The sequence below is a fragment of the Acinetobacter sp. T_3_1 genome (assembly GCF_025377055.1).
GTDB lineage: Bacteria > Pseudomonadota > Gammaproteobacteria > Pseudomonadales > Moraxellaceae > Acinetobacter > Acinetobacter kookii.
The window spans coordinates 496,628-554,298 of record NZ_JACHVD010000001.1 but is presented as its reverse complement, the minus strand read 5'-3'; the positions used below and the strand labels follow the sequence as shown (position 1 = coordinate 554,298).

At 39.9% G+C, this 57,671-nt stretch carries 49 protein-coding genes and 3 pseudogenes (1 of these 52 cut by a window edge); 26 read left to right on the top strand and 26 right to left on the bottom strand.

Going from position 1 to position 57,671, the window contains the following annotated elements:
* Window positions 1-114 precede the first annotated feature (114 nt).
* Window positions 115-651, top strand: coding sequence for an LPS assembly lipoprotein LptE (lptE, locus tag H4I94_RS02460; RefSeq protein ID WP_092819033.1), 537 nt, complete (start codon window positions 115-117; stop codon window positions 649-651).
* Window positions 652-668: 17 nt separating this feature from the next.
* Window positions 669-1,667, top strand: coding sequence for a DNA polymerase III subunit delta (gene holA, locus H4I94_RS02455; protein WP_261181287.1), 999 nt, complete (start codon window positions 669-671; stop codon window positions 1,665-1,667).
* Here holA and H4I94_RS02450 read toward each other — a convergent pair.
* Window positions 1,664-2,113 (bottom strand): bacteriohemerythrin, encoded by a 450-nt coding sequence (locus H4I94_RS02450; RefSeq protein ID WP_092819035.1) that lies wholly within the window; start codon window positions 2,111-2,113, stop codon window positions 1,664-1,666. The genes holA and H4I94_RS02450 overlap by 4 nt on opposite strands.
* 579 nt (window positions 2,114-2,692) lie before the next feature.
* On the opposite strand from H4I94_RS02450, the gene H4I94_RS02445 reads away from it, so the two are divergent.
* From H4I94_RS02445 to H4I94_RS02435, 3 genes are read left to right on the top strand one after another with little or no spacing between them, the layout of a single operon-like run.
* A complete protein-coding gene (locus H4I94_RS02445; RefSeq protein ID WP_261181283.1) occupies window positions 2,693-4,036 on the top strand; it encodes a MacA family efflux pump subunit in 1,344 nt (447 codons plus the stop codon).
* A gap of 2 nt (window positions 4,037-4,038) precedes the next feature.
* Window positions 4,039-6,021, top strand: coding sequence for a MacB family efflux pump subunit (locus tag H4I94_RS02440; protein ID WP_261181281.1), 1,983 nt, complete (start codon window positions 4,039-4,041; stop codon window positions 6,019-6,021).
* A gap of 11 nt (window positions 6,022-6,032) precedes the next feature.
* On the top strand, window positions 6,033-7,436 hold the full coding sequence (locus H4I94_RS02435; RefSeq protein WP_261181280.1) for an efflux transporter outer membrane subunit: 1,404 nt from the start codon (window positions 6,033-6,035) through the stop codon (window positions 7,434-7,436).
* Between the two features lie 102 nt (window positions 7,437-7,538).
* Here H4I94_RS02435 and H4I94_RS02430 read toward each other — a convergent pair whose 3' ends face one another.
* Window positions 7,539-8,060 carry a CHAP domain-containing protein gene (locus H4I94_RS02430; RefSeq protein ID WP_261181278.1) on the bottom strand — a complete coding sequence of 174 codons (522 nt, stop codon included), beginning with the start codon at window positions 8,058-8,060 and terminating at the stop codon, window positions 7,539-7,541.
* Between the two features lie 637 nt (window positions 8,061-8,697).
* On the opposite strand from H4I94_RS02430, the pseudogene thyA (H4I94_RS02425) reads away from it, so the two are divergent.
* From thyA (H4I94_RS02425) to H4I94_RS02405, 5 genes and pseudogenes are all read left to right on the top strand, one after another.
* Window positions 8,698-9,303 (top strand): annotated as a pseudogene (thyA, locus tag H4I94_RS02425) (thymidylate synthase); the annotation flags it as partial.
* Window positions 9,304-9,832: 529 nt separating this feature from the next.
* Window positions 9,833-11,068, top strand: a complete 1,236-nt coding sequence (locus H4I94_RS02420) for a tyrosine-type recombinase/integrase (RefSeq protein ID WP_261181277.1) — start codon at window positions 9,833-9,835, stop codon at window positions 11,066-11,068.
* On the top strand, window positions 11,065-13,932 hold the full coding sequence (locus tag H4I94_RS02415; protein WP_261181276.1) for a site-specific integrase: 2,868 nt from the start codon (window positions 11,065-11,067) through the stop codon (window positions 13,930-13,932). The genes H4I94_RS02420 and H4I94_RS02415 overlap by 4 nt, the downstream gene beginning before the upstream one ends.
* On the top strand, window positions 13,932-16,040 hold the full coding sequence (locus H4I94_RS02410) for a site-specific integrase (RefSeq protein WP_261181275.1): 2,109 nt from the start codon (window positions 13,932-13,934) through the stop codon (window positions 16,038-16,040). Before H4I94_RS02415 ends, H4I94_RS02410 begins: the two co-directional genes overlap by 1 nt.
* Window positions 16,037-16,549 carry a hypothetical protein gene (locus H4I94_RS02405; RefSeq protein WP_261181274.1) on the top strand — a complete coding sequence of 171 codons (513 nt, stop codon included), beginning with the start codon at window positions 16,037-16,039 and terminating at the stop codon, window positions 16,547-16,549. Before H4I94_RS02410 ends, H4I94_RS02405 begins: the two co-directional genes overlap by 4 nt.
* Before the next feature lie 216 nt (window positions 16,550-16,765).
* On the opposite strand, the gene H4I94_RS02400 is transcribed toward H4I94_RS02405, so the two are convergent.
* The 7 genes from H4I94_RS02400 to H4I94_RS02370 all read right to left on the bottom strand — a co-directional run bounded on the left by H4I94_RS02400 (window position 16,766) and on the right by H4I94_RS02370 (window position 30,210).
* Window positions 16,766-17,617, bottom strand: coding sequence for a thymidylate synthase (locus tag H4I94_RS02400; protein WP_261181273.1), 852 nt, complete (start codon window positions 17,615-17,617; stop codon window positions 16,766-16,768).
* A 434-nt stretch (window positions 17,618-18,051) separates the two neighbouring features.
* Entirely contained in the window at window positions 18,052-21,066 is a 3,015-nt protein-coding gene (locus H4I94_RS02395) for a TrlF family AAA-like ATPase (protein WP_261181272.1), read from the bottom strand.
* Window positions 21,067-21,104: 38 nt separating this feature from the next.
* The gene (locus tag H4I94_RS02390) at window positions 21,105-24,548 is read right to left on the bottom strand and encodes a DEAD/DEAH box helicase family protein (RefSeq protein WP_261181271.1); all 3,444 of its coding nucleotides are present in this window, start codon (window positions 24,546-24,548) and stop codon (window positions 21,105-21,107) included.
* 246 nt (window positions 24,549-24,794) lie between these two features.
* Entirely contained in the window at window positions 24,795-26,027 is a 1,233-nt protein-coding gene (locus H4I94_RS02385) for a PD-(D/E)XK nuclease family protein (RefSeq protein WP_261181270.1), read from the bottom strand.
* Window positions 26,028-26,037: 10 nt separating this feature from the next.
* Window positions 26,038-27,411, bottom strand: a complete 1,374-nt coding sequence (locus tag H4I94_RS02380; RefSeq protein WP_261181269.1) for a WYL domain-containing protein — start codon at window positions 27,409-27,411, stop codon at window positions 26,038-26,040.
* A gap of 181 nt (window positions 27,412-27,592) precedes the next feature.
* Window positions 27,593-28,732 carry a restriction endonuclease subunit S gene (locus H4I94_RS02375; protein WP_261181268.1) on the bottom strand — a complete coding sequence of 380 codons (1,140 nt, stop codon included), beginning with the start codon at window positions 28,730-28,732 and terminating at the stop codon, window positions 27,593-27,595.
* On the bottom strand, window positions 28,729-30,210 hold the full coding sequence (locus H4I94_RS02370; protein ID WP_261181267.1) for a class I SAM-dependent DNA methyltransferase: 1,482 nt from the start codon (window positions 30,208-30,210) through the stop codon (window positions 28,729-28,731). The genes H4I94_RS02375 and H4I94_RS02370 overlap by 4 nt, the downstream gene beginning before the upstream one ends.
* 168 nt (window positions 30,211-30,378) lie before the next feature.
* On the opposite strand from H4I94_RS02370, the gene H4I94_RS02365 reads away from it, so the two are divergent.
* The gene (locus tag H4I94_RS02365) at window positions 30,379-30,984 is read left to right on the top strand and encodes an HAD family hydrolase (RefSeq protein ID WP_261181266.1); all 606 of its coding nucleotides are present in this window, start codon (window positions 30,379-30,381) and stop codon (window positions 30,982-30,984) included.
* On the opposite strand, the gene H4I94_RS02360 is transcribed toward H4I94_RS02365, so the two are convergent.
* Complete coding sequence (locus H4I94_RS02360; RefSeq protein WP_261181265.1) at window positions 30,981-31,187, bottom strand: helix-turn-helix domain-containing protein; 207 nt, start codon at window positions 31,185-31,187, stop codon at window positions 30,981-30,983. The genes H4I94_RS02365 and H4I94_RS02360 overlap by 4 nt on opposite strands.
* A gap of 96 nt (window positions 31,188-31,283) precedes the next feature.
* Between H4I94_RS02360 and H4I94_RS02355 the strand changes: the two genes are divergently transcribed.
* Complete coding sequence (locus H4I94_RS02355; RefSeq protein ID WP_261181264.1) at window positions 31,284-31,784, top strand: hypothetical protein; 501 nt, start codon at window positions 31,284-31,286, stop codon at window positions 31,782-31,784.
* 323 nt (window positions 31,785-32,107) lie between these two features.
* Window positions 32,108-32,352: pseudogene (locus tag H4I94_RS16240) on the top strand (type II toxin-antitoxin system Phd/YefM family antitoxin).
* 94 nt (window positions 32,353-32,446) lie between these two features.
* Here the strand turns inward: H4I94_RS16240 and H4I94_RS02350 are convergent.
* A complete protein-coding gene (locus H4I94_RS02350) occupies window positions 32,447-33,325 on the bottom strand; it encodes a WYL domain-containing protein (protein ID WP_261181263.1) in 879 nt (292 codons plus the stop codon).
* A gap of 369 nt (window positions 33,326-33,694) precedes the next feature.
* Here H4I94_RS02350 and H4I94_RS02345 point away from each other — a divergent pair, with 369 nt between their 5' ends.
* The 9 genes and pseudogenes from H4I94_RS02345 (at window position 33,695) to msrA (ending at window position 39,614) form a co-directional block, all read left to right on the top strand.
* Window positions 33,695-33,961: a multiubiquitin domain-containing protein gene (locus H4I94_RS02345; RefSeq protein WP_261181262.1), complete on the top strand. Its 267-nt coding sequence runs from the start codon at window positions 33,695-33,697 to the stop codon at window positions 33,959-33,961.
* Window positions 33,936-35,135, top strand: coding sequence for a ThiF family adenylyltransferase (locus H4I94_RS02340; RefSeq protein ID WP_261181261.1), 1,200 nt, complete (start codon window positions 33,936-33,938; stop codon window positions 35,133-35,135). The genes H4I94_RS02345 and H4I94_RS02340 overlap by 26 nt, the downstream gene beginning before the upstream one ends.
* A gap of 3 nt (window positions 35,136-35,138) precedes the next feature.
* The gene (locus H4I94_RS02335) at window positions 35,139-35,570 is read left to right on the top strand and encodes a DUF6527 family protein (RefSeq protein ID WP_261181260.1); all 432 of its coding nucleotides are present in this window, start codon (window positions 35,139-35,141) and stop codon (window positions 35,568-35,570) included.
* 356 nt (window positions 35,571-35,926) lie between these two features.
* Window positions 35,927-36,112 (top strand): annotated as a pseudogene (locus H4I94_RS02330) (hypothetical protein); the annotation flags it as partial.
* A gap of 79 nt (window positions 36,113-36,191) precedes the next feature.
* A complete protein-coding gene (gene thyA, locus H4I94_RS02325; RefSeq protein ID WP_314732906.1) occupies window positions 36,192-36,563 on the top strand; it encodes a thymidylate synthase in 372 nt (123 codons plus the stop codon).
* Window positions 36,564-36,808: 245 nt separating this feature from the next.
* On the top strand, window positions 36,809-37,321 hold the full coding sequence (locus tag H4I94_RS02320; protein ID WP_261181259.1) for a dihydrofolate reductase: 513 nt from the start codon (window positions 36,809-36,811) through the stop codon (window positions 37,319-37,321).
* A 28-nt stretch (window positions 37,322-37,349) separates the two neighbouring features.
* The gene (locus tag H4I94_RS02315; RefSeq protein WP_261181258.1) at window positions 37,350-38,417 is read left to right on the top strand and encodes a DUF4105 domain-containing protein; all 1,068 of its coding nucleotides are present in this window, start codon (window positions 37,350-37,352) and stop codon (window positions 38,415-38,417) included.
* A 96-nt stretch (window positions 38,418-38,513) separates the two neighbouring features.
* Window positions 38,514-38,975 carry an META domain-containing protein gene (locus tag H4I94_RS02310; protein ID WP_261181257.1) on the top strand — a complete coding sequence of 154 codons (462 nt, stop codon included), beginning with the start codon at window positions 38,514-38,516 and terminating at the stop codon, window positions 38,973-38,975.
* A gap of 114 nt (window positions 38,976-39,089) precedes the next feature.
* Complete coding sequence (gene msrA / locus H4I94_RS02305; protein ID WP_261181256.1) at window positions 39,090-39,614, top strand: peptide-methionine (S)-S-oxide reductase MsrA; 525 nt, start codon at window positions 39,090-39,092, stop codon at window positions 39,612-39,614.
* A gap of 66 nt (window positions 39,615-39,680) precedes the next feature.
* On the opposite strand, the gene H4I94_RS02300 is transcribed toward msrA, so the two are convergent.
* The 5 genes from H4I94_RS02300 to H4I94_RS02280 form a co-directional block, all read right to left on the bottom strand.
* Complete coding sequence (locus H4I94_RS02300) at window positions 39,681-40,085, bottom strand: ExbD/TolR family protein (protein WP_092819045.1); 405 nt, start codon at window positions 40,083-40,085, stop codon at window positions 39,681-39,683.
* A complete protein-coding gene (locus H4I94_RS02295) occupies window positions 40,085-40,705 on the bottom strand; it encodes a MotA/TolQ/ExbB proton channel family protein (RefSeq protein WP_261181255.1) in 621 nt (206 codons plus the stop codon). Before H4I94_RS02295 ends, H4I94_RS02300 begins: the two co-directional genes overlap by 1 nt.
* 20 nt (window positions 40,706-40,725) lie before the next feature.
* Complete coding sequence (locus H4I94_RS02290; RefSeq protein ID WP_092819047.1) at window positions 40,726-41,520, bottom strand: energy transducer TonB; 795 nt, start codon at window positions 41,518-41,520, stop codon at window positions 40,726-40,728.
* A gap of 210 nt (window positions 41,521-41,730) precedes the next feature.
* Window positions 41,731-42,597, bottom strand: coding sequence for a formyltetrahydrofolate deformylase (gene purU / locus H4I94_RS02285; RefSeq protein ID WP_131272849.1), 867 nt, complete (start codon window positions 42,595-42,597; stop codon window positions 41,731-41,733).
* Window positions 42,598-42,675: 78 nt separating this feature from the next.
* Complete coding sequence (locus H4I94_RS02280; RefSeq protein ID WP_261181254.1) at window positions 42,676-43,377, bottom strand: TetR/AcrR family transcriptional regulator; 702 nt, start codon at window positions 43,375-43,377, stop codon at window positions 42,676-42,678.
* Between the two features lie 116 nt (window positions 43,378-43,493).
* Between H4I94_RS02280 and H4I94_RS02275 the strand changes: the two genes are divergently transcribed.
* The 4 genes from H4I94_RS02275 to H4I94_RS02260 all read left to right on the top strand — a co-directional run bounded on the left by H4I94_RS02275 (window position 43,494) and on the right by H4I94_RS02260 (window position 47,380).
* Entirely contained in the window at window positions 43,494-44,942 is a 1,449-nt protein-coding gene (locus H4I94_RS02275) for a coniferyl aldehyde dehydrogenase (RefSeq protein ID WP_261181253.1), read from the top strand.
* Window positions 44,943-45,104: 162 nt separating this feature from the next.
* Complete coding sequence (gene rpmB, locus H4I94_RS02270; RefSeq protein ID WP_000048256.1) at window positions 45,105-45,341, top strand: 50S ribosomal protein L28; 237 nt, start codon at window positions 45,105-45,107, stop codon at window positions 45,339-45,341.
* A 12-nt stretch (window positions 45,342-45,353) separates the two neighbouring features.
* Window positions 45,354-45,509 (top strand): 50S ribosomal protein L33, encoded by a 156-nt coding sequence (gene rpmG, locus H4I94_RS02265; RefSeq protein ID WP_001205031.1) that lies wholly within the window; start codon window positions 45,354-45,356, stop codon window positions 45,507-45,509.
* A 152-nt stretch (window positions 45,510-45,661) separates the two neighbouring features.
* On the top strand, window positions 45,662-47,380 hold the full coding sequence (locus tag H4I94_RS02260) for a cation:proton antiporter (protein ID WP_092819050.1): 1,719 nt from the start codon (window positions 45,662-45,664) through the stop codon (window positions 47,378-47,380).
* Window positions 47,381-47,435: 55 nt separating this feature from the next.
* On the opposite strand, the gene H4I94_RS02255 is transcribed toward H4I94_RS02260, so the two are convergent.
* The 10 genes from H4I94_RS02255 to H4I94_RS02210 all read right to left on the bottom strand — a co-directional run.
* Entirely contained in the window at window positions 47,436-47,714 is a 279-nt protein-coding gene (locus tag H4I94_RS02255) for a hypothetical protein (protein ID WP_092819051.1), read from the bottom strand.
* A 107-nt stretch (window positions 47,715-47,821) separates the two neighbouring features.
* Window positions 47,822-48,325, bottom strand: coding sequence for a DUF6586 family protein (locus tag H4I94_RS02250; RefSeq protein WP_092819052.1), 504 nt, complete (start codon window positions 48,323-48,325; stop codon window positions 47,822-47,824).
* A gap of 253 nt (window positions 48,326-48,578) precedes the next feature.
* On the bottom strand, window positions 48,579-48,833 hold the full coding sequence (locus H4I94_RS02245) for an RNA recognition motif domain-containing protein (RefSeq protein ID WP_092819240.1): 255 nt from the start codon (window positions 48,831-48,833) through the stop codon (window positions 48,579-48,581).
* A gap of 77 nt (window positions 48,834-48,910) precedes the next feature.
* Window positions 48,911-50,902: an ATP-dependent helicase gene (locus H4I94_RS02240; protein WP_261181252.1), complete on the bottom strand. Its 1,992-nt coding sequence runs from the start codon at window positions 50,900-50,902 to the stop codon at window positions 48,911-48,913.
* A gap of 278 nt (window positions 50,903-51,180) precedes the next feature.
* Window positions 51,181-52,317, bottom strand: coding sequence for a glycerate kinase (locus H4I94_RS02235; protein ID WP_261181251.1), 1,137 nt, complete (start codon window positions 52,315-52,317; stop codon window positions 51,181-51,183).
* A gap of 79 nt (window positions 52,318-52,396) precedes the next feature.
* On the bottom strand, window positions 52,397-52,969 hold the full coding sequence (locus tag H4I94_RS02230) for an HdeD family acid-resistance protein (RefSeq protein WP_092819055.1): 573 nt from the start codon (window positions 52,967-52,969) through the stop codon (window positions 52,397-52,399).
* Window positions 52,970-53,103: 134 nt separating this feature from the next.
* Window positions 53,104-53,862, bottom strand: coding sequence for a hypothetical protein (locus H4I94_RS02225; RefSeq protein ID WP_261181250.1), 759 nt, complete (start codon window positions 53,860-53,862; stop codon window positions 53,104-53,106).
* 313 nt (window positions 53,863-54,175) lie between these two features.
* Window positions 54,176-56,815: a type I DNA topoisomerase gene (gene topA / locus H4I94_RS02220; RefSeq protein WP_261181249.1), complete on the bottom strand. Its 2,640-nt coding sequence runs from the start codon at window positions 56,813-56,815 to the stop codon at window positions 54,176-54,178.
* Between the two features lie 35 nt (window positions 56,816-56,850).
* Window positions 56,851-57,300, bottom strand: a complete 450-nt coding sequence (locus tag H4I94_RS02215) for an ammonium transporter (RefSeq protein WP_092819059.1) — start codon at window positions 57,298-57,300, stop codon at window positions 56,851-56,853.
* Window positions 57,301-57,370: 70 nt separating this feature from the next.
* Window positions 57,371-57,671, bottom strand: partial view of a hypothetical protein gene (locus tag H4I94_RS02210; RefSeq protein WP_261181248.1) — the 3' portion only. Its footprint extends 710 nt past the window's final position; only the last 301 of its 1,011 coding nucleotides appear in the window; its start codon lies off the right edge, out of view; its stop codon occupies window positions 57,371-57,373.

Genomic DNA, 57,671 nt, shown 5'->3' with positions numbered 1-57,671 from the left:
ATTTCACAATTCCCAAACAAAGCCCGTTGCCAGTCAACGGGCTTTGCACATACAATCACTACATATTTTTAGATCTTCCTTTTTTGCTTTGAAGAACAATACAGAGGACAACACATGCATTTGGGCAAACGTTTAGCAGCAATTGTTTTAACTTGTGGTCTAAGTGCAGGCTTAGTGGGCTGTGGCTTTCATTTAAAAGGCACCAATCCGGCGACGGCTCCTGTGGCTTACTCTAAAATGAAATTGGCATTGCCGGATAATGCAGGACAATTGCATGAAAAACTTGCAATTTATTTGGGTGCAACAGGCATTCAGCTGAGCAATAGTCCAGATGCTTATGTGTTGCGTGTACTGGATTACACCCCACAGCGTCATGAATTAAATGGCAAACTGGTCGAAACCTTGCTGCGCTTAACCGTGACTTTCCGTATTGACGATGCACAAGGTAATCCTGTAACTGAACCGCGTACCATCACCGCTTCACGCAGCTATCAATATGACGTGGCCACGGTCAACACGGATGACCAGGAACAGAAGTATCTTAATCAGGTGATTGTTGATGATGTGGCACAGCAAATTGTGCGTCAGATTTCATCCAACCGTTTACCCCAAGTCGTGACCAAACCAGCGGCTTCTACAACCCAACCTTAAATATAGAAAATCGCGCGATGAAACTTGACTATCCCCAAGCACTCAAACGTGTTGATGAAGCTCGCGGTGCCTGGATTATGTATGGTCAGGAACCCCTGCTTGAACAAAATTTACTCGATGCTTTCCGGCAGAGTTGGCAAAAGCAGGAAATTGAACGTCAGCGTTATGACATTGGCAATGTCAGTGACTGGAAAAATGTGTTTAATGCTTTAAATAGCCTGTCCTTATTTTCCACGCAACTGGCTGTTGAAGTACATGGCAATATCAAGCCCGACGCCAACGGCATCAAGCAACTGAAAAGCTATATCCAGCACAATGAACAAAACCTGCTGCTGGTGGTGATGCCCAAACAGGACAGCAGCAGCCTGAAATCCAGTTTTTTCCAGGTGTTGGATGCCAATGGGGTCACTGTGCCGCTGACGGCCAATTATCCGCAAGACCGGCAGCGGATTTTAAGCATTGAGGCAGAAAAGCTGGGAATTAAACTGGCGAATGATGCCTGGGCCTGGCTGGAACAGCACCATGAACACAACTTGCTGGCAGCCAAAAACAGTTTAATGCGTGTCAGCGATACTTTTGCCGATGTGGAGATCATCCAGATTGAACATTTGTATTCATGTCTACAAGACCAGTCGCGCTATACTACATATGACTTAAATGATGCCCTGCTTGCAGGAAATCTGGCTCAGGCAATTAAAATTTTCCAGTATTTAATTGCTTCGGGTGAACCGATGAGCCTGATCTTGTGGAGCATCAGCAAAGAAATGCGCTTGCTGATGCAACTGTTTGAACAGCCACAGAATGCCTTACAGCTGGGCATCTGGAAAAATAAAGTCAGCCAATATCAGCAGGCCTTAAGACGGCTCAATCCGAACTGTTTCCTCAGCTGGCCTTCACTTTTGTTACGCATTGACGCTTCAATAAAAGGTTTAGGCAAAGAAAACCCTGAACATCTGGTTCTGCAAGCCATTAGCAGCATGTGCGGTCAAACCTTATTTTTATCGCCAAGCGTTTAACTAAAGAAACGTGCAAACCAGCCTTTGCCTTTTTTCTGTTCTTGTTTACGTAGATAGCTCAACATATTGTCTCGCACTGCATCGACATAGTCCTGATCATCATGCTGAATATGGTTGATCAGCCACTTGGACAGCAGACGATACAAGTCGTTTTCAATGGCTTCACCTTTTTCAAATTTCAGGCGGTAATCATTCAGACGCTTTACAAATAATTCATGGATGCCACGATGTGATGGTAAATATTGATAACTGACCTGCTCCAGCAAATTTTCTTCAAAGCTAAAATGCGACTGGGTGTAGTCAATTAAATCCTCCAAAACCTCTTTAATTTTATCGCGCTGCCCGGTGTTTTTTACCTGCTCCAAAGCATTAATGTAATCCAAGATCTGACGATGCTGATTATCAATCACATCAATCCCAATGTTATAAGTTTCATTCCATTCCATCATTCTACCCCTTACAAATTTTCATATTAAAGTTATGATCTTTTTCGCATAATCATGGGGATTAATGCTTTTATTATTAAACCCATAATTATTTTATGGATTTAATACTACAAACTTTTTTTATTTAAATCTAGAGATAAAACAAAGATTTTTAAAATTATGTCTACCAGTTGGAAACTCAGGGGGCGGAGAAAAAAAGAAAACCACACCTCGATCACAAAAAATTATTTAAATAAAAATCATTAAATAAATCCATTATCATTAGGCTAAAATCGAATACATCTTGATAGCCCGGATCAGTGAAAAAAAGTTCTGTTTTCTCAGCAGCATTTTGAAAAAACTCAATCATCAGGCTGAAGATCATCTTTCAGAAAATTGATGGAATTGAAATTGAATAACATGCCTATCCTCTATTAAGTCATGCTAAAAAGTTTGTTAAAAATGACTTCATCCTCTGTCTAGAAAATTTTTCAAGACACTCTAAAAAGAAAATAATTCTCATTTGTTTTTAAAAAGTTCACGTTTTATCCTTATTTAGCTTTTATAATTGGTCTAATTTTCCTCATTTATCAGCTCACTATGCCAAAAATAAAACCATCCAGAATAGTTGTCGCCATAGTCAGTATTCTTGCTATTGCAGTCACCACCTGGTTCTTTTTAAAACCCAAAGAGCAAGCACCGCAATACATTAGCAGTGAAGTCACGCGTGGTGATATTGAAGACTCTGTTCTTGCAACCGGTGTGCTGGAAGCCACCAAAATGGTCAGCGTCGGTGCACAGGTTTCGGGTCAGGTGAAGAAGATGTATGTGCAATTGGGAGACCAGGTGAAACAGGGTCAGCTGATTGCACAAATTGATTCGATCCGCCAGGAAAATGATCTGAAAACGGCTGAAGCGAGTATTAAAAACCAGCAGGCTCAACTGGCAGTCAAGCAGGCAAACTTGGCGAAAGTCCAAGCTGAATATCAACGCCAGCAAGCCATGTATGCGCAAGATGCGACTTCGCGTGCAGAACTTGAGGCTGCATTGGCCAGCTACAAAACGGCACAGGCGGAAATTTTGGCGATTAATGCCCAGATTGAACAGTCCCGTTTAACCCTGGCAACGGCCAAAGAAGATTTGGGCTATACCCGGATTGTTGCGCCTATGGACGGCACCATTGTGGCCATTGTGACTGAAGAAGGCCAAACCGTAAACGCCAACCAAAGCGCACCGACCATTGTCAAACTGGCCAAGCTCGACAACATGACCATTAAAGCTGAAATTTCAGAAGCTGACGTGATGAAAGTCGAAGAAGGTCAAACCGTGTATTTTACCACCTTGGGCAATAGCGACAAAAAACATTATGCCAAACTACGCCAGGTAGAACCGGCACCGAACTCCATCAATACGGAAAGTAATAACTCATCCACTTCGTCTTCAAGTACGGCGGTGTATTACAACGCCCTGTTTGATGTCCCCAATGAAGATGGCAAACTGCGTATTGATATGACTGCGCAGGTTTATATTGTGCTGGCTGAAGCAAAAAATGTATTGACTGTCCCTGCAGCAGCCTTGCAAAGTTCAAATCGCCCTCAAGGCAAACGTGCTGATCGTAATGCAGACCAGGCAAAACAACAAAATCCGCCTGATCATGATCAGGCGCAAACTGAGCGTCCAAAACGCTTGCAACTGTCTGCCGAAGAAAAAGCACTGATTGAACAAGGCAAAGCCTCTATGTCGATGGTTCGCGTAATTCAGGCAGATGGTACAGCCAAACCGCAACCGGTCCTGGTCGGCTTGAACAATCGTGTCACTGCTCAAGTGATTAAGGGCTTAAAACAGGGTGACAAGGTGGTGATTGCCGATGCTTCGGATACCTCAAACGATTCTGCCAAACGCAGTAACCGTGTAGGTGGTGGTGCCGGTCCAGTGAGAATGTAATCATGAGCCAAGATCAACAGCCTTTGCTCAAGGTCACAGATCTGACCCGTGAATTCCCCGCCGGGGAAAGCACCATTCAGATTTTAAAGGGCATTAATCTGGAGATTTACCCGGGAGAACTGGTCGCCATTGTCGGGCAGTCCGGTTCGGGAAAATCCACCCTGATGAATATTTTGGGATGTCTGGATCAGCCAAGCTCAGGAAGCTATCAGGTCAAAGGGCGTGAAACACGTCAATTGGAAGCGGATGAACTGGCACAACTGCGCCGTGAATATTTCGGCTTTATTTTCCAGCGCTATCACCTGTTGGGCGATTTAAGCGCGGCAGGTAATGTTGAAGTTCCGGCCATTTATGCAGGTGTCGATGCTTCCGCCCGTCAACAGCGCTCGACCCAGCTGCTTTCGGACCTGGGTTTGGCTGAAAAGACCCAGAACCGTCCCAGCCAGCTTTCCGGTGGCCAGCAGCAGCGTGTATCAATTGCCCGTGCCTTGATGAACGGCGGCGACGTGATTCTGGCCGATGAACCGACCGGTGCACTGGATAAAAACAGCGGCATTGAAGTGATGCGTATCTTGCGCGAGCTGAATGCCAAAGGTCATACCATCATCCTGGTTACCCACGATCATAACGTTGCCAAAAATGCCTCGCGTATTATTGAAATTAGTGACGGCAACATTATTTCAGATAAACCGAATGTGCCTGAAGTTGCCGCAGATGGAGTTTTAGAAAAACAGATCTTAGAACAAACCGCACAGAAAAAAACGCCTTCCTGGCGCTCTGCTGCGGACCGGCTAGGCGAAGCATTCCGTATGGCCCTACTGGCCATGAATGCCCACCGCATGCGGACCTTCCTGACCATGCTCGGGATTATTATCGGGATTGCCTCGGTGGTGTCTGTAGTGGCTTTAGGTAACGGTTCACAGAAACAGATCCTGGAAAATATCAGCAGCCTCGGGACCAATACCATTACCGTCTATCAGGGGCGTGGCTTTGGCGACAATTCCAAAACAGCCCAGGTCAAAACACTGGTTCCTGCCGATGCGGATGCCCTGGCTGAACAGCCCTATGTCGATGGCGTCAGTCCATCGGTCACCAGCAACATCACCGCCCGTTTTAAGGATACCGAAGCTTCCGCCACCGTGAATGGGGTCAGTGAAGACTTCTTCTATGTTCGAGGGATGAACTTTGCTTCAGGACAGCCTTTTGACAAAGAAGGCGTGACTGAACGTGCCCAGGACGTGGTGATTGATGACAATACCAAAAAGACATTTTTTAGTGATGGTACCAACCCTGTCGGTCAGGTCATTCTGTTGGGCAGTGTTCCCAGTCGTATCATTGGCGTAGTTGAAGCACAAAAATCAATGATGGGAAATTCAGACAGCCTGAATGTTTACTTGCCCTACTCTACGGTGATGAGCCGCATGTTAGGCCAGGCGAATGTACGCAGCATCATTGTCCGGGTCAAAGACGAATACCCAAGTGCGGCAGCTGAAAATGCCATTTTAAATTTATTGGTACAACGCCACGGCGCACAAGATGTGTTTACCCAGAATGCAGACAGTATCCGTGAAACCATTCAGCAAACCACGCAAACCATGACCCTGTTAGTCTCTGCGATTGCGGTGATTTCCCTGATTGTCGGCGGTATTGGGGTGATGAACATCATGCTGGTCTCTGTGACTGAACGTACTCAGGAAATTGGCGTGCGTATGGCCGTCGGTGCCCGGCAAAGTGACATCTTGCAGCAGTTCCTGATTGAGGCGGTACTGGTCTGTATTTTAGGCGGGATCCTAGGGGTGCTTTTATCTTTAGGCATTGGACAGCTGATTAGCCAGTTTGCCAGCGGCACCTTCCAGATGGCCTATTCCACCACCTCTATTGTGGCGGCCTTCGTCTGTTCAAGCATGATCGGGATTATCTTTGGCTTTATTCCTGCCCGTAATGCAGCACAGCTTAACCCTGTGGATGCACTTTCTCGCGAATAAGGATAAATAGAATGCAAATGAATTTTACCAAGCTTATTGCTAGCCTTATTTTAACTGGCTCACTGGTCGGTTGTGCAGCGGTGGTAAAAACACCGTATGAACAGCCTGCCGTGAATATTCCAGGCAGTTTCCAGAATAGTAAAGCCATGAGCCAGCAGGTGCATGCCGATGTCTATGCCGATCAATGGTGGACTTTGTTTGGTGATGCGCAGCTGAACCAGCTGGTTAATCAGGTTTTAGCCAGCAATACCGATCTGGCGGTTGCCGGCATTAATTTGCAGCAGGCACGTTTACAGGCCGGCTTGGCGAAAAACCAGCAAGGCCCTCGGGTCAGCTCCAGTGTTTCAGCTGGACATACGGTTGACCTCAATTCAGGTGATGATGCTTCGCGTGGCCTGTCTTTAAGTAGCGGCGTGAGTTATGAACTGGACTTGTTCGGAAAGCTGGCTCGACAAACTGAAGCCAGCCGATGGGAAGCCTTAGCAACTGAACAGGACTTGCAAGCCACTGCACAAAGCCTGATTGCCACTACGGCAAATTTATATTGGCAGTTGGGTTACTTGAATGAACGCTATCAAATTGCCAGTCAAAACCTGGCCAGCACACAAAAAGTCTTTGAGCTGGTCCGCAGCCAATATCGTGCCGGTGCGGTTTCCGGTCTGGACTTAACCTCAGCGGAACAATCTGTACAAAGCCAAAGAGCGACATTAAGCCAGATTGAGCAGCAGAAAGTCGAAACCCGAACAGCATTGGCAGCGCTGATGCATCAACCTGTACAGCAACTGAACATTCAGGAGCCTTCTCGTTTACCGCGTATTGCCCTGCCGGCTATTTCTGCAGGTTTACCGGCAGAGCTGTTGTCACGCCGTCCGGATTTACAGGCCAGTGAACTGCGTTTACGCAAGGCCCTCGCCACTAAAGATGCAACCAAGGCCAGTTATTATCCTTCCATTAACCTGACCGGAAACCTGGGTTCTTCCAGCACATCTTTAACCAGTCTATTGCAGAACCCGGTGTTAACTTTAGGTGCCAATCTCAGCCTGCCGTTCCTGCAATATAACGACATGAAAAAAGATCTGGCGATCAGTGACCTGGATTATAAAAAAGCGATTGTGCAGTATCGTCAAACCCTGTATCAGGCCTTTGCCGATGTGGAAAATGCCTTATCTGCCCGTACCGAATTAAACAAACAGGTGACCCTGCAAGAACGCAATGTACAACTTGCAGAGAAAACCGAGCGTCTAACTGAAGTACGTTACCGTAACGGGGCCATTGCCCTGAAAAACCTGCTGGATGCGCAGGAAACGACGCGTAACGCCCGTTTGTCTCTGGTTCAAACCAAACAGAGCCAATACAATGCCTATGTCACCTTGATGCAAGCTTTAGGCGGCAGTCCAGTCAAACAGCTGCCTTAAGTTAAAGGTAAAATAAAAAAGATGCCATTTCGGCATCTTTTTTTTATTTCAGAAAAATTCTTGAGAAAATGTTCTGTTTGGCTATTTTTAACTTTTTAAAGGTTAAAAGCTCGGACGGTAATATTTATAGGTCAGGCCTTTTTCATTATAAACATCATAACTTTTTTGCTTAAAGTCAGAGACCCATTGCTTGCCGTTAAATCCGGCAATGTGGCCATACACATGCTTGCCGGTTCGATCAATAATATAAATATCACCTTCTTTAGGTGCATCGAACTTGGGATTAATTTGTCGATAACCAATTTTCGTCAGGGTATTTCCCCAGTCTGCCGCAGCAACGGGATGACTTTGAAATCTTGCACCCGCCGATTCCAGAGCAAGTCGGATACTTTTGGCACATTTTTGTGAACTGCTGGTTGAAGAAACCGCCTGCAAGAAATCGGTAAATTTACTGATATCAATTCGCTGTCCATTCTTTGCCAGCATATTCTTTTTGGGTATGGCCTGGTCAGTCTGAAATTCCGAAGATTTTTTTGAATTTTTACCCGATTGGGAACGAATTATGATGTTTGCCTGAACAGGAGCGTGAACTTCACTCATGTTTACATTATGATCATAAACCATTCTTTAACAAACACTCCTAAGCTTAAGACTAACAGCTTTTCACTCATTTCGACGGCAAGATGGTAACCTCTAAAATGTGATTTTTCATATAACAAATGTAATTAAATATAAATAAATTATCGATAAGTGAGTTAACTGACTATTTTTTGTTGATTTTTATAACCAGCGGCGACTAAAAATTTATTTTATGCTTACCCGATCAATAAAGGTCATCATTGGTTTTCAGGCCAAACCCTAATGGAATGAAAATGAAATTGAACAGCAAGGGGCAAGATCTGCTCTTGACTGCATTTTGTAAATCTTTCTTAAACCATGCTTATTTCAGCAGGATCACATACCCAATTTTTAATCTTTGATGCTGGCAGACCTATAAAGTTTATTGGGATGTTAAAAAAATGCATTCAATAAAATGCGATCCATTTTCCTCCTCCTGATCATTTCCAACCAAACCCCATCAAGATTAAGCCTTATGATTTACATGGCTTTGGAATAATTAACAAAATATATATAAATCATTTATTTATAAAAATTATCACCAGGATTTAAACTTACTTTCACCTTTAATGGATACAGTTCCCTCCCCGGTAAAAAAAGGCTAATATGTGCCACAAGAAATTCACAATATTATGAGAGAGACATGCGTCAATACTTAGACCTTTTACAACACATCCTTGACAACGGTGGCGATAAAGGCGACCGCACAGGCACAGGTACTCGTTCAGTATTCGGTCATCAAATGCGCTTTGATCTTTCTCAAGGGTTTCCTTTATTGACCACCAAAAAAGTACACTTCCGTTCCATCGTGATTGAACTGTTGTGGTTTTTAAAAGGTGATACCAACGTTAAATATCTGCAAGACAACAAAGTTACGATTTGGGATGAGTGGTCCACTGCAGAACAAACGGCGCGTTTTGGCCGTCCTGAAGGCGAATTGGGTCCGGTTTATGGTCATCAGTGGCGTAATTTTGGCGCAACCAAAAAAGAAAATGGTTTATATGAACAGGATGGTTTTGACCAGATCACCTGGCTGATCAATGAAATTAAAACCAATCCCAATTCACGCCGTTTAATTGTGTCAGGCTGGAACCCTAAAGAAGCAGGAACGGTTGCCCTGCCACCCTGCCACACCCTGTTCCAGTTTTTTGTACAGGATGGCAAACTGTCTTGCCAGCTTTATCAACGTAGTGCCGACGTGTTCCTTTTATTACCCCATAACAATAATTCACAGTATGCTGAGTTTACTGCCTAAATTCTATTACTCAATATTCAACATATAACAAAATAATATATAAATTCTTATACATTAAATTTTTAAAATTATTTCTAGACAACTTAACCTTTCCAACCATTCAGATCACCACATACAAATTAAAATCAGCAAACTCCCTATTATAAATATTTAGAATTAAACATTATCAAAAACATTTAACATTCAATATTTAATAATGTCTATAAAATAATTAAGAAAATAAAAATAAAAAAAATTAATTAAAAAATAATTTTCAAACAAAAAATAAAAGAATACCCATAAAAGAAAAAGCAAAATAAAATCAATAAAATAGCAATATAAAATTTATAAAAATTAAAAAACTATAGCATTTATTATAATATTTTCTTCTTGTTAATAAAATAAACAGCTTGACCAATACAATTTAAAACCTTAAATTTTAAAAAACAGGAACAAAATCACACCAAAAATAGTAGTGTAACTTTATTCCTGAATATTAAAACCATATCCCAAACTCAAATTTCAAATCAACACAGCCGATATAATGAATGTCAAAGTTTGTTCCAACATAAAACTAGATTTATCGAAGTCTTACTTGCTTACTAAATTTCAAAACTTGCCATTAGAGAAAACAGTAGAAGTAAATGGAGTTGGTGTGTTTGACAATAATGGTAAAATTCTTCCCCTCATTTCTGAATATTTATCATATCAATCCAAACATGAGAAAATTGCATATACGTCAGCAGATACATACGGCAAGAATCTGACTTATTTCTTGGAATATATTCGTAATCGCCCAGATTATAAGAATGATGAGACTGATGAAGTATTTATTACAGTCCCAAGATATGTAATTCAAGAATATCTAACTTCCTTAAGTCGCAATGAAAAGAGAGAATCATCTACCGTTAGAAATCGTGATGCGACAATACGTGCTTTTATTGAGTATCTCTGTAGTCCTACTGAAGACCGTGAACTGCTCAGAAAAGATAATCCATATAGCAATCGATACCTTTCCAAAGCTCCAAAACGAAAGGCTATTAGTTCCTGTACTCTTGATGATCTAGCAGTATTAATCCAATCGACAGATTTAGAAAGAGAAAGAGTTTTACTTCAATTTTTATATGATTCGGGTTTACGTCGTTCGGAGCTTCCCAGAGTTACCCTGGAGCATTTTAGAAATGCTGTCAACTTCAATACTGAAAAGTTTATTGCCTGCGATTCTGACCAACCCATTCATGCTGATTATATTCCTTTGGAGGTTAAGGGAAGTAAAGGTCGAGGAAATGAAATCAAACCACGATGGACTTTAGTGAGTTCATCCACCATCAAACGTATACAAAAATACCATGCATCTCCTCTGTATAAAAAACATGCTCGTAAATATGTAAATCCTGCCGAAACCCCCGCATTTTTTAATGCTGAAGGCACTCCCTATACTCCGTCATCAATAAACAAATTACTTGAACGTGTAAGTAAACGTGCGATGAAGCGAGGTCATCTTAATCGCATGATTTCTCCACACAAGCTACGACATGGCAATGCTTATGCAATATTACAGTCAAATGATCTAGGAGCTGACTATTTAGATCGGCTTGTAATTGTGCAAAAAAACTTAGGGCACAATCACCTAAATACAACCCAAATGTATACAAGTATTCCTCAGGACATTTACAACAGTATGTGTGATGAGAATGGCGAGCTATTGACTAGAGCAGAGAAAATGAAACGTTTAAGCGAACAGACGATCTTAAAGATAGCCATCAGAGACATCAAATGAAAAGAGATAAAAATACCACTGATCGATTGGTTAAGATGTGGGTTGACGATTTGTTACTAAATCCAAGTAAACTTTTAGCATTACCTTTAAGTAATCATTTCAATAACCTGTGGAAAGTTAATATTCTATCTGAGTTTTTATCGAAAGAAACAGGCATCACCCTTTGCGAGGCGAACAGCCGAAAACATCTCACTCTACCGCTAATTGAAAAGATGGATGAGATGCATATCGTTGTCAAAGGAGCTTCTAGCAGAGAAAATTTGATTCGGCAGAGAATATTACATTGGTATAGCACTTTAAGTTTTAATGATAAAAAGTGCCTCCCTCGCATGATTACTCTCCCTAATAATATTTGCTTTAAATCAATAGGGGTAGAACAAGCCTCTTGGATAGCCCAAGTAACTCAATATGAATGGATAGCAAATACAATCGATGAGATTCATGAAGACCTTTTTAAATTAGGAATTATCAAATCGGACTTTAAGAAAGTTAGAGAGCGCAAACAATTAGTTAAAGATGCTAAATCTATTATTGTAGCGTGGGTATCAAAAGTAATTAAGGATGAAGATAGTTTATGGGAAATACCCATAAGTAAGGCTAATACACCATCAGGATTTAATGTGGCTGCAGGGTTTATCGAAGAGACCTTAGGAATTTCATACAATACTGCATATCGACATAGGCAGCTTACATATCCTCTGATTGAAGAGATGATCCAAAAAAAGATTTTAATAGATTTAGATGGAAGCAATGAAGTTCAAGGCGTTGCAATTCGGAGAAAGCTGCTAAATTGGTACAGAAAACTAAGTCTTGAAGAAAAAAAATTATTACCTATATTTGCGAATAAAATCTCACTTAAGCGAATGCCCTCAGAACAATGCCCTATTGTTCGAAATGATCTTCGATATGCTGTTGTTAAAAATGCATGGAATTTTATTCATCACGATCTTAAAAAACTCAAAATCATCGATACAAATTACAAAAGTGTTGCTGAACGAATCGAGGAGAAACAAGTTCGTCAGAAAGAATTCAATGAAAATAAAAAAGAACGATTTTGTAGATTAGCAAAAATTCCATTGAATATTGCTGCTGACTTTCTTGATCCCTCAAACATAGAGCCTTTTATCCAAGTTGAGCAACTTTTTGCTTCACAAAGCAACACCGTACCTGCGGAATCTGGTAAGGATAATTATATATATGGATGTGTTCTGTTTATAGAGTTCTTGTCTGAATTATACGGAACTACACCTTTAAGAATCGCGACAGTTTTTGATGAGCACCTATTGTCTAGATTTCGAAAGTCTTTACAGCAAAAAATCATTAATGATGAAATATCAAGTACTCACGCAAATACAATTTTAAGTTCAGCACGTAGATCATTAAATAGACTCACTCAACTACGTGATGTGAAATACTGTTTTTTTGATATAAATGGCTTTGATCCAAAGAGACAAACTGATGTCAAGAAACCATTTACAAAGAATGAGCGGCTCCAAATATTAGAAGCTATTGAGAAAGGTTTAGAGGAATCCAGATCAAGCCTAACACCTTATAAAAAAACTGGTATCGGCAAAAACCCTCTTGATAAGAATGGAGCTCGAATACGAGGTCTGTCAACATTAGAGAATGCGAGATGGCTCTTTGAAAATCCTTTGAAATGCAAACCAGTTCATTACAATACAGCCAAATCACCTGCAGAAAAAGCTTTCTTACAAATCATTCTAGAGTCAGAAAAAGGATTGATGGAAGTCTACAATGAATGGGGGGTTAATCCTATGGTCAGTGTGGATATACTCGTACCTTATCTTTTAAAGCTAGCTCAAGTAACTGGCTTGAATGCTGACTCCATACTATCTCTTGATATAGATGATTATATACCTAGCCATAAAGCAACATCACGACCTTGTCTTCGATATTGGAAAGAACGATCTGATGGATACAAGGAATATCACCTTGATCTTTTTAAGGCTGAACTTACCTGGCTTACATCAACCCAAGCTAAAGCTGTAAATGAAATTTTTGAAGAAATATGCCATTTAACTAGCAGTTTTCGGCAAAACATTGAAGATGATGCATTAAAAAACAGGCTATTCATCTATGTGTCACATAGCACAAGAAAGCATGGAAAAGTTTCTCCAATATTAGGGAATGAAGGGAAAAATGTAAAAACACTGGGGGATAGTTTTGCTAGGTTTGTTGACAAATACAGTTTAAAAAATGATAAAGGTGAGCGATTAACTCTAACAATAAGTCGGTTTAGACCAACTTTTGTCAGTGAAATGATTGATAATGGCGTATCTCTACGCGAGATTCAGCTTATGTTAGGGCACTCATCAATTCAAACGACTATCCACTATCTAGACTCGTTAGACTTTAATTCAATAAGCAGAATAAAATTAAACGATAAGTTAAAAGAAATACATCAATCAACGTTGGATGAAAAAGCTGAAGAACTAACAAACAAGGGGAACTCCAAAAAGGATGATCAATTAGTTATAACTTTTCAAACTCCTTTAGCTGGTTGTAAAAATATTTTTGACCCACCAGAGTTTGTAAAAAAATTGCCTTCATATACTTCAGGTACTCCATGTTCACAATATAACAAATGCTTAAGTTGTGAAAATGTAATTATTGCAGTCAAAAATCTTCCTGAGATTTTCGCAATGCAGCGTGATTATACTCTTCTCACAGAATACACTCGTGTAATGGATACGCCATACGGGCATGTCATTCGGGAAAATCTAGAGCTCATAAAAAATATTACAGATCCACAATTCTCTGATTTTTCAATAGAAGAACTGCAAGATGGTCAACGTTTAGCTGAGTACATCGAAACTACAATACTTGTCGATGGAGTGGTTTAATGAATAGTGAAACTAGGCTAAATATATTAACAAGTTTTGCAGAACATCGCCCCTACATTTTAAATATGCTAAGTCCTGCTAACAAACAAGATACTGAATATTCTCAACAAGAGCATGCTAGTTCTATAGTATATATGAACCTTCTCAAGCAGAAACCTGTGTCAAAAATCTCAATATTTTCAGAAAATATTTGGGATTTTAATAATGATTATCCTAATGCAGCACGGAATGTTAGAGGAGCAAAACTACGCATAAATTTTTTAAAGTACAAAGATATTCCTAAATTTGTATTAACAGAGATAAAAGTTATATTTGAGCTAGCCCTACTCAATAATTTTATTTTTCACCCTCAACAAAAAGGTGGAAAAAGTCGAAAAAAAGGAATAATAAAAGCCAATTCATTAATCACAATTTTTGAGTATGGTCTAGTATTTATTAATGAAATATTTAAACAAGCAATTATTGAACTTGGCTATGAGTTTGTACAGGAAAAAATCAAAACATTATCAGATATAACACCCCAATTTTATCGTAAAGCTGCTGTAAACTATGAACGGATTAAGGGTGATGAGTTAGATAGTTTCTTTAAATATTTGCGTAGTCCTGCTTCTCTTAAATATGTATTTGAGAGACCTATTGCTTATGTAGAGTTAAATAGCTTGGCATGGAAAAGGTTAGCCAATACTGATAAAAAAAAGAAAGAACAAATATTGCCTGATTTGGTATTTGAATCTTTATCAAAACTTACCTCTTTTATTATAGTTGACTTCTTAAATGCTATAGGAGAGGGAAAACATATATCCGATAAAAATGCCTTAGAACGGCTAAATGTAAGCAATTATTCTTCATGGGCAGCCCGTGAAAGAGTCAACCATGAAATTCTCAATGGATATATTGCACTTAGGTTAAGAACCAAAGGTTATTCTTCGAGTGTTGTTACTAATCTAATTGAACCCTATGATTGGATGAGGAATAAGGATTTTAATGTAAGGTCAGGAGTGACTTTACGTAACATATTGAAAAACCGTGGTTACAAGCTAGATAATCTTCGAGAATATTTCAATCTCATCTCATATGCCTGTGTGTACTTAATTGGTCAATATACTGGTATGAGACCATCTGAACTTTCAGAAGTACAAGTTCCGAATTGTTCCTGCTTAGTTGAAGATAATGGAGTTTGGCTGATCGAAAGTACGGTCAAAAAGCATAGAGATGAAATTAGTACAGGTTTATTTGATGACAGATGGGTGGCTATACCAATTGTTAAAGATGCAATATTAGCAGCTTCTTATATCGCAAAAATAAAAGCTTCACCATACCTAGTTTCTAATGTAGACACGGTTAGTCCAGATAGCCCCCCCCTATCGATGAATAGTAATGGTATTTCTTATCAGATAAATATGTTGATTCGTCGACTATTGGGTGAAAATACTGTCAATGAAATCAACTTAAATCCATATATGCTGAGACATACCTTAACGTATCAATTGTTTAAGGCTGAAGTAGGTTTACCCTTAATATCTTTTCAACTCAAGCACTTCGTGGACAGTATCTCCAAATATACATCTTTGGGGGCTACCTCTTCAGTAACACTAGGCTATGGCGATATTGGCGAAATGTTATCAAAAGAAGGAAGGCGAAAAGGTGATAATCAATCATTTCGTCGAGCAGCTGAATTAGAAGCTATCAAGACTGCTCACAATCCAAATGGCATATATTATGGCGGTAAAGCAAATGAACATAAGAATAACTTAATCAAGATATTTCAAGGGTATATGGCCGAAGGTTATACCGAAGAGGAATTATATGAAGCAATGGTAGACCAAGGCCTAGCCATTGTATCTATGGGGCAGGGTTTTTGCTATGGTGGTAGAAATGATGAATATGATTCGAGTTTACCATGCATCGGTTCACTACGCTGTAACCCTGCTCGGTGTAAACAAGCTGTTGTTACTAGCAGGCATGCTCCTAAATGGAGAGAGGTTTATATTTTAAATAAAGCAAACCTTCATAAACCTGAATACTCACACAATTATCCACAAATTTTGGCAGCAATGAACGAAGCCAAAATGGTTTTAGAAAATCTTGGTGAAAAGGTAGAATTATGAGTAACCAAGCTTATGACCAAAAGAATAGCGAAGACTATGAAGCTAATACATTGATTATTAACAATGCATTACTAGCAATTTCAAACAATAAAAAATTGAAAGTAACTGTAGCACAACTTTCAAAAATGACTGGGATTCATAGGAATACAATCTCGAATCGAGTTTGGCCAGCCCAAAAACTAAAACAAATTAAAAGAGAACGAGAGGCCGAAGCGCAAGCACATGAAACACAAACTCGTCTGAAAACTAATGACGTAAAAGATCTATTGGACGAAAATTTAAATCAAGCACGAAATGAGATTATCTATTGGTTTAATGAATACCAAGATATGAAGCGTTTTTTTGGGCACTCGCATAAGCAATATGAAAAAATGAGGGAATCCCGAGATTATTATAAAATGTTATATGAAGCAGACCGCAAGTCTCTTTTAAATGCTGAACAAGAGATAGAAAGATTAAAAGAATTATTGGAATTACGAGGTATTAGTTCAGAGCAAATCCTACATTGAGCATAAAAATAAAACTTTCCTATTTTAATAGAGATTCATCTCTTAATCAAAATAGGAAAGTTTTTAATATGTTATGCACAATAAAAAAATGGGTAACTGTCAGATCAGGTTTGAGCTAGTACAGTTTAAGCTAGTACAATTTATACCTCGATTTGCTTAAATTACTCCGCAATCCCCCCCTTTAACTTTCTAAGCCCCTACTTTTAATATGCATCCTTACACAGAAAAAGGATACGGAATAGGCTGATGATAGTGATAACCTTCAACTTCAAAATCATCTAGCGTGACCCATGTTTCAATATCTTCAAGGCACTTAATATCCGGATTTATGTGAAGCTTAGGTGCCGGATATGGTTCACGTTTTAATTGCACATCACGCATTAACTCTAATTGGTCTTCATAAATATGCGCATTCACAATTTTATGATAAGCCTTTCCTGCCTTATGCCCTGTAATTTTCGACATAAGGGCTAAGAGGGTATACACCTGGATCTGATTAAAATTTTGACCTAATGGAATATCTGACGACCGTTGCGATGAAGTTAAGTAAAGTGTATCACCTAGTAAAGAAAACGTATGGGTATGCATACACGGACGCAAACACCCCATATGGAACTCACCTGGATTATAAAAAGTTAGAATTTCACCTCGGTCATCAATACCATTACGCAAATTGTTATAGATTTTACGAAGCTGATCGAACTCCTCTCCCTCAGAGTTACGCCATCTACGCCCTTGGACACCATATACTCGTCCCATATCGTCTTTACCTTTGCGATAGGGGTTAGCTAACCAAGCTTCATTTTCATTGGCATTGGCATTCCAAGTATTACAGCCAATAGCTCGGAATTGAGCTGCATTATCATAACCACGTAGATAGCCTAATAGCTCTGCAATAGCTGCCTTCCAGTAACTTTTTCGAGTCGTAACTAAGGGGAATTCATTGGCCCCTACGTTGTACTCTAAATCTGCGTTAATAACGGTTAAACAACGCTTTCCAGTTCGTTCATTTTCAACCCATACGCCTTCATCAACTATGCGTTGACACAAATCTAGATATTGCTTCATTTAACCACCTTGATTCTCCTAGGCAAAATTTACTTGATAGTGCCTTATATTGGTACAGCTATCAGAGAAAATTTTGGCTAATTTTTTCTCACCAGCTTACAATTTCAATTGTATGAACAATGATGAATTTTGGCTATGATGAGCTCAATCTGTATTATAGAGTTTAAATACTTCATTGCACAAACCTAGAAATGACAGCTTATTGGCCTAGTTAAGCTGCTTAAAATATCAGCTTTTCCTCTAGTACAAAGCTCCCTATTATGATGTATATTAATATTACCCCTTAATTTTATAAAAAATTTAGAGATCTAATTATTAAAAAAATAATAAATACATATCTTTATTTCGCAACTTATAAAATTAAAAATATGTATTTATTCATGATGACCTATTTTTCAAAATAAATTATTATGAAGTAACAAATAATAAATTTTTTAAGCAATCACACCCAAATACTTACTACTTCGGTTATTAAATGCATTTAAAGTTCCTTCTAAAATATTAACTGCATGTTGATTTAACTCGTAACTTTCAATAGAGCCAGATTTATAATGGATGGAGTAATTATTTTCTCTATCAAAATTAGTATAAATAATTTGCTCGGCATCACATACTATTGCTAGATTAGGGTTATGAGTAACCATAATAATTTGTCTGGTCTTTTTAGCTTCATTAAGAATAGGAACCAAGGAGTTTACAACAGTATCGTTATCAAGGTTTTCTTCAGGCTGATCTAGAATAATAGGTGTTTTATCTTTATCTACTAATAAATAGAATATCAATAGCAATGCACCACGTTGTCCAGGAGATAATTTTTCTACTTCTACATTTTGAAAACGTAATGAATATTTAGATTTAATAAAGTCTAATCCATATATAAAATTGTAAACATCTTTCGGCGTAACATTTTTTTTCACCATCTCAGCGATACCAACTCCCTCATTAGCTTCATTTAATTTATCAATAAGCTCTTCTATAAAATCAATAACTCCTTCCTGTGTTTCTAAATCTTTATCTTGAGATAAATCTTCTAAAGTATTTTTAATCCTATCTGGCGTAAAATCTAATCTACGTTGCAGAATATGAGAGGTTAAATTTTCTAGAAATTCTTCAAAAGAAAAATTTAATTTAGATACAAACTCAAACTTATTTTTTATATTTATAAAACTATTTTGTTCAATTGATTTCTGAACAGGTTCATAAAGAGATTCTCTTAGTAATTTTTTGGACTCTAAAATTTGATATATTAAGCTTGCGATAGTTTTACGCTCATTTTTTTTCTCTGCTAACTGATTAGGCAAATTATTGTACATTGTAATTTGATGTTGTATACCATGAAGTGAATCAGGTATAAGTTCATCACCCTCTAACTGTTTTTTCTTCACATCCCAAGTTTTAAGAGTCTCAAGGTAGGTATTATATTTTTGGAATGGCTCTGATAATTCACTATTTATTTTCTCGATAGTTTCATTATTCTCCTTAATAGAGGATTCCAATGCACTAATTTCATTTAATTTATTAGGAATTTCTTTTTCTAATTCAGTTTTTACCCCTAATATTCTTTCTAAATCGATACTGAACTTAATGATGTTATTTTCAATTTCAAGATTTTCTAAATCTTTACTTATATCCTCATTAAAAGCCTCAATATATTTTGTTAAAACATCAGTTTTTTCTATTACCTTATTTGCAATTAATATTTTGCCTTGGCTTGCTTTGATATTATCTTTCAAAGTATCAATTTGTTTTGAGAATCCAAGTACTTTTGAATTGGCAGATTCCATCTGAATTTTTAAAGCTGATTGCTCTGGAGTTAGGTTTTCACTAGGGCATGAAACTTCATTAGGCTTAATAGATTCATGATCTTGCAGTTCTTGTAGCTTTAATAATCTTTTGTTTTCCAAAAGGTTTCTTACTTTTGGTTGCGATTGAGCTTCGTACTCTTCAATTTCTGAATTTAATTTGTTTAATTTGACTTTCAATGAAAACAATTGATCATTTAATGAGCTTTCTTTTAATTTGATTAATGCTTCAAGATTTGAACAACCATTCTTTTCTTCCTCTGTTAAATAAGAGAATATGACTGAATTCAATTCATGTTGAAATTCATTATCTCCATTATCAGGATTACATAGTTTTTCAAAGTAAGCTTGAGGTATGTAACGTACTCTTTCAGCACTTTCATGATCAATACTAGCATCTAAAGATTTTATATCTTTAGTACCGTTCAACCAAGTTAATGTAGCTTCAAAATCTGATGCAAAGCCACCTTTGCCTTTAAATCGTCCTTCTTTAAGAAAGGAAAAGTAATTACTGCTAGATTTAGAGTTCCCTAACAACGAAATAATATCAGCAAGAGCACTTTTACCACTTCCTTTTTTACCTATAATCGCCACTAGATCATGGCTTAAATTTATTTTAATTCCATCAATCCACTTGTGATTACATACAGCTGTAGGTTTTTTTACAACTTCAATTTGATCAATAAAGTAACTTCCTTTTCCTTTTTTTAATGATTCTTTTTCAGGGATTTCACCCACATAAATACGATTTTGAGGTTCTAAGGTAGCTTGGATTAAACCAGTAAATGTTGGATCGGCTTTAATCCATGTAAAACAATTTCCAATTCTATCTTTATCTGATGTTTTTTCTGAAAAATTATGAGCATCACTACAGTCAAGCAATAAATCATTTACACCATTATCTTGTAATTTTTGTTTAGCTTTATCAAAAGCATCATAAGATTCTGCAGAAGTGAAAATGATATCTGCCTGGTTAATTAGATGTTTTTTAACAGCTATCGAAGCATCAGTCCACTTGAGTTCATCCCATTCTGTTTTTCCAATAGCAATTAAATATTTTCCTTTAAAACAACTTTTATCAAGTGCCTCAAGAATTGAATCCGAATGTAAGTTTAAATTATTAAATCCTTCAATTAGGTCTGACCCATATTGATGTAATTTATCTTGAGAAACTGATGACTTAATTTCTCGTCCCAGATCTTCGACTGATTCTTTTGTAATACTCTGGTGCCACGGTGTTTGTTCTTTTTCTAAAATATATTTAGCTTGTAAACTATTTAAAAATTGAGATTTTATTTTATCCAAAGGTAAGTTTTGTTCATCTGAGAAGATGATATGTAAATTTATGCGATTAAGCTTTTTAAACTCTACACCGGCAAACTCATGTAATCTAAATTCCACTACTGGCAAAATTAAATCAATATTTTTTAATCTTCCTGAATTCTTTTCTTTTAAAACACGTTCATATCCATCAATAAAGAAATAGTCATTAATACCTATAACTTTAAACTCTTCAGGTAAATTTTCTAAATCTGTTAAAAATTTTTCCCAAGTTGCATCATCATTACCACCATATTTATGGTCAAGAGAAGCAGGTGTGTGTACGTGTAAATCCCATTTACGCCATTCTGATCCTTTATTAAACATATTCCCCCCTTAATAAATAATAAATAAGAAATTCAAATCTATGCCACCGCACTTTCATTAAACGCTTCAACAACCCCAAATATGTTGTCAGTATCTGCATCACCGAATACACCATCAATCCCTTCATAATGGATTTGATTGAATGGTGGTTCATAAAGCTGCGAGGCTTCTAATGTTCCCCGAATGGTCAAATGTTCAATCACCATTTCGATAAAACGAATCTGCTTTTCATTGTAAGTTGAGCCTTGCAGATATTTAGAGAAGGCTTGTTGCACCGCTTGACGATCTAAACCGACAAGTGAACGAATAAAGAGAGGTAATGGCTTATCTGTACCAAAGCATTCCTCAAATTTTTCTTTACTCTCAACTTCCTGAGCTTCAAAAACGAATCTTTCAAGTTCGCTTAGATCGGTTGGTGTTAGAGCCAAGCCACGCTTTAACTTAGCAATAGTGATGTGATCTTCATGAGCTTTGATGAAACTCTCGACACGCTTACGGTATTGAGCAATGTTTACGCCACTGGAAACCACAGGAATATCAACCTCTGTTGCTTCACCAATTTCATCATCAAGCATCGAGTACACAATCGTTGATGTAGATTTCTCAATCAGTTTCACCAAACCACGAATGCGTTTACGCATCGACTCCAGCATTGGAACAGTGATACCTTCCCAGTATGCTTCAGTTTGTATTTCTTGAATCAGGTTAATCTGTGCCGCTACCACAGGGATATTTTCTTTGGTTTCCAATTTGGAAGCGATTTCGATGACTTTATTGGCATAAACCTGAAGTGCCTTGGTATTTTTTTCCAACACAGCAAGCTCGATGTTATAGCAAAGCATGTCAAACAGCTTGGCTTCTAGTGGTTCAGACTCTAGTTCGTTGGGAAGTTTTGAAATGTGTTCTCGTAATGTACCAATTGTAAGGTCATCCAAATTGTCCCATACAGTGTCATTTTTAAAATGTTCAACATGCTCAATTTCAGATTTAACAATGAAGTTATCTTTATTCATCGACTTCACTTCAGTCTGCAAGCTCTGACGCATTTCTTGCTGTACAGCTTTCATTTCTTCAGTTTGATAATCAGGTGAATTAAGCAAACTCAAAACATTCAAACGAGCTTTGAATAGGCGTTGTCCCAATGGTTCTGCGGTCGAAATAGGCGCACCATCAGGATTTTCATTGAAATATTCAAAATTGGAACAGTAGTCGAAAATATAGAATTCTTTCTTGTCCATTTCAGGGGCAAACAGGTCTTTGCAAAGCCGTGTACCACGCCCAATCATCTGCGTAAACTTCACTTTTGAGCGTACAGCTTTGAAGAAGACGAGGTTAACTACTTCAGGGACATCAATCCCTGTATCGAGCATATCAACAGAAATGGCAATTTGTGGGTCAGCCAAATCTTTTTTACTGAAGCTATCAATCAAGCTCTGTGCATATTTGGTCGAGTGCGTGATGACACGGGCAAACTTGCCATCATAGTGCGGATAGTTTTTGTCAAAGCGTTCCGCAATGAAGTTGGCATGGTTCTGATTAACTGCAAAGATGATGGTTTTACCCAACATATCTCCACCTTCAACCTTGATGCCATTTTCCATTAAGTGCTGAAGCATCTTGTCTACTGTACCCGTATTGAAGAGTTCTTTGTTGATTTTGGATGCAGTGACTTCATCAGGGGCATCACCACCATCCCAGTCCAGTTCATCCCAATGCAGTTTTTCTTCTTCTGAAAGCTCGTCATATTTGACGCCTTCACGCATGAACTTCAATGGCACTGAATAGGCTTTAGGTGGCACGAGATAACCATCGGCAATGGCTTGGTTTAAATCGTAGTAATCGGTTGGGACACCGCTTTCTAAACCAAACAGTGCATAGGTATCACGATCTACTTCATCTCTTGGTGTAGCAGTCAAACCGACAAACAGGCTGTCAAAGTATTTAAAAATCTCACCGAATTTTTGGTACACGCTACGATGGGCTTCATCGACAATAATCAGGTCAAACATACCTGTGCCGTATTTGCGTGTGCCATCCGCATTCATTTCATCAATCAGTCCCATCATGGTCTGATAGGTAGACAGATAAATCCGTCCATTCTGAGTTTTGCTCTCCACCAGATTGACGGGCGCAGAATCAGGTAAATTGGCTTTGAAGGCATTGGTGGCTTGTACCACCAGTGAAGTACGATCAGCGAGAAATAGGACTTTCTGCACCACATTGGCTTTCATCAGCACATCGACCAAAGCAATCGCAGTACGGGTTTTCCCTGTACCTGTTGCCATGATGAGTAAGCCAGCACGTTCCTTACGTTGAAATGCTGCAAGCATGGCTTTGATGGCACGGGTCTGATAGTAACGCTCGACAATATTGGCGTTGATTGGGAAGCTGCCAAGATCAGGGTTGTTTTTACGTCTTTCGATCAGGCGTTTTAGTTCAGCTTGGGTGTAGAAGCCATGAACTAAACGAGGTGGGCCACCTTGTACATCATTCCAGATACGGGTGCGATAACCATTGGTATAGAAAATGACAGGGCGTTGTCCTGTTTGCTTCTCTAGACAGTCAGCATAGAGTTTGGCCTGTTGTTGTCCCACTTCAGGATTCACAGATGTACGTTTGGCTTCTACCAAGGCTAAAGGTAAGCCATTGGCATCGTACAGTACATAGTCAACAGAACCTTTGCCTGATGTGCTTGGCATTCCTGTGACTGGAACTTCTTCTCGCGCAGTAACACCAATTTCCCAGCCAGCTTCTTCAAGCAGCAGGTCAATTTTAAGCTTACGGGTTTCATCTTCTTTATAGTCGGTATGGTCTTGAACTTTGCTATTGGCAAGTTTTGCTTGTTCGACTTGCTGACGTTTCTGCGCTAGATCGGTATCAATATTACCGAGCAATTTTTCACGCTCTTCCAAACTTGCGGAAAGTTCTAGCAGTTTTTGTTCCCGTTCACGAAGGGCTTTGTGCTGTTCAGCAAATTCCTTTTCTTTAGCTTCTGCTTGCTTCTGTAGCTGTTCTTGGTTAGCAATGAGTAGTTGAGTGGTTTCTGCGTTAGGAATCAGTTTGGGGTTAAATAGAACCGCCTGAGAGCGATCTTTTGAAGGTGAGCCATAATTACGCTCAAACCAGACAAAGATCAGGAACAGATGGCTGATATGTTTAACCGTTTCCTCAATGGTTAGTTGCTTGAATTTTTTCCCATGCACCGCACTGTTGCCGACCATGCGGATATTATCCATCTTGTCCCAAATGTAGGGTGGAATAATTTCCTTAAACTTTACATCGGTGATCAGGCTATACAGCGATGGATCGTAGGGTTGGGTAAGTTTTTTATCGTATTGATAGAGCCAAAAGACAAGATTTTCTAATGAGTTTCGGGCAAACATTAAAGCAGCTTGAGGGGAAATATACACAAGCTTTTCAGCTTCCTTCGCTGTGAGTGCTAGCTTGCTAAACTCAGGCTCTAAAAACTGAAAATTGCTCATTTATCCCTCTATAAATTATTTGTAAATATACTTTATTTTTATACTATAGCTGAATTAACCTATTGATTTAATATTTAATTATCTAAAGTATAAGATTAATTTTTAAAATATGACCGGAATATCAAAAAATTCTAACTATAACGTCACTTATTGTGAGCCTTCTTTAAAAATGATTTCAAACTTAAAACTAGGATACATCAACTAAACGGATCTCTAAAAATCCGTCTAGTTCTTTGGCTTAAAATTCTAATAGCTTGTTACACCACTTTTACTCAGTATTTGTTTAATTATTGGTGAAGCTTTTTCTACAAACTCTTCAGCTGAAATTGACTCGCTTTCTTCAAGTAATAAAACATCATAATGATCATCTTGTTCAACAAAAGGAATATTCTCATTTTTTAAAAAAGTCTGTAATTCGAGAGAATCTTGCTTCTTCATATGTTTAGCTTTAAAGCGGCGGCACCATAAATTTGAGTATGCTGTACTTGTATAAATCTCAAATTCTAGCTGGTAATCATCCTGCGTCGTGTGCAAAGTATTGCTACTTAAAGAGCCCCCTATAGAGGATAAATCTTCTTCATGTTTTAAAAACTCTGCGTCAGTTGAAATAAAGCCTAATCCTTGATCTTGTAACAACTCAACAATTTCACGTACTTTTTGTTCATAATATTGGTAAACAGATTCTTTATTATTCTCATCTTGAATACTTTCTAAAATTTCACGATTATTACGATAAAAATTGACGATGTCCATTTGCATTTTTGCATACTCCGAATGTGGGTTAAATTTTTCTAAAGCTGAAATATAATCAATTAGGTAGGTAAGATAGTATTGATCTGCCTGTAAGCTTTTTAGCCCAAGCCCATTCAATATATATTTAGATAACTCAAAGTGTTTAATGACGATATAATTTTCATCAGGCGTTGATTCTGGTTCCTTAATTACTAATAGAATAAATATTAATTTTTTATTTTTAGGATTGTTGGCATGAGCATGTGAAACATAATCTTCAAAAGGATTATCATTTGCATGGTGATGAATTTTATTTTCAATCACTAGGATGTGTTCATCAGTTTCTACCCAAAGATCAATACGTCCTTGTTCTGTCCTTTTTTCAAGAATAATATTTTCTGTATGTATCTGATATGGAAAACTTTCACCAAGAACGCTAAATAATGCATTAATCACAAGATCATTTAAATTATGTTCTTCTTTGCTATCTAAAAAAAAAGCAAGTGTCTTCGAACTTACATTTTCTAAATGGCTAAGCCCCATTATTTCAATAAAGGATTTACGATGCGTTTTAGTGAATGGTAACTTCTTAAAAGCCTGAATTGCCTTTTCAGCCTGATATATACTTAAAGGAACAAATGATTCTTTGTCCTGATCTAACGACAATACTTCATTCAGTTGTTTAAATTGCTTTAAACAACTTTGAGCAGTCTGTAAATCTAGTGGTATCACATGAGCATCTTCCATGTATCTCTCCTTATTTTTTAATTAAAACTGAGTATTTGCCTGCACTTTCACTATTTTTTATAAAATCCGTATGTAACAGCTGATCTATGATTTTTGCAGCCGAGTTATAAGAAATCAGTAATTTTCTTTGCAGCTCAGCTGTGCTAATCATCTCTTTATCACTTATAAATTCGACAGCTTGCGGGAAAAGATCGTGTAGGGTTATTACATTATCGTCCTTAGGCTCAGCGAGAATACTTTCAAACGTCTGTATTGCACTTTCTTCCTCGAAATTTTCCTCAACATCCTCTTGCCATTCAAGATCATCATCTATGATTTCAAGTGCATAATTTTGTGCCATTTCTATAATTCTATTTTTGACTTCTTCTCTTAAGTCCTCGGGGTATTCGACCTCAATCCATTGAGCCTTTTGCACCAACCATTCAAGGAAAGATTGAGTAATAGGCATTTCAGCGGTTAAGGTAAAATAAGCGTCTGCATCATCATTCCATATCTGCTGTGATGGATGAATTTCTGAAAATTTCAGCTCAGATAGTAAGACATTTGAGCAATTCAACTGAATTTCTTTCGGTTGATCATTATCATTGTAGAAACCTTCAAACTCATATTGTTCAATTGCTTTTTGCATATCAATATCTTGTATATCGATGCTTAAACTTTCTGGCGTTGGTTCTGCATGTAAAATTCGATGCATGGTAAAGGTACGAATCTGGATTTTACGATTATGATTAATTTTAGAAGCGATGAGATACTGCTTTCTGCCTCTCACAATAACTCCATGTGGCTTAATCGTATAGTGCGTTGCTTCTCTTTCAAAAGCTTCAGGGTGATATAAAATTTCTAACCATGAGTTATCTTGGTGAATGCACTTAAAAATGAGTTCTTTAATTTCATTTTTTGGATTGAGATGCGTTTGAAAAGCCCCGTCCAACGCAAAGCCAAATTTTGTCAGCCATACATTTTTGTTTTTTAGATCTAAAACGTTTTGAGCTTGTTCAAACTGTTGAGAAAGTGTCTTTTGCCAAGATTCTGGAAAATATGGTTTTAAAAAATTGTAACTATGAATAGTTGCAAGGGATTGAAACTCATCTTGAATAATATTTTGTTTATTTAAATTGAATTGAGCATCTGAAGATAAGCGGTAACAAGCCGAACGACGACCGCTTGCTACAATTTTATCTAGATGACCTCGATGCAAAATTTCATCTAATGTTTTTAAATCACGTTGCAGTGTTTTACGCGGTGCATGAAATGATTCATAAGTGATTTTTAGGCTTTCAAGTAAATCTTCAATAGAAATATGGTGATTGGGTGATCTTGGCAACGCGTGAAAGACATTTAAAATCCGTAAAAACTGGGATACGAAAGATTCTTTTGCATTCATAGTTTTATGCTTATTTCTTGAACTTGGTTTAGCATAATGCATTTGATAGACAAGATTTGTCCCGCTATCAAATTTTTATATTTATTTTAAGTAGATTTTAGAGGGGATATACACGGGCTTTTCAGGTTCTAAAAACTGAAAGTTGCTCATGTATATATTCCCTCATTTTTTAAATTCAATTTTATAAAGTGCCGTTAAATGCTTGGTTTTGTAATGATTTAAATAACTGTTCAAGAGAAGAATAGCTACTCTCAAATAATAAATTATTTTTCAATAATTTATTTTTAAAATTAACGAATTTATCTTGCTCATCTAACGGTGGAATATACATTTCAATATTAACCATTCTTTTGAGCCCTAAATCACGATTTGCTATTCCATGAGTGTACCTTTGAGATTGTTCATAACAATATTGTGTATTGAGCATGGAAACTAACCATTCAGATCTTACTTTATCGTGGTTTGTCTTTAATAAAGCCACATGAACCCAGACAGCAAAATCTAAATCTGTATCGACAACTGCTGCTAAACCAGTTGTCCCACCTTTGGTATAAAGAATATCACCTCTAGTAGGTTTACATTTTTTCCAATGTATCTGAGCATCTTCTTCTGTGATGAATTTTAAGTCGTCCCAAACTATTTTTCCTGCTCTTACATGTCGAGTAGATAAAAAAGGAATTCCTGTTTCAGAGTAACTTGGACTAACGTGTGGACCATCTTTTGCAGAATGAATAACATCACCCAACTTACCTAAATTCCACCCTTTAGGATTACTGACAGGATCACCAAACATATCAATAAACGTAGCTTGTAAAAGCTGATCTAACTTTTCAATCGCTTGCTGACGCTTTTGGCGTAATTCATCCGCTTTATCTAAAATAGAGGCAATTCGGCGTTGCTCTTCAATACGTGGGAGTGGTATTTCTAAATTACCAATCATATCTCTTGTGATAACCGTTTGAGCAGCACCTTGTGACATAGCTCTTAAACGCAGAGACCACGTTTGTAAAAAATAATATAAGTAATTTTTATCTATAGATTCCGGTTTAGCTCTTACAGCAGCAACTGATCGACCTATGGCTCCATCAAAACCTTTATTAATTTTTCCACAAGTCGCCCCAACTACACATAATAAGACATCATCATACTTAGCAAATTTTAAAGGGTTAGTTGTCCACTCTTTGATAAGTGGTCTAGATAAACCAAATTCACCTGCTTTAACAAAAGGAGTTCCAGTTCCATCTTTATTACAATCATTACTAGAAGGAGCCTGTCCCATAACGATTTCTGTTACGGTCGCTAATTTGACAAACTTTGTCATTTCAACAACTCCTTAAGCTCACTCATTCCTTGCAGAATATCCTGCTCAAGCTGCTCTAAATCCGCCAAAATTTTACTTGGGGCTTCATATTCAACTTGCTCATACACCACTTCTTTATAACGGTTAATCGACAAATCATAACCATTGGCAGCAATGTCTGCTTTATCCACCAAGAAACTTTGTTCAGTCGCTTTACGTGTGGTTTCTGCTTCTAAATTTTTAAAACGAGCAATAAGGTCAGGGATATTGTTATTTTCATGCTTAGATGAATCTAGCTCATTACGCTTATCATCCAGCGAATAACCATCTGCCTGCATATCGTAGAACCAAACCTTATCCGTACCGCCAGACATGGTTTTGGTGAAAATCATAATGGCAGTGGAAACCCCTGCATAAGGCTTAAATACACCTGACGGCATGGAAATAATCGCTTCAAGCTTTTGCTCTTCCACAATCTTTTGACGCAAATCTTTATGTGCTTTAGACGAACCGAATAACACACCATCAGGCACAATCACCGCAGCACGACCGCCTGTTTTAAGTAGACGTAAGAACAAGGCTAAAAATAACAATTCAGTCTTTTTAGTTTTTACCACAGCCTGAATATTTTTAGCACAGCTTTCATTGTCCAAACTCCCTGCAAAAGGAGGATTGGCAAGAATTAGGCTGTATTTTTCAGCAATATGTGAATGCGCTTCACTCAAAGAATCACGGTTTTCAATACTTGGGTTTTCTACACCGTGCAGCATCATGTTCATTGAACCAATACGAAGCATGGTGCTGTCAAAGTCATAACCAAAGAAGGTTTCTTCACTAAAACGTTTCGCTGCTTCAGGATTGGCAAAAATCTCGGTGCTGTGATGTTCGTTTAAGTATTCACTGGCTGCAACGAGAAAGCCTGCTGTACCGCAAGCAGGGTCACAGATGGTATCTGTTGGTTTTGGTTGCATCAGCTCCACAATCATCTTAATGATATGACGAGGAGTACGGAACTGACCGTTACGACCTGCTGATGCGATCTTACCAAGCATATACTCGTAAATATCACCTTTGGTATCTTTGTCATCCATTGGCACAGCAGCCAATAGATCAACCACTTTAGTTAAAAGCGCAGCATTTGGAATCGTGAAACGGGCATCTTTCATGTGATGACTGTAAGTAGTGTCATCTTCACTGCCAATACTTTTAATGAATGGGAAAACTTGGTTAGCAATGGTGCTGTAAAGCTGCGTTGGATCGCCCAGCGTAATAAATTTAGACCAACGCAAGTGATCTTGTTCTGGTGTAAAAACTGGTTTTTCTACAGAAATTTTGAGACGGTTAGCTTTCTTTTCTTTGGTGATCTGAATTTCATCAAGTCGGCGGATAAACAGCAAATAAGTCATTTGCTCAATGACTTCTAGAGGATTAGCAATACCACCACTTGCAAATGCATCCCAAATTTGATCAATTTTGCTTTTAATTTCGCCTGTAATCACACTGATGACTCTCAAATTTCTTTGAGAGTATTGTGGGAGAAATCAAGAAAAAAAGCTATTTGAATTAAAGGAGATGCGACAGGAGTTGGCGCTAATGAATGGGTTTCGGATTTCTATAAGGAAATAATATTAAACTAGAATAATCTGAAAATTAGATTTTGAAATGGCATGAAGAATCATCCTAAAGTAATAATATTTGATGTTTTTGGCACACTAATTAAAATTAAATCGGGACGGTCACCTTATCGTAAGCTGATGATTTGGCTTAAAGAAAATGGGAGAAAACCTCATGCCAATGATGCCAAACTCATTAGGTCTAATAATGTGAATATTCAGCAATTAGCTGCATTATTTGGATATGCCATAACGAAACAACTTTTAAATGAAATTAAGGAGGATTTCCAAGAGGAACTAAAAACAATTGAGTTATACGAGGATACAGTTTCCACACTACAAAATTTAAAAGAACGTGGTTATAAAATTGCCCTTTGCTCCAACTTGGCTAGACCTTATGGTGAGCAACTAAAGAAGCTAATTCCTGATTTATTTGATTTTATTGTTTTCAGTTATGAAGTTGGCTATATCAAACCAGAACAGCAAATTTATGAAATGATACAAACTCATTTCAACTGTGACATGGCAGAAATGCTATTTATAGGAGATCATCCAATTTTAGATGTTGAAAAACCGCTTTCGTTAGGAATGTCCGCAAGGCTTATCCAACTTCATAACGAGCAATACCTGCCAGATATAATAGATGATTTAATTTTTTAAGGTAGCAAATCTTTAGCACTAACTTTTAACACAAATGCAATTTCATAAATTTTTTCAACAGTGAGATTAACCTCACCGCGTTCAATTCTGCCCATATAGCTTCGATCTATACCACACTGAAGAGCTAATGATTCCTGCGTCATTTTTAACTGTAAGCGTTGATTGCGGATTAATTGTCCAATCTTGATAGATAATTCTGACATTTGAAGCTAATCGTTCAAAAAACAGAAATATCACCAATTGAGGACTATATATCCACGGATTATAATCCTCATTTTATATAAGGTGTTAACTTAGATATGAATCCTGTCACCCTACCACTCTTTGATGAATTTATGGAAATTTTTGAAAAATGTGAAATATTAAATTGGGAAGCAAAACATTTTTGGGGAAAAATTAAATCTAATGCCCCGTCTAAAACATTAGAAGATAGAAATAAAATGTATAAAGGACTAAGTATCTTAGTTAATATAGGATACTTAGAAGTTAATAAAAAAGATTCATCAACAAAATTACACCGTTATATAGAGACAAAACTTCTCAAAGAGTTAAGAAGTGACTTAAAAAATAAAAAATTAGTAAGCTGTTTTTCTAAAAAAAAGACTGAACTTCTATTCCTCATAGATATTAAAAAGGACAACATTAATTTCCTTAATTCACTATGTAGAGAAAATAAAGAATTAGAATACATATTAAAAGATTATATATTTGAAATTGAAATTGAAATTGGTAAAACTGAGTTAAATATTAAATTAATGGAGAGCATAGAAAAACGTCAGAAAATTAAAACTATAAATTAAAGTCTATCACCAGAGATTTTAAATTACTTTATTTTAGATCAGTCAAAATATCCCTATTAACTTCTATTTACTGAAAAGTATTTTTAATGCCGTGGAGTAAAGATTGAGTTCTAGGTAAAGAATTATACGATTTATATCGTTTAGAAAGTTTGGATGGAACGACCACTCAGTCCTATTCCCAATAGACCATCAATAATTAAATTACATATGTAACTTTGCTGATATTCTATGGCATATATTATGAGGTCTTAGATATAGATAGACTGTCTTTTGTTAATGGTACAACAGTTTCTGCCACTAATGTTCGCAAACATTAGGGTAAAATTGTTCAAAATATCAAAGCCAATCATAGGTCTATTTTTGTTTGCACAAACAATACGCCCGAAGCAGTAGTTCTTAGTTTTGAAGAGTTTCAAAACATGCAAGAGATCGTTGAAGCTGCTCATCGTGAACAGCTGGAACAACAAATGGTTTGTGTCTTCTGAATATTTCCAAGCTAACCGATCAGCCAATTAAGCACATGGTTTTGCACAAAACAGAAGTATTTGAGAAAACTGAAGGACAATAAAAAGAACGCTTGAAAGCCTCAAGCCAATCCTACTTAGTAGTCTGTTACGAACAAGAATAAGTAGCCGACTTATTACAGGAACATGCACTATGAATCATTTTTTATAGCCTGGAGCAAGATACACACTATTAACATCATATAAAGCAACAGAATTTCTTAACCAAAGATGAAATTCCTTTCCTATTAAACTATGGTCAGGTGAACAATCAATATTCCATAGACGCAACCAATAGCCAGCAACAGCAGCTCTTACTTCGATGACTTTAACTCCATCTTTCATATTATAGTCATGTACTAATGTTTCAGGATACTGAACATTATTAGAATTTGGGTGAGGAATAAGTTCTAATCTAACAAATCTATTCCACTGATTATCCTGTGCCCTAGATTCATTTTTTTCAATTTTTATATTGGTTTCTTGTACATTCTTAAATCGTGTTAAAACGAAATCAGCAAATCTACATTTTTCATAATCATAAGCTCTTATATGCCATCTTAATCCATTATCAATTAAGGAATGAGGGGCAAGTTTTTTTTTGGAAAAACCATTATCAACTGAGAAATATTCAGTCTCTATAGCTTTGTTACCCAAAATTGCTCTAGTTATTTTTAGTAGAACATCTAAATCAGGCTCAGAAAGTCTTGGAGGTGACTGAATAGAATCGAATTCACTCAACCCAATAGTCTTTGAATTGGTACTATTTCTTATGAAGCCTATTGCTGTTTTGAAATTAATTGGAAAATGAGGAACGAACTCATGCATATTAATTTCATAATATTTCTCTGCTTCATTAAAATTCATATTATTTGGGCATAAATCCCTATACTCTCTGAAATCTCGAGTAGCTGCTGGCAAGGATATGTCAAACTTTTTGGTGAGGTCAGACCTAGAACACCAACCTTTGAATCTTAAAGTCAGCTCAATGAATCTTAGCCTTTCTTCCAAGTTTTTATTAATTTTTTTTTCTTCCATTATATAAAGCCTCTACCATGACTGAGCAATTATATACAATCATTAATATGGCATAAAATCATCAAAACTACCACTTGACATGATCAAAATGATCATGTCATTATGAATGCTGATCAAAAAACACTCTCCAGCAATTATCAATTGTTGAAAGAGGAACTTGAAAATCCTGTAAAAAAAGGAGGTGGCATCTAATGGGTTAATTTGTCCGAGCATAAAAAAACCTCAATGAAAATACATTGAGGCTTTAGTGTTTAGTTAGAGCAATCTAATTAAAAAATTAAATTACAAGGTCTAAACGGTTTTCTTTTGGCGAAGTTAATTATAACCGTAATAAAGGACCTTGCCAATAAATAATGAAGGAATGACACAATGTCACAACATTCAGAAAATGGTAAAGGTAATCAAGATCAGTTCGTCAACATTATTGTCAATGCACGTCCTAAAAAAGTGTATGACGAACGAATTAGTTATGAAGAAGTGGTTGAGCTAGCCTTTTCGGATCAGGTTGATCCCAATATTGTCTATACAGTTGCATATGCTGGACCTCAAACAGTAGATGGAACTTTAGTAGCTGGACAGTCAGTAGCAATTCGAAATGGGATGAAATTCGATGTCAATAAAACAAACCGTTCTTAATCCATCAATAAAGCGCTTGATTGAAGACGGGTTCGAAATTGATATCAAGCGCCAGCATTTGCTTGTGCATTCTATTCCTTACCTCAATCAGTCACGTGAAATAAAGTTAGCAACATTGGTTTGTCCATTTGTAGATGATGGAGAAACTGATACAAGGCCCCAAGACCATACCATGTATTTTAAGGGAGAGTTCCCTCATGATGCTGTTGGTAATGGGATGTCTCAAGTTGTACACAGTGAGAATAAATCAATTCTCTTTGACGACTTTAATGCTGATTATTATTTGTCAAATAAACCCAATGGACAGGATTTTACAAATTTCTATGACAAGGTAGTCCATTATCACATGCTGTTCGTTAGTCAAGCTCGAGTTGTTGATCCCAATGCTGATGGACGTACAGGCGTAGTACATGCCCAACGTGATGAACGATCAGTATTCCATTATCCAGATACAGCCTCATCTCGTGTAGGGATTACTGCCATTACTCAGAAGCTTGAAAAATCTCGTATAGGTATTGTTGGGGTAGGTGGTACTGGAAGTTTTATCTTGGATCTACTTGTAAAGACTCCAGTTCAAGAAATTCATTTATTCGATGCAGATACCTTCGAAACACATAATGCGTTTAGGGCCCCTGGAGCTGCCTCATTAGAGCAACTTCGAACCTTACCTAAGAAGGTTGAATATTTTCGTGAGATTTATTCAGCAATGAGAGAGGGTATTTTTGCTCATGATTATTTCATAGATGAGCAAAATGTGCATGAATTGGATGAATGTACTTTCGTTTTTGTTGCTGTTGATAATGGAACGGCTCGGAGAGTTATTACAGATCATTTAGTTCAAAAAGGTATTCCCTTTATTGATGTGGGGATGGGGGTGGAGATAGAAGATAGTGTAAATGGAGATCCTAAATTACGTGGAACATGTCGTATTACTCTTGCAACTAATACTTTGAATAGTCATTTACCGTCACGGCTCAATTTAGAAGAAGATGATGAAGATGCTATCTATCGAAGTAATATACAAGTTGCTGATATCAATGCATTAAATGCTGCCTTAGCTGTAATGAGGTGGAAGCAATTTATGGGATTCTATCTCGATCAATTTAATGCCCATAATATGAATCTTGTAATTCCTTTCCAATCATTAACAAGGGATGATTGTCCCGAGGACTAGTAAATGGTAGTTAAAAAGATTACACCGGTATATGTAGAGTTTATCCCTGAAATTATTGAAGAGGGTAAGCTGTATGTCAGTGAAACTTATCAAACTGCTATTCATAAGTGTTGTTGTGGATGTGGTGAAGAGGTGGTTACACCTCTCTCACCAGTCGACTGGCAACTCAAAAAGAATATGGATACGATTTCACTGAGACCATCCATAGGAAACTGGAACTATAGTTGTAAATCACATTATTTCATTACGAATAATCAAGTTATTTGGGCTAATAGATTTACACAGAAGCAAATCGCTAACATCCAAAAGAAAGATAAGCTTGATAAACAAAATTATATTGATAGTAAGAATAAACAGATAATTAACTCCTTACTAAATGATGATAATTGGCTTTCAAAAATTTGGAAATCTATTAAATCTTTATTTAGAAGTTAATAATAATCGAAGCTAAAAATAAAACTGTGTGAATGTTTAGATAATAATGGAAATTGTATGAGAAATTGGATAGAGAGTGAACTTGAATTATTACTTACAATTATATCAATGCGGAGTAGAATTCTTTTTATCCCTACTTTAGGTGTAGTTATTGGTATAGTTTTATCAATATACTTGGACTATTCTTTGACGAATTATATTTCAAATAATCAAAATTCTGTTTATCAATTACCCATTAATAAACTATTTGAAAAACTACATCGACGAGTAGATTACTTCTTTTATTTAGGGTCTTTGATTTTATTTATAAAAATGTATTTAAAGGAGCGAAAGAATTTTTATTAAATCACTTAATTTTGGTTGAAACCAAGATGTACTGCATCAAATAATTAGATGAAAATTGTCAGCAAAGCACATTTTAAGTCAGGTCAACGAGATACATGCGAGAATTTCAGTTTTGTACAAATTTACAGAATTTAGGCAGACCTTATACTCAAGTCGCGACTAGAATTCGGATAAATTGGAAAAATTTCAGCTTTTGAATATTTGTGCAATAAAAACCGATTCTAGGTATAATTTGGTTATAACTCTTTTTGCAAATGCTACGGATAGACAGACTAAATGTTCAAAATAAAAAGTGCACATTCAGAATATGGTGTTGAACACTGCCTATCTAGGCATATTGTGCAGAAATTTGGGGGTATAAAGGCGCTGGGCGTTCCCTTTAACATTGCCAGCTATGCCCTGCTCACGCACATGATTGCGCAGGTTTGCGGTTTGGGCGTGGGCGATTTTGTCTGGACCGGTGGCGACACGCACTTATATGTGAACCACTTTGAACAGGCTCAATTGCAACTTAGCCGTCAGCCTCTACCCCTATGTCAGCTTAAATTAAACCCTGAAATCAAAGATATTTTTGATTTTAAATTTGAAGATATTGAAATTGTCGGCTATGAATCGCATCCCGGCATTAAAGCGCCAGTAGCGGTTTAATTTTCCTTTTTAGCGTTCCCTCTCCTGAAGAATTGTTTAAGCACTGCTTTAAACAATTCTGTCAGTGAGGGTCAGGGAGAGGTAAATTACCTCCTCATCCTCTTACGGAATATATTCCTCATCCCTGAGCCATATATGGCGCAAGAGAAGGAATTGGATATCAAAACTTTAAATCCCTCTTCCCTCCTGTACTAAAGGGGAAAAATGTAGGAAGGATTTTGGAATTATTCACAAGGATTAAATAAATGAGCTTCCAAAATTTAGAAGTTGTGCATGTTGTGGCCATGGATCAACAGCACTGCATTGGCAAAAATAATGACCTGCCTTGGCACATTTCAGCTGACCTGAAACACTTTAAGGAAATCACCCAAGGCGGTGTGGTGGTCATGGGCCGCAAGACCTTGGAGTCTATGGGCCGCACTTTGCCAAAACGGGTCAACTGGGTGATTACCCGGGACAAGGACTGGTCGTTTGACGGCACCAAAGTAGCCTACTCGATTGAAGATGCCTTGGCTCAAGCCATTGCCGATGTTAAGGCATCAGAAAAACCCGAAGCAATCTTTGTGATTGGCGGTGGTGAAATTTTTAAACAGACCATGAACATTGCCGACCGCCTGGAACTGACCCATGTTGAACTGGATGTTCAAGGCGATGCCTACTATCCGGAAATTCCGGCTGAATTTAAAAAGGTCGCCTCAGAACAACATATTGACGACAAAACCGGGATTGCTTTTGAGTTCGCAACTTACCGAAAATAAAGGTAATAATTACTTATAACAGTCAAATATGCATAATACTGGAACAAGAGAATTCCTTCTTGCTTTGGGCATGGTATTAGTCCATACCGTGTTCGGCCTGTTCGTTATTATGTCCTCTATTTGGCTGTGTCTGGCCTTATGGTTTCAGGAACCTTTGGGCAGCTTTGGCACCCGCATACTGATCGGCCTCTGGATCGCTTTTGCCTTAAGCATCCTCGGCATTTACCTCACCCAATATGTCTTGAACCGTCAGACCGATGTGCTGATCTATGTTCTGTTTTTTCTTGTCGGCTTATTCTGGTATTTTAGCCTAGAAGCCCGGCAAGATCGCGAGTGGAATCCGGAAGTTGCCCAAGTGCTGTCTTATCGGCAGCACGGCGATCAAGTGACATTAAACAATGTACGCAATTTTAACTGGCATGCAGATGGCAGTTATGATGAACGTTGGGAAACCCGTCAGTTTGATTTAAACCAGATCACGGGGGTAAATATTATTACTTCCTACTGGATGGGACCACGCATTGCGCATACCCTGGTCAGTTTTGATTTTGCCAACAGCCCGCCGCTGACCTTCTCAATTGAAATTCGCAAACAAAAAAATGAAGAATTTTCAACTTATGGAGGATTTTTCAGAAAATACGAACTCAGCCTGATTGCAGCAGATGAAAAGGACCTGATCTATACGCGCAGCAATATCCGTGGTGAACAGGTCTATTTCTTCCCGATTAATATGTCAAAAAGCGAAAGACGCGCCCTGTTTGAAGAATATCTGCACAAAGCCAACGAATTAAGGCAGCAGCCGAGATGGTACAACAGCCTGACCAGCAACTGTACCACGCTGGTATTTGACAGGGTACAGGCCATATCAAAAAGGCCTTTTCCGGCAGATTACCGCCTGCTCGCTTCTGGCTATTTGCCGAATTATCTCTATGACTTAAATGCCATTTCACATGATTTAAGCATCAAGCAATGGTACAACATTGCTTATATCAACCCGCGCGTGAGACAATTTAAGCATCTTTCCAGTAGCAAATATTCAACATTGATTCGCCACGGCATCCCCCAGCCAATAACGGATGAATTAACTGAATTTTAAAAGTAAAAATATAAAAACATTCCATTTAATCCTAGTGAAAAGCCTATTTTTTTGTTTATATAGACTCCAAGTTAAACCAAGAATGAGAACTCAAATATGTTAAAAAAAATGTTTGCTGTCGGCATACTGGGCGCTGCAATTGCTTTTACCGGCTGTCAAACCACACCGAATGCCGCACCTCCTATTGAGGCTGCAAACTTGGTACAACTGCAAAACCGTACCTGGATTGCCACCCATATTGGCAATACCGAAATCAAGACAGCACCGACTGCCCACAATATTCCAAGCTTGCAGTTTGATGCTGCCAGCAAACGGGTCAGCGGTGCCGATGGTTGCAATCGCATTATGGGCAGCTATGAAGCAGGGCGAGATACGCTCGTGCTCGGTCAAATGGCGGGCACCAAGATGGCCTGTCTGGATAGCAACAATGTAGCGCCACAATTTAATGAAGCCTTGGCGAAAGTCGCAAACTATCAGGTGTTTGGAAAAACGCTAAAACTGCTGGATCGTCATGGCAATGTAGTGCTGCAATTTACAAGCCCCGTGCAACCACGTTAATTGTTTAAATAAAAGCCTGAAATCTCAGGCTTTTGTGTTTAAAATGTATAAATTCATTGTCGCTTCATAGAAAGCCCCTATATTAAAAATAATAAGCAAATACAGGATAAGATCATGCAACAAGCATTATTGGGTGGTGGATGTTTCTGGTGTGTCGAAGCCGTTTTTTTACAGTTAAAAGGTGTGGAAAAAGTGGTCAGCGGTTATGCTGGCGGTCATACTGAACATCCCAGTTATGAGGATATTTGCCGTGGTGACACCCAGCATGCGGAAGTGATTCTGATTGATTATGATGAAACGCAAATTAGCTTTGCCCAGCTTTTGGATGTATTTTTTACCACCCATGATCCAACGACCTTAAACCATCAAGGTAATGACATCGGCACTCAATATCGTTCAGTCATTTATTATTTTAATGATGAACAGCAACAGCAGGCAGAACAGGCCATTGAGCATTTAAAAGCGCAAGGTTTAAATATTGTGACCGAGCTGAGCCCTGCACCGCAGTTCTACCCTGCGGAAGAATATCACCAGAATTTCTTTGCCCGCAACCCTTCCCAAGGCTACTGCAATTTCACCATTCCACCGAAGCTAATGAAATTGCGCAGCAAGTTTCAGGACTTGCTGAAATCTGAATAATCTGCTCCAACCAATATTAGACATAAAAAAAGCGACCATTAAGGTCGCTTTTTTTAAAAGATCAGATTAGTTATCGGTTGCAAAAGCAATATCGCTGAGTCCGGCTTCACTCGCACGAGACATCACTTGAGCAACAGTGTCATAACGTGATTCTTTATCTGCTTTCAGTACAATTGTCGGTTGGCGTTCTTCTTGACCAGCTTCGTTAAATTTTGTCTGTAACTCATCAAGCGTGAGCACCTTGCCATTCCAGGCAACTTCTCCACCTGCATTAATACTGATGGTGACGTTTTTAGGTGGCAAATCCATAATATCTGCCGTGGTTTTAGGTAAGGTTAATGGAATTGATGGGTTAGCAACGGTTGCTGTCACCAGGAAGATGATCATCAATACCAACATAATATCGATCAGTGGAATGAGATTCATCTCATTCATACCTACATCGTTGTCTTCACCCAATTGAAAGCCCATTAAGCTTGACCTCCAACCAGATTGTTTGTTGTTGCTTGAGTCGTTACCTGAGCTGCACTGTCCTGTTGCAACATGGTGTCAATCAACAGACTGTGTGCCTGATCTTGTAACTCATGTGCCAAACCACGGTTCACACGGGTACAAATATTATAAGCCAGTACTGCAGGAATCGCGACCGCCAAACCCAGACCGGTCATAATCAGGGCTTCACCCACCGGTGTTGCCACTTGTGCCAGACCAGCCTGACCACTTTTACCGACCGCAACCAGCGCGTGGAAAATACCCCAGACCGTACCAAACAAACCTACAAACGGTGCCAGTGAAGCAATTGTACCCAACACTGCAACACCTTTTTCAGCATTGGCTTTTTCAGCTGAGATTTGACGCAACAAAGCTTGTTCTGCAACAGCTTTACGCTGTTCAAAATTTAAAGGCGCAAATTTTGCCTTTAACTTGCTTAACGCTTGAGAGAGTTGAGCATAAGCTTGTTGCTTCAGTTGGCGAGTCCCCATTATACGTAAAACGAAGATGGTCCATGTCGCAATCGACATTGCCAATAACACGAAATACAGGGTTTTACTCACTGCATCTGCATGTTGCCAATAAACTGAAAAGTTCATACTCGAACTCCTAATAAATGTTAGCCGCGTGGATTCACTGTCAATTCCAATGGTAGGTTAGCCTTGATTGGATAAGCCACGCCATTTTCTTTGTACGGTTTGAATTTGGAACTACGCACTGAGCGTAAAATCTTTTCATCTAAAGCAGGAACACCGGTCGAACGGACCATACGTACTGAAGTAATTACCCCTTTTTCATTCGCTTCAATATACACCATGGCAGTACGCGTTTGGCCTTCCAAGTCGCTGTTGCTATAGGATGGCTTTGGCGAACGGCTCCATTGTACTCCTGAACCACCAATAGAAACATTTTTTGGTGATGGCGGCGCAGGAGGCGCTACCGGAGCTGGTGGTGCAGGCGGAGTTGGCGCAGGGGGTGGAGTCACCGGAGCAGGTTTCACCACTCTCGTTTCAGAAATCGTCGTGCTCACTGTAGGTTTCGGCGGTGCTTCCACCGGTTTGATCACGGGTTTCGGTGCTTCTGCTTTTTTAACTTGTTGAACCTTTTCTACCTTCTTCGGTGGTGGTGGAAGCTGTTTTTTTACAATTTCAACCTGTTTCACTTCTTTCGGTTTTGGTGGTTCTTTTTTGGGTTCCGCTTTAGGCTTCGGTGGTAACGGTTTTGGTGGTTCTTGAATTTTTACAAACCGTACCTTTAACGGTTCTTTTTCAATCGGTTTGAGTTCCGGGGCTTTCATTTGCCCTACCGCCCACAACACACCCATGTGACCCACCACCACCGCAAGCAAGGCAGTGATCACTTTCTTTTTCATTGGATTGGGAGTTTGCATATTTAGAGCGGAAGATTGACTCATTAAAATCAGTTACCTAATTTAAGCGATTGTAGATCTATAAAGATTTTAGCAATCAGGCTCATCGGTTAGTACAATTAAAGCACGCCAATAATAAATGAGAAGTGTTTTCATTTGCAACTATTAAAATGCCCGTTTTGATGAGTTTTTTGAATCAAAAACGAAAAAGGCATGCCTAAAACATGCCTTTTTAATCGGTATAAATAGCAATACTTATTGAAAAACAACCGTTTTGTTACCATCCACAATAATACGGTCTTCCAGATGCCATTTCACGGCACGGGCCAAAACATTTCGTTCCACATCTTGTCCGAGTTCACGCAGCTGCTCAACGGTGAAATCATGATTCACACGTTCCACATCCTGTTCAATAATCGGTCCCTGATCGAGGTCAGCAGTCACATAATGCGCTGTTGCACCAATCAGTTTCACCCCTTTGTCATACGCCTGTTGATACGGGTTTGCACCGACAAAGGCTGGCAGGAAGGAATGATGGATGTTGATGATTTTCATTTCCCACTTTTGCACGAATTCTTCGTCCAGAATCTGCATATAACGCGCGAGGATCAGTAAATCGTTGCCCTGCATGATTTCATCAATTTTGGCATAGGCTTCACGTTTATTTTCTTTATTCACCGGTACCACTTCAAATGGAATGCCGAAGTTTTCTACTGCTTCACGCAAGGTTTCATGATTGGAAACCACTTTGGTAATTTCACACGGTAAACCGCCACGCGCATGACGCCATAACAGCTCAAGCAATGCATGATCCACTTTAGAAACCAGAATCCCGACTTTTTTCACATCACTGACCAGTGCCAGACGCCAGTGCATGTCATAGCGTTCTGCCACATTGCTGGCAAACGTCTGGGTTAAACTTTCTTTACGGCTTTGCAAGTTGTCCAGTTCAAATTCAACACGCATGAAATAGCGCCCGCCCTGAGCTTCAGTCGCGTATTGATCAAGTGCGGTAATATTTGCTCCCTGATGATACAAAAAGCTCGAAACAGCCTGCACGATACCCGGTTTATCTGCACAAGTAATCAGTAAACGTGCTGTGTTAGCAGTGGACATATTCATGTTGGTTAATATCACTAATCAGTTAAATTGAAAAACAAGCCGAGTATTCTAACGCTTTTTTCAGGCTTTCTAAATAGGCTAGCCCGCATCGTGTTTTTTACTGGACGATAAACTTTCAAAAAGCTCTGAAGGGCCGAGCGTTTCAAGTAAATGTTCATAGGTTTGACGGCTTTCACCACGCAGGTAAGCCCCTTCCAGAAATACCATCTGGCGCAATGCCTGCCAGACCCATTTTTCTTCCAGATGGTTCGAATCGGTAATATGACCCGACATATACAGGAAGTTAGTCCAGTTGGTCAAAACAATCCACAAGTTAATAATCAGGGCTTCAATTTCTGAATCTGTCATTTCCATTAAGCCTGCATTCACGAAAGCTTTATAGATTTTTTTCCCCTGCTGCATCACCTGTCCGGCAAAACGCGGATACATTTTGCGAAAATCTTCATTATTTTCAACAAGATGATAAACATCACGATGCAAAAAGCGATACGCCCAAAGCTGGCTGCTCAGCACCTGAAAATAACGAATTTTATCGTTAGCATCAAGCGGACGATCATCAGGCAATGCCAGCATCTCCAGAGTTTCGCCTTGATACTGCTCCATCAACTCTTTGATGATTTCGTTCTTATTGCGAAAGTGGTAATACAAATTACCTGGACTCATATTCAGTTCAGCTGCAATATGATTGGTTGTTACAGAACGCTCACCGCGCTCATTAAATAACTGTAAGCTGAGCTGTAAAATACGTTCTTTGGTTTTCACCGTTTTGGAGTGAGACATCCTAAAGTAACCATTCATTCAATAGGTTAGCGAGCTAACACATAAAGTAACTTGACTATTTAGAGCTTTTACTCTAAAAATTAAATTAATCGCTTTTTATTTAATGGTAGCAGGTCATGAACAGTCAAACAAAAACAACTTCAATGACACCACATTCGTTTAATATTCAGCACTTATACGACGTGCTAGAACAGCAAAAGCACGCTTATCTACGTCATTCTTTTCCATCGGCAAAAGAACGTATTGACCGTTTAGCGCGTCTCAAGCGTATCTTAGTTAAATATCAAGATCAATTTGCCGAGGCAATTAATCAAGACTATGGTAACCGTTCTGTGGGTGAAACCAAAATCGGCGAACTGCTCACCTGTCTTGAACAGATTAAATATTATAGCAAGCATTTGACCGGTTGGATGAAACCATCGAAACGCCATGTTGGAATTATCCATCAGCCGGCAAAAGCCTGGGTGCAATGTCAGCCCTTGGGCGTGATCGGGATTATTGCCCCGTGGAACTATCCTTTATTATTGTCGGTGGGTCCGCTGATCTGTGCAATTGCAGCCGGCAACCATGCCATGATCAAAATCTCCAGTGCCTCCAGCCATTTTGGCCGTGCCTTGGAAAAAGCCCTAGGCGAAGCGTTTCCGACCGAACTGGTGGCCGTGATTAATGGCGGTGGACCCGTTTCCGATGCTTTTAGCCATTTAGCCTTTGATAAAATTGTTTTTACAGGTTCAACCGAAATTGGTAAAACCGTGATGGCAGCAGCCGCAGAAAACCTGGTGCCGGTAATTTTGGAGCTGGGCGGCAAATCACCGGTACTGGTTCATCCTTCTATTGATTTGCAAGATGTGGCACAGCGCCTGGCTGCAGGTAAACTCTGGAATTCAGGTCAAACCTGTGTGGCACCGGACTATATGTTCCTGCCTAAAGGTAAAACGGCCGAATTTATTGAGTATTTTAAAGCCTGTGTAGAAGAGATGTATCCGAGTATTGAGTACAATCAGGATTACACCTCGATTATTAATGACAAACAATACAACCGCCTGCAGGGCTATCTGGAAGATGCCCGCATCCAAGGTGCCAAAATTATTGAATTAAATCCGGCACATGAAGATTTAAGCAAAGTTCGTAAAATTGCGCCAACCATCGTGACCGGTGTCACCACGGAAATGCGGATTATGAAAGAGGAAATTTTCGGCCCGATCCTTCCTATTCTGGAATATGATCAAATTGACGATGTAATTGACTTTATTAATAGCCGTCCTCGTCCACTTGCATTATACTATTTCGACTTTGATCAGGCGCGTGCCGACTATGTCGCACAGCATACTCATTCAGGGCATTTCGGGCAAAATATGGTATTGACCCATGTGGCACAGGATGACTTACCTTTTGGTGGAGTCGGTGCTTCAGGTATGGGCAAATATCATGGTCCAGAAGGTTTCTTCAGTTTGTCGCATGAACGGTCAGTGATGTCTAATCCAAAGCTGTATAGCTTAAAATTCATTCTCCCACCGTTTAACAAGCCGATTCACAAACTGATTTCCAAGACCCTTCTTCGATAACTGATCAAGGCATGATCTATTACACATGATCATGCCGCGTTTTTCTTAAATTCGCTTGTCTTTTAAGCGTATTTTTGGTATAAAACGCCCCTTGAATGATTTCATCCGTTTACTTTTAATGACTAGCCGCACAATCGGTGCTGTCTAGCAATGGAGTTCACCATGTCTAAGGTTTGCCAAGTTACCGGCAAGCGTCCAGTCGTTGGAAACAATGTCTCGCACGCCAATAACAAAACCAAACGCCGGTTCGAGCCGAACCTGCATCACCACCGTTTCTGGTTAGAAAGCGAAAAACGTTTCGTACGTCTTCGTTTAACCACTAAGGGTATGCGTATTATCGACAAATTGGGCATTGAAAAGGTTGTTGCTGATCTTCGTGCTCAAGGTCAAAAGATCTAAGGAGTCAGTACAATGCGTGATAAAATTCGCCTAGTTTCTTCAGCTGGTACAGGTTATTTCTATACTACGACTAAGAACAAACGTACTATGCCGGAAAAAATGGAAATCAAAAAATTTGATCCAAAAATCCGTCAACACGTAATCTTCAAAGAAGCTAAAATTAAATAATTTTGACTTCTTGAAAAAAGCGACCCTCCGGGTCGTTTTTTTTTGCATTTTTTTTATTCGACTTGCTACACTTCTTGTTATTCTTTTTTTTGGCATTTTTTATGCTTATTCTTTTTTACCCTTAACTTTGGCTCAAGCTTAAGGAGTTTTTAGTGCCTCATGATGTAGATCTGATTATATTACTTGCCGTTGGCTTTGGACTGGCACTCATTTTTGGCTATATTGCTGCGCGTATTCGTCTCCCCCCTCTGATTGGCTACTTAGTTGCTGGTATTGTGATTAGCCCGAATACCCCCGGTATCGTAGGGGATATTCATCTTGCTAACCAGCTGGCTGAACTGGGGGTCATGTTCCTGATGTTTGGTGTCGGGATGCACTTTTCCCTAACCGATCTGATGCAGGTACGGCGTATTGCCTTACCGGGTGCAGTACTGCAAATTGCGGTAGCGACCTTACTGGGCATAGGCGTTTCCATGATCTGGGGCTGGAACTTTGGCTCAGCCCTGGTGTTTGGCCTGAGCCTGTCCTGTGCCAGTACGGTAGTGTTACTCAAAGCTTTGGGTGACCGAGGCTTGATCAACTCCGTAAACGGTAAAATTGCGGTGGGCTGGTTATTGGTTGAAGATCTGGTCATGGTGCTGGTTTTGGTCCTTCTTCCTGCCACTGCTGTTTTACTGGGTGGAACAGCAATTTCCGGCTCAGACCCGAATGCCAATATCTGGATGACCTTAGCTGTCACATTATTGAAAGTGGCTGGCTTTATTGCCTTTATGCTGATTGTGGGTAAACGTCTGGTTCCCTGGATTATGCAGATCGTTGCCCGTCTGGGATCACGTGAACTGTTTACCTTGACCGTAGTGGCCGCTGCGGTTTCGATTGCCTTTGGTGCTTATAAGGTTTTTGGCGTGTCGATGGCGCTTGGCGCATTTTTCGCCGGGATGGTGGTTAAAGAATCCGATTTTAGCCACCGTGCAGAAGAAGAAACGCTCCCGCTACGCGAAATTTTTTCCATTTTATTCTTTGTTTCGGTGGGCATGCTGTTTGACCCCATGATCTTAGTGCAGCAGCCTTGGCATGTCCTGGCCGTGGTGGCAATTATTATGGTGGGGAAAACCATCGCAGCAATGGCACTGGTACTGTTCTTCCGTTATCCCATTAACACCGCCTTAACCGTGGGTGCCAGCCTTGCACAAATTGGCGAGTTTTCTTTTATTTTGGCAACCTTAGGCGTTTCACTACATCTCTTGTCTTTAGAAGGACAAAATCTGATTTTAGCCGGTGCACTTATCTCGATTACGCTAAATTCATTTGTGTTCTCTGCCATTGAACCGGTACAGAACTGGATTCGTGAACGCTCACATTTGGCCCGCTTGCTTGAACGTAGCGGTGACCCGCTGTCCATGTTGCCAGATGAAGTTTCACAAGAATATTTGCGTGATCAGGTGGTGATTGTCGGTCATGGTGAAGTCGGTCGTCGCATTACCAAAGCCTTAATGAAGCAGGATATCAAGGTAGTGATTGCCGAAGAAAACCGCGAGATCGTTGAAAGTTTGCGTGACAAAGGCATTGCAGCGGTATCGGGACGTGCAACCGAAGCCGGGGTACTCATTCAGGCCCATATTCAGCATGCACGCTTGCTGGTGCTGTCTCCGATGGATATTCTGGATATTCATAAAATTGTCGATATTGCCAAAACCTTGAATCCACAGATTCAAGTTCTCGTCTGTGCCGAAAGCAAGGAAGAAGCTGAAGTGATTCGCCGTGAAAATATCGGTCAGGTTTATTTTGCCAAAGAAGAAATGGCCATCAACATGACCAATCATATTTTAAACCAGATCCAGATTGCGCATCATCAGGCACCGACACACTGATCTTCATTGCATAAAAAAGCGCACTTCAGTGCGCTTTTTTTAGGTTCAAATAAGCTTAGCTCATATACTTCGGTTGTTCATCCACAATTTCAGCCTGCCATTCATTGACCTGCTTTTCCATCATGGCAAACAGAGCCGCCTGCATCATGTGCTGGGCAATCACCGGCGTTTGATCACCAAGTAACGCTTTGACCTGATCATTAAACTGAATCTTAACCAGCGGTTCTTTTTCAGAGCCTGCATTTCGCAATGCCAACTCACCACCTTCAAGTTGAACAAGTTCTAAAATCGCTTCTTGACTACCAAATAATTCTTTCAAATGTTCTATAGACATATATCCTCCATGTTCAACATGGTGGCAAAGGGCTGTTGCACTTTGCATTACTTAGACTATTTATATAAGGTCAATGACAGAAACTTCAAGAGCACTGGTCGTAAAGTTTAAAATTCAACCATTTCATTGCGAAAACCGTCAATTAACTGGGTCAGGTCACGATGCCATTCACGCAGGATTTTGGTATCCGGCAACCAAGCTTGAGGGGTTTGAGTCACTTTAATAATCAGATTGGAAGAGGTTTCATCTTCAGGTTCTGGCGCACTCGGTTCCGGTGCATATTGACACATACGGTAGGCACGTTTTAGCTCGGCAATAAAACCCTGTTTCGCCAACTGCTGCATTACAGTCACTTCAGGCGAGACCTGCCCTTTTTCTGCCATATGTTCTTCAATGGATTTCAGGGTCGGAGCAAAGTCATTTAAACGGTAGTAACGCACCAACTCTTGTAAAAATGCCAATACTGCACCATGCAAATGAAATACAGCGGCTTCACGATGTGCCTGAGCCTGCTGAATGTGATCGGTCTGTTCCGCTTGTTGACATGCAAGACGTGCAAAATACAGTTTTTGATTGGTACGATCGGCATGAAAGCGAGCAACACGAGACATGGTGATTTCCTAAGTTTTGGCGTGATTACACTGTTAAGATTAAACGGTCTTTCAGAAAAATGACATTAAAAATTGTGGAAGATTAATTTCAATAAGTGAGAGATCTGCTGTCACTTCAATGATCATGGATGATTTCAGCCAGAATAATTTACGTCCTTCCAGATCAAGAGATGGGGATTCAATAGACCAATTCAACCTGATTAAAGCCTGGTTATTTTGTCCATAAAAAAAGGAGCCTTGCTCCTTTTAATCTTTAGTTTGCTGCTGGCTTGTCTTCTGCCTGTTTCACACGAATACCCTGTCCATGCAAACGCAAAGTATTTAAGCCTTTAATTGCTTTCACCGCTTCACGGCCATGTGGCATTTCCACAAAAGCAAAGCCTTTTGATTTACCTGTTGCAGCATCTAAAACCAAAGTGCATGAATCTACCGTGCCATATTGCTTAAACAATTCCAGCAATTCAGCTTCTGTCACTGTACGTTCTAAATTACGAACTAAAATTTTCATCTGATGACCTTTAAATAGGCTAAAAAAACCAAAAAGCACTCGCCTACTTACTTTTTGCACTTTACTCTTGAGATAGTTTAATCGAGATCGATACCAAAATCTAAATTAATCGCTTGCCGCTCAATCAAGGCACTTTTTACGGTTTGCTGACGCGGCTTGTAATGGGTCTCGGTCGTGCAGAGGTTGCGGGTAAGGTCATTCAGGAAATAACTTTCAATTTTTCGTCCCTGTTCATCGACCTGATCGCGCGCCCAGAGATTCAGATTCTGTTTGGTTAAAATCAGTTCATTTTTGGCCCGGGTTAAAGCCACATAGAGCACCCGGCGCTCTTCTTCCACTTCGTCAAAATTGCCCTGCGCACGTGCATGCGGATACTGTCCCGCAGACACATTCGCGACATAGCAAATCTTCTGTTCTGTCCCTTTGGCAGAATGGATGGTAATCAGCGTCACCACATCATCTTCAGACTGGCGTTCAATTTCAGAAATCGAGACCGGATCGAGCACATATTCTTCCAGAAATTCACTCAGCTGATCATGCTTGGTGGCCAGCTGCTTGACCAGGTCAAAATCGCCCAGGCGTTTCGACCAGTCTTTTTTTGCGTAGTTTTCCTCAAGCTGCTCCAGCAGTGCTTCAATTCCCAAAGTCACACAAGCCTGCACCTGATCTTTTAATACCGACATCTGCTTCATGATCAGCAGCGTTTTTTCGGGAATTCGTCCGAATTTTTCCAGTTTCTCGAAAATCAGGTCCTGATCCGGCTGATGCAATAATTGCTGCGCCAGCTTGCTGGCCCCGACATCTCCCACACCATTCCACAAGGTCAGGAAACGCATCCAGGCAATATCATCCAGCGGATTGGCAATCACCCGCAATAAACTGAGCAGATCTTTGACATGTGCGGTTTCCAGCAGTTTCATGCCACCTATAAAACGGTAAGGCACATTGGCCTGAATAAAGGCCGCTTCGATGTGGCGTGCCGCAAAACTGGAACGCACCAGCACCATATGGTCATGCCACGGCGTACCTTGCAGAAAATGCCGCTCTTTGATATCAATGGCAATCCATTTGGCTTCATCAAACTCGTTCGGGAAGATATGCAGTTTGGGTTTAATCCCCTCGCCACGATGTGCATCCAGACGCTTGTCATATTTGATTGAGCTTTGACCCAGCAGCCAGTTAGACAAGTCTAGAATTTGCTGGGTAGAACGGTAATTCTGTTCCAGTTTAAAAATCTGTGCATCCGGTACGCGTTCTTTAAAATGATGAATATTTTCAAAGTCCGCACCACGAAAACCGTAAATGGCCTGGGCATCATCCCCGACACAGAACAGGCTGACTTTATCCTTTAAAGGTTCCAGCAATGCCCATTGCAGTGGATTGGTATCCTGCATTTCATCCACCAGCATATGCTGGCAAATCGAGGCCACATAATCAGTAAGCCCTTCCGATTGCGCTAGTGCTGAAGCCACCACTGCCAAAATATCGTCATAATCCAGAAAGCTGCGGGCACGTTTTCGTGCTTCGTATTCTTTCATGATGTCCGCGATTTGATCTTTATATTCCAGAAATTCAGGCAGCTGTTTTTCCAGGGCAATACTCAGTTTTTGCCGTGTATTGCGGGCAAAGGAATACAGATCACAGAGCTGCTGCGGCTTGGGCAGGGCATTGGGATTTTTTTTATCATCCTTGCCGCGAATTAAACGGAACATCATCAGCTGATCATCCCGGTCGATAATCGAAAACTGTTCCAGACCAAAAGCTTTGGGAATTCGGCGCAGCAGATACATGCAAAAGGTATGAAAGGTGGAAGCACGCAAGCCTTTGGCCTGTTCGCCCAGCGCCAATTCGACCCGCGCCACAATTTCACTTGCTGCACGGCGGGTAAAGGTCAGAATCTGGATTTGATTGGCCGGCACACCTTGATCAATCAAGTAAGCTGCACGAGCCACAATGGTTTTGGTTTTGCCACAGCCTGCCCCTGCAAGTACCAGACTATGCTTTGCCTCGGTGGTGGCAGCCTGTTTTTGTTGCGGGTTTAATTCATTAATCAGGGTGGCTAAACTCATGGTGTCTCATCGTGTTCAATAGACGAATAGTTTAACAGAGCTGACCATAAATCTGAGATTGATCTACTTAAAAATTGAATCTATCCCTATATTCTGCCATCCAGAAAGGCAACATGGATGTCGCCTGTTGAACTGTGAAACAGGGATGTTGAATCAGTTCAACACAGGATTTTTGTTACTTTTCATCCCTGAAAAGTAAAATTTGCCTACGCGTTAGTATTTACCTATTCACATCCTTTCGGTGCCGTGATGCTTTCCGTTTTTAGAATTTAGCATGATCACTTTTCAAGTTTGTTTAACACTGTAACTACTGTATCTTCCAAATGCCTTTCAGCATCTTTCATCGCAGCTTCTAAATCAATATGAGGGGGATTAATCCCGATAATTTGACTAAAACCCAAGTCATATAGTTCATTAATACCCTCGCCAACTACACCCGCAAAAGCAATCACAGGCTTATTCAATCGCTTCGCGACCTGCGCCACCCCAAACGGGGTTTTGCCAAATTTGGTTTGAAAATCAATTTTGCCTTCACCCGTCAACACATAATCGGCTTGGGCAATTTTTTCAGCCAGATGAGTTTCTTCAATCACCAGTTCAACGCCGGATTGAATGGAAGCATGGGCAAAAGCCATCAGACCGAAACCCAGACCACCTGCCGCACCTGCTCCTGCAATATTTTGTTTACTGATGCTTAATTCTGCTTCAACCACATCGGCAAAATGTGCAAGGTTCTGATCCAATAACCTCACCATTTCAGGCGTAGCCCCTTTCTGTGGCCCAAAAATATATGATGCGCCATTTGCACCACATAAGGGATTATTCACATCAGAAGCAATCAGGATTTCAACCTGTGTTAATCTTGCATCCAAGCCTGAAAGATCAATCTTTTGAATCTGGTCAAGCTGACCACCGCCTACAGCAACATCGCAACCTGCAGCATCGAGAAATTTCGCACCCAAGGCCTGTGCCATACCGGCACCGCCATCATTGGTCACGCTGCCGCCCAAACCGATCATGATTTTAGACACGCCTAAATCCAGTGCAGTTTTAATCATCTCCCCAGTACCCAAAGTACTGGTAAATAAAGGATTACGCTGTGATTTATCTAATAGATGAATGCCATTGGCTTTGGCCATTTCAATGACCGCCGTTTTACCTTGGTGCACCAGACTGAAATAGGTTTTTATTTTGTACTCTGCTAAAGGGCCACTGACTTCACAATCAACCTTTTGTCCACCTTGTGCAGCAATTAAGGCATCCACGGTACCTTCACCCCCATCTGCCATGGGCACCGAAATACACACCGCATCTGGACATACATTCTGAATGCCACGCCGCATGGCCTGACAGGCCTGCTCGGCAGTCATACTTTCTTTAAAGGAATCGGGGGCAAGGACAAAGGTTTTAGGCATAATCAACAAAAGATGAAAGCAATAAATCTTTATACAATAAAAAAGAGCGCTCTATGCGCCCTTTTCTCCCAGTTCACTGTTATACATCTGCCGAACTTTGCGGTACTTCATGTTTGATATAAGACGCCAAGGTCAGATAATTAATTCCCTGGAACAAAATATCTATAGCAAGAAACAGTCCCAATACCCAGAAGGATGCATCCGGTGACATTAAAATAATGATGCCTGTAATCAGGGTCAGCAGGCCCGAAAATAAGATCCAGCCCCAACCTTGATAGGCTTTAAAAATAATGGCACTAAAAATACGGATGATACCTGCCACAATTAATACAATGGCCAGCAGATTGGTCAGCACAACCGCGGTTTTTACAGGTGTGCTAAAAGCATAATAACCAGCGACCAGATACAGTACGCCAAACAATGCCCATAACCACCGAGTGCCCCCTTCAAAAATTTTAAAAGCTGCAACAAAGTGCAGAATACCGCCAATCATCATCAGTATGCCGAACAGGAACACCACAGAAAGCGTGGCAAAAGGCAGCGAAGCAAGCAATACCAGACCAAACAGGGTCAGCACAATGCCCAGACCTAAATACCACTTTCGATTTTCATGCAGCTGATGTCGAACCAAATCATTTCCTACTGTTCTCATGTTTTTTCTCAAGTCTTTTGTTTAGGAATACCTGTAGTTTTAGCTGATTTTCGGTCAAAAGTCTGTTATTTCTCTGCATTTTAATCCACAGCCCCGCGTTCAGCTGTGGATAAAAGCATCGTTATCCCCAAGGATTATTTTTTCCAGCCCAATTCAATTGCGGTCATTTCATTAATTAAAGTCTGCTTCAATGAATCCGGCATTTTGCTTTTTTGTTCCGAAACCGGGATATATCCCGCCATCAGCTCGGCCTTGACTTGCGGAAATAAAGGCTGCTGCTTTGGATAGGCATAACCCAGTGGATAAATGGGCTGACCCGTCGTTAAATCATATTTGTCACTTGCACCAAAAGCATGGAGCAACTCATGTACCAGTACAATCTTGTTTTGTTCAGCCTGTTTTTTCGATGCAAATAAATTCACCGAGCCAATACGGCCTTTTTGCAAGGCAGTGGAATGTTTCAACTCTTTAATTTTTTCGGGATCATAATAATTTAAATACAGGGTCACACTGGGTGAACCGTCAGCACGTTCATGCTGTTTCCATGCATAAAAACGGAATTTCAGACTCCATAAAATATTATCCAGCATGGTTGCCTGTTGCGGCACTTTCGGGGGCAATTGTTTCAGTTCACGACCCAACTGAAAATAAATGACAATTGGCTGTCCGCGATACTGTGCCGACATCTGCTGGAGATATGCTTGTGCTCCATTCAGTTCAGACAAATTCAGCGATTGAATATAGCTTTGAGTCGCAGCTCGCCCATCTGCATTGACAGGATGCAGCATGACAATAATGGGTTTGGACCAGTCCTGGTTCTGGTCACGGTAGGCATTGACTGCAACAATCAACAGAATGATGAGTAAACACAGTATGCGAATATTTTTCCACATTAATTTTTCTCGTTATTAAGCAATCAAATTTTAACAATCCATCCAAACATTGGATACACAAGAAATCATCCGTAACTGTCCAAGACAAACCTTTATAAAATATAGAATATTCCTGCTAAGAATGAAAAAGCTAACGGTAACTGGCGAGTTATGTGGATGACAATGCCTTTCTTGCGAAGCTTTACTTCTCATTTAGGCAAAGCCAAAGTCACAGATGAGCTTCTCCAATTTAATTTATTCACGATAAAGTTCCGTCGTGCTATTAGCATAAAAAATGCCGACTTCCGTCAGCATTTTTTGCATTTCTTAAAACTTAAGCTTCAACCCATTTTCCATCATTGAAAACCAGTGACCATTTGGTTTGCTTGCCTTCAGGCGTTTCCGAACCAATATATTGCGCCTGATTCTTACGACTGAATTTCACCAAGGTTGGGTTGCCTTCAGGGTCGACATCCGGTGCTTGTAAAATAAACTGATATTTGGGATCCAGCTGCTCGGCCACGGTACGGAGTTCAGCCACTTTCGGTGCGCGGGTTTCACGCACTTTCGGGAATTTGCTGGCTGCCAGGAACAGACCGGCTGCACCATCACGAAGGACAAAGAAGTCATCATGCTTGGTCGAACGCAGGTGTTCCATTTTAATTGGATCTACACGCGGAGGTGCAGGCTGACCATTCTTTAACACTTTACGGGTATTGTCACAACTGGTGCAGGCAAAGTAAGGTCCAAAACGACCGGTCTTGAGCTGCATCTCGCCATGACATTTATCACATGGAATGGTTGGACCATCATACCCCTTGATCTTGAACTCGCCTTCTTCCAGTTCAAAACCGGCACAGTCCGGATTGTTCCCGCATATATGCAGTTTACGGCCGCCATCAATTACATAGCTGTCCATGGCTGTACCACAAATCGGACAGCGTTTTTTCGACATCAAGTCAGCCGTTTCTGCTGCATCGTCATCCGACAGCGCGGCCAGAGACTCAACCGGGGTTAAATTCAGCGTGCCTTTACAACGCTCTTTAGGCGGCAGGTTATAGCCTGAACATCCCAAAAATACGCCTGTGGTTCCAGTACGAATCTGCATTGGACGCGAACATTCAGGGCAATGTACCGCTTCCACTTCCACAGGCAGGTTACGGCGCATGCCGTGCTCGCCTTGTGCTGTGGTCAAGCGCTTCTTAAAGTCGCCGTAGAAATTATCCAGCAACTCTTTCCAGTTCCGCTGACCATCTGCCACTTTATCCAGCTGACCTTCAAGATCTGCGGTAAAGTCATAGTTCATCAGGTTATTGAAACTTTCATCCAGACGATCGGTCACAATTTCGCCCATCTTTTCGGCAAAAAGACGACGATTATCCAGCTTCACATAGCCACGATCCTGAATGGTGGAAATAATGGCGGCATAAGTCGAAGGACGACCAATCCCTTTTTTCTCTAATTCTTTTACCAGTGAGGCTTCAGTGAAACGTGCCGGCGGTTTGGTGAAGTGCTGTGATGGATCCAGTTTTTCCAGTTTCAGTATTTCACCCACTTTCACGGCAGGCAATAACACATCATCATCCGACTTGTTTTGTCCGCGCACTTTGGTGAAACCATCAAAGACCAGAGTACGGCCTTTGGCTTTCAGCTCCACACCGTTGGCATCGACTAAAATGGTCGAAGACAGATATTCTGCCGGAGTCATCTGACAGGCTACAAACTGGCGCCAGATCAGGTCATACAAACGCTGTGCATCACGTTCTACGCCTGCAAGGCTGTCGCCTTTCAACGCCACATTTGAAGGGCGAATGGCTTCATGGGCTTCTTGTGCACCCGCCTTGTTGCCATAACGGTTTGGCTTGGCAGGCAGATATTTTGCACCAAACTCAGATTCAATATGACCACGCACCATATTGACTGCATCATCGCTCAGGAAAGTGGAGTCGGTACGCATGTAGGTGATAAAACCTGCTTCATACAGACGCTGCGCCAGCATCATGGTTTTCTTTACAGAAAAACCTAAACGTGTGCTTGCAGCCTGTTGCAGGGTTGAGGTGATATATGGTGCGCTTGGGTTGACCTTGGTCGGTTTATCTTCACGACTGGCAACTTTATATTCAGCATCTTTGATCAGATTCAATAAGGCATCGGTTTCAGCCTTATTGTGCAGCTTGAGGATTTTACCGCCCTGCTTCACCGCTTCAAGGCGGATATCATCTTTTTGAGATTTGGTATCTGCAAAAACCTGCCAGTATTCTTCAGGAATGAAGGCACGAATTTCACGTTCGCGTTCCACTACCAGTTTGACGGCAACCGACTGTACACGACCTGCCGACAAACCGCGGGCAATTTTTTCCCATAACAGTGGCGAGATCATGAAGCCTACAACACGGTCGAGGAAACGGCGGGCTTGCTGCGCATTGACCTTATCGATATCCAGGCGTGCCGGCTGTTTAAAAGCTTCCTGAATGGCATTTTTAGTAATTTCGTTAAACACCACGCGCTGATAGCGTGAATCATCTCCGCCAATGACTTCTTTTAAATGCCAGGCAATGGCTTCCCCTTCACGGTCCAAATCCGTTGCAAGGTAGACTTCATCGACTTGCGATGCCAGTTTTTTCAGTTCCGCCACGACATTTTCTTTGCCTGGAAGCACTTCATAGTGCGCTTTCCAGCCATGCTCAGGGTCAACGCCCATACGGTTGACCAAAGCCTGTTGCGCTTTTTCCGCTTTTTGTTCATCGGTCAGTTTGGTACGGGTTGCCGGTTTTTTCTCTGCCGTTTTCGAACCGCCCGTCGGCAAGTCACGGACATGGCCCACCGATGATTTTACGATGTAATTTGGACCCAGATATTTGTTGATTGTTTTCGCTTTTGCAGGCGACTCCACAATCACTAAGGCACGTTTGTTCGCAGCACTCGGTGATTTTGCTGGGGTGCTTTTGGATGTGGACCGAGGAGCGTTCGCCATAGTTAACCGTTAATCCTGTTTGATGGAGTTATAAATTAAAGTTCAGCCAAAGACGTTAAATAAGCTTTGATGTCATCTAACTGTGTTGCCCGAAGGTCTGATTCTTCATCCCAATAGAGTCCTACACAGTTTGCCTGCATATCAATAGCATAAATGCCCTTTAATGCAATGGGCAAATCGTTAAACTTTTCATCGCCCTGCACAACTTTGAGTTTTTGATCTTCGACCCGTGCACGCATCAATGGCAGTCGGGCATCTGGAATTAAGACGCTGTAATAGGCCACCATGCTGGCGCGTTTTTCCGTTGCCATGGGCACTTTGGTCCAATCGGGAGCGGCCACCAAACGCGGATGCAAAGCCATCTTGCGCGCTCTTTCACGCATCAGGCCTAATGCTTTCTCTCTTGGGCTGACACGTAGCCCGAAAATTGAGCCGAGCACAAACAGCACGATGAAGACTGTAATCCAAATTCCAGTATTTTCCATAGTACAACCTTTTTATTCCTTTATTAGAGTTGCATAAGCTGAATATAAAACGCAAGTTACAGCGATGAAATTAATTCAGGAACAGCTCATGACTATACAGGACTTCACTGCCATTCCAGTAAATATATCCCTTTTCAATCAATTCCTTAAGCAACAATCGCACATCCGACTTCGGGAAAAGCTGCTCCAGCAAATCGCGCAAGGCATAAATGTCTTTGGGTTTATCGGATTTTAATTCGCGTAGTTTTTGCGCCACAATCACCTGCACCGGATCAATCTTGGAAAAGTTTTTAAATAACTCTTTTTGCGCCTGATGCAATGTTTTGGCCTGTCCGTCCTGCACTTCTTCTACGTCTTGTTGTGAAGATTCA

Bases quoted from the DNA above. Each gene is read 5' to 3' on its own strand.
- lptE (WP_092819033.1), top strand. From the start codon at position 115: ATGCATTTGGGCAAACGTTTAGCAGCAATTGTTTTAACTTGTGGTCTA.
- holA (WP_261181287.1), top strand. From the start codon at position 669: ATGAAACTTGACTATCCCCAAGCACTCAAACGTGTTGATGAAGCTCGC.
- H4I94_RS02450 (WP_092819035.1), bottom strand. From the start codon at position 2,113: ATGGAATGGAATGAAACTTATAACATTGGGATTGATGTGATTGATAAT.
- H4I94_RS02445 (WP_261181283.1), top strand. From the start codon at position 2,693: ATGCCAAAAATAAAACCATCCAGAATAGTTGTCGCCATAGTCAGTATT.
- H4I94_RS02440 (WP_261181281.1), top strand. From the start codon at position 4,039: ATGAGCCAAGATCAACAGCCTTTGCTCAAGGTCACAGATCTGACCCGT.
- H4I94_RS02435 (WP_261181280.1), top strand. From the start codon at position 6,033: ATGCAAATGAATTTTACCAAGCTTATTGCTAGCCTTATTTTAACTGGC.
- H4I94_RS02430 (WP_261181278.1), bottom strand. From the start codon at position 8,060: ATGGTTTATGATCATAATGTAAACATGAGTGAAGTTCACGCTCCTGTT.
- H4I94_RS02420 (WP_261181277.1), top strand. From the start codon at position 9,833: ATGAATGTCAAAGTTTGTTCCAACATAAAACTAGATTTATCGAAGTCT.
- H4I94_RS02415 (WP_261181276.1), top strand. From the start codon at position 11,065: ATGAAAAGAGATAAAAATACCACTGATCGATTGGTTAAGATGTGGGTT.
- H4I94_RS02410 (WP_261181275.1), top strand. From the start codon at position 13,932: ATGAATAGTGAAACTAGGCTAAATATATTAACAAGTTTTGCAGAACAT.
- H4I94_RS02405 (WP_261181274.1), top strand. From the start codon at position 16,037: ATGAGTAACCAAGCTTATGACCAAAAGAATAGCGAAGACTATGAAGCT.
- H4I94_RS02400 (WP_261181273.1), bottom strand. From the start codon at position 17,617: ATGAAGCAATATCTAGATTTGTGTCAACGCATAGTTGATGAAGGCGTA.
- H4I94_RS02395 (WP_261181272.1), bottom strand. From the start codon at position 21,066: ATGTTTAATAAAGGATCAGAATGGCGTAAATGGGATTTACACGTACAC.
- H4I94_RS02390 (WP_261181271.1), bottom strand. From the start codon at position 24,548: ATGAGCAATTTTCAGTTTTTAGAGCCTGAGTTTAGCAAGCTAGCACTC.
- H4I94_RS02385 (WP_261181270.1), bottom strand. From the start codon at position 26,027: ATGGAAGATGCTCATGTGATACCACTAGATTTACAGACTGCTCAAAGT.
- H4I94_RS02380 (WP_261181269.1), bottom strand. From the start codon at position 27,411: ATGAATGCAAAAGAATCTTTCGTATCCCAGTTTTTACGGATTTTAAAT.
- H4I94_RS02375 (WP_261181268.1), bottom strand. From the start codon at position 28,732: ATGACAAAGTTTGTCAAATTAGCGACCGTAACAGAAATCGTTATGGGA.
- H4I94_RS02365 (WP_261181266.1), top strand. From the start codon at position 30,379: ATGAAGAATCATCCTAAAGTAATAATATTTGATGTTTTTGGCACACTA.
- H4I94_RS02360 (WP_261181265.1), bottom strand. From the start codon at position 31,187: ATGTCAGAATTATCTATCAAGATTGGACAATTAATCCGCAATCAACGC.
- H4I94_RS02355 (WP_261181264.1), top strand. From the start codon at position 31,284: ATGAATCCTGTCACCCTACCACTCTTTGATGAATTTATGGAAATTTTT.
- H4I94_RS02350 (WP_261181263.1), bottom strand. From the start codon at position 33,325: ATGGAAGAAAAAAAAATTAATAAAAACTTGGAAGAAAGGCTAAGATTC.
- H4I94_RS02345 (WP_261181262.1), top strand. From the start codon at position 33,695: ATGTCACAACATTCAGAAAATGGTAAAGGTAATCAAGATCAGTTCGTC.
- H4I94_RS02340 (WP_261181261.1), top strand. From the start codon at position 33,936: ATGTCAATAAAACAAACCGTTCTTAATCCATCAATAAAGCGCTTGATT.
- H4I94_RS02335 (WP_261181260.1), top strand. From the start codon at position 35,139: ATGGTAGTTAAAAAGATTACACCGGTATATGTAGAGTTTATCCCTGAA.
- thyA (WP_314732906.1), top strand. From the start codon at position 36,192: ATGTTCAAAATAAAAAGTGCACATTCAGAATATGGTGTTGAACACTGC.
- H4I94_RS02320 (WP_261181259.1), top strand. From the start codon at position 36,809: ATGAGCTTCCAAAATTTAGAAGTTGTGCATGTTGTGGCCATGGATCAA.
- H4I94_RS02315 (WP_261181258.1), top strand. From the start codon at position 37,350: ATGCATAATACTGGAACAAGAGAATTCCTTCTTGCTTTGGGCATGGTA.
- H4I94_RS02310 (WP_261181257.1), top strand. From the start codon at position 38,514: ATGTTAAAAAAAATGTTTGCTGTCGGCATACTGGGCGCTGCAATTGCT.
- msrA (WP_261181256.1), top strand. From the start codon at position 39,090: ATGCAACAAGCATTATTGGGTGGTGGATGTTTCTGGTGTGTCGAAGCC.
- H4I94_RS02300 (WP_092819045.1), bottom strand. From the start codon at position 40,085: ATGGGCTTTCAATTGGGTGAAGACAACGATGTAGGTATGAATGAGATG.
- H4I94_RS02295 (WP_261181255.1), bottom strand. From the start codon at position 40,705: ATGAACTTTTCAGTTTATTGGCAACATGCAGATGCAGTGAGTAAAACC.
- H4I94_RS02290 (WP_092819047.1), bottom strand. From the start codon at position 41,520: ATGAGTCAATCTTCCGCTCTAAATATGCAAACTCCCAATCCAATGAAA.
- purU (WP_131272849.1), bottom strand. From the start codon at position 42,597: ATGAATATGTCCACTGCTAACACAGCACGTTTACTGATTACTTGTGCA.
- H4I94_RS02280 (WP_261181254.1), bottom strand. From the start codon at position 43,377: ATGTCTCACTCCAAAACGGTGAAAACCAAAGAACGTATTTTACAGCTC.
- H4I94_RS02275 (WP_261181253.1), top strand. From the start codon at position 43,494: ATGAACAGTCAAACAAAAACAACTTCAATGACACCACATTCGTTTAAT.
- rpmB (WP_000048256.1), top strand. From the start codon at position 45,105: ATGTCTAAGGTTTGCCAAGTTACCGGCAAGCGTCCAGTCGTTGGAAAC.
- rpmG (WP_001205031.1), top strand. From the start codon at position 45,354: ATGCGTGATAAAATTCGCCTAGTTTCTTCAGCTGGTACAGGTTATTTC.
- H4I94_RS02255 (WP_092819051.1), bottom strand. From the start codon at position 47,714: ATGTCTATAGAACATTTGAAAGAATTATTTGGTAGTCAAGAAGCGATT.
- H4I94_RS02250 (WP_092819052.1), bottom strand. From the start codon at position 48,325: ATGTCTCGTGTTGCTCGCTTTCATGCCGATCGTACCAATCAAAAACTG.
- H4I94_RS02245 (WP_092819240.1), bottom strand. From the start codon at position 48,833: ATGAAAATTTTAGTTCGTAATTTAGAACGTACAGTGACAGAAGCTGAA.
- H4I94_RS02240 (WP_261181252.1), bottom strand. From the start codon at position 50,902: ATGAGTTTAGCCACCCTGATTAATGAATTAAACCCGCAACAAAAACAG.
- H4I94_RS02235 (WP_261181251.1), bottom strand. From the start codon at position 52,317: ATGCCTAAAACCTTTGTCCTTGCCCCCGATTCCTTTAAAGAAAGTATG.
- H4I94_RS02230 (WP_092819055.1), bottom strand. From the start codon at position 52,969: ATGAGAACAGTAGGAAATGATTTGGTTCGACATCAGCTGCATGAAAAT.
- H4I94_RS02225 (WP_261181250.1), bottom strand. From the start codon at position 53,862: ATGTGGAAAAATATTCGCATACTGTGTTTACTCATCATTCTGTTGATT.
- topA (WP_261181249.1), bottom strand. From the start codon at position 56,815: ATGGCGAACGCTCCTCGGTCCACATCCAAAAGCACCCCAGCAAAATCA.
- H4I94_RS02215 (WP_092819059.1), bottom strand. From the start codon at position 57,300: ATGGAAAATACTGGAATTTGGATTACAGTCTTCATCGTGCTGTTTGTG.